Raw genomic sequence first — 57,273 nt, forward strand, 5'->3', positions numbered from 1 at the left:
CTTCGCGCTCGTCCACTCCTACGGCGGCTACACGACCAACCTGCCGCTGGAGGACCTGCTCGACGGCCAGGCCTGGATCGCGTACCGCTACGACGACGAGGACCTCACGCCCGAGCACGGCGGCCCCGCGCGGTTGCTCGTGCCGCACCTGTACTTCTGGAAGTCGGCCAAGTGGGTGCGCGGCATCCAGCTGCTGCTGGAGGACGAACCCGGCTTCTGGGAGACCGCCGGCTACCACGACTACGGAGACCCATGGCGCGAGCAGCGGTACCAGGGCGACTGACCTGGCGGGTGGCCGCGCTGGCCGAGGCCGCCGACCTGACGAAGAGCGCGCGCAGTCTCGTGTTCGACGTGCCGGACTGGCCGGGACACCTGCCGGGCCAGCACGTCGACGTGCGCCTGACCGCCGAGGACGGCTACTCGGTGCAGCGCAGCTACTCGATCTCCTCGGCACCGGACGGCGAGCGCGTCGAGCTGGCCGTGCAGCGGGTCGAGGACGGCGAGGTCTCGCCGTACCTGTGCGACGTGCTTCCGGTGGGCGCCGAGATCGAGCTGCGCGGACCGGTCGGCGGCTGGTTCGTGTGGCGTGGCGGCGACCAGTCGCCGGTGACGCTCGTGGCGGGCGGATCGGGCATCGCGCCGCTGATGGCGATGATCCGGGCGCGGGCAGCGGAGGGCAGCCGCGTGCCGTTCCGGTTGATCTACTCGGTGCGCACGCCCGACGACGTGATGTTCGCCGACGAGCTGCGCCGGCGTGCCCGCGAGGACGCCGGGCTGGACGTGCACCTGGTGTACACCCGGCGGGCTCCGGAGGGGGCTCCGGAGCCGCCGGGCCGGCTGGGTGTGGCCACCGTGAACACGTACGCGTGGCCCGCCGAGTTCAGCCCGCAGTGCTTCGTGTGCGGGCCCACCGGGTTCGTCGAGACGGTGTCCGACATCCTCGTGGCGCTCGGGCACGACCCGCGCCGCGTCCGCACCGAACGCTTCGGCTGACAGGAGACCTGCGATGGGCGATGACCACGTGGACGGCAACGCGCTCGCGGGCGACCTGCGGGAGATCTTCGCGGTGGACCTGACGGTGGCGACCGGGCAGTGCGCGGGCTGCGGCCACAAGGGCTCGGTGGCGACGTTGCGGGTCTACCGGAACGCGCCGGGGATCGTGGCGCGTTGCCCGCACTGCGAGGAGGTCGTGCTGCGGGTGGTGCGCGGACGCGACCGGGCGTGGCTGGACCTGCGCGGCGCGGTCAGCCTGGAGATCCCGCTGACCTCGTGACTTGTGGACGCGCTCTCACGCGCGCCCCGAACTTGTCCTGTTTGACATGGCCGATACCTCCGATCGGAGGTAGCTCGGTGTTCGAAGCCTGTGCCTGGATAGATGGGAGCGCTCTTACAACGTTGTAAAACGAAGGGGACCTCGCTGATGAGAAAACCCGCCTCCCTCCTCGTCGCGCTGCTGCTGGCGCTGGGTGTCGCGCCCGGCACACCACCCGCAGGCGCCGCCGAGCCCGTGCACGGCCTGAAGGGCGAGTACTTCAGCATGTCGGCGCCGGGTGCGCGGGACTTCGCGACGCTCGCGGGCACCGTGCTGGACGCCGAGGTGAACCACCCGGACCTGACCTCGGTGTTCGGCTTCCTGGCCGGCCGCACCGAGCACACGACGGCGCGCTGGACCGGCCGGATCGCGGTGCCGCGGACCGGCGACTACACGTTCTACGCCATCGGCGACAACGGTTTCCGGCTGTTCGTCGACGAGAAACCCGTGATCGACCACTGGGTGGGGGACTGGGACCGCGAGCAGACCAGCGCGCCGGTGTCGCTGACGGCCGGGCGCCAGTACGACTTCCGGCTGGAGATGTTCCAGGACACCGGTGGCGCCAACATGTTCCTGCGCTGGTCGGGCGCGGGCACGCCGAAGCAGATCGTGCCGGAGTCCGCGTTCACACCGCCCGCGGACTTCCGGGTCGTTCCGCGCACCGCGAAGATCTCCGACGACGGACGGGTGCTCACGGCGGAGTTCGACGGCCGCGTCACCGACGCCGCCGACCTGAAGGCGCACCTGAGGATCGACGTGGACGCGACGGCCATGCCGGTGGACCTGGTCACCGCGCACCGCGACCGCCTCACCGTCCGGTTGAGCGAGAAGGTGCTGAAGAGCCAGCGGGTCCGGCTGTTCTACGACGGCGCGGGACGGCTCACTGCGGGAGGCCGGAAGGTCGAGAAGACCGCGCGCACGGTCACGAACGGGTCGAAGCAGCGGCTCAGGACGCCGTGGGGGGAGAACGTCGACCCGCGCAACCCGTTGCCGGAGTACCCGAGGCCGCAGCTGGAGCGCGAGAAGTGGCTCAACCTCAACGGGCCGTGGGAGTTCGCGGGCGCGAAAGCCGGTCAGCAACCGGTGTTCGGGCAACGGCTGCCGGAACGCGTGATCGTGCCGTTCCCGATCGAGTCGCAGCTGTCCGGGCTGGAACGGCACGAGGACCACATGTTCTACCGCCGCACGGTGACCGTGCCGCGCGACTGGTCCGGGCAACGGGTGAGGCTCAACTTCGGCGCGGTGGACCACGAGGCCAGGGTGTGGGTCAACGGCAAGCCGGTCGCCGAGCACTCCGGTGGCTACACGGCGTTCGGCGCGGACATCACGGATGCGCTCACCCGCGGTGGTGAGCAGGAGATCGTCGTCGCGGTCACCGACACGACCGGCCCGAACCAGCCGAAGGGCAAGCAGTCTCGTGATCCCGGCGGCATCTTCTACACGCCGTCGTCGGGCATCTGGCAGACCGTGTGGCTGGAACCGGTGCCGGACAAGGCGATCGACGACCTGAGGATGACCCCGGACCTCGCCACGAGCTCGCTGTCGCTCACCGTCTCGTCCACCGCGAACGCCACCGTCACGGCGGTCGCGAAGGACGCGCGCGGCAGGCAGGTCGGCACGATCTCCGGGCCCGCCAACGAGAACCTGTCGCTCAAGGTCGCGGACCCGCACCTGTGGTCACCGGACGACCCGTACCTGTACCAGCTGGAGATCAGGCTCGGCGCCGACCGGGTGAAGAGCTACTTCGGCATGCGGTCCATCGGCGTGACGGACGTGGGCGGGCAGCGGAAGCTCACGCTCAACGGGCAGCCGGTCTTCAGCCTCATGATGCTCGACCAGGGCTTCTTCCCGGACGGCCTGAACACCGCGCCGAGCGACGACGCGCTGGCGTTCGACCTCAAGGCGCAGAAGGACCTCGGCTTCAACTCCGTCCGCAAGCACATCAAGGGCGAACCCGCCCGGTGGTACTACCACGCGGACCGGCTGGGACTGCTGGTGTGGCAGGACTTCGTGTCCGTCGAGGACGGTGGCAACCCGCAGGCGCAGCAGGCTTTCCTCAGCGAGAACCGCGAGATGATGCGGCAGCTGCACAACTCGCCGTCGATCTTCGCCTGGATCGTGTTCAACGAGGGCTGGGGCGAGTGGGACCGCACCGTCACCGGCCAGATCGCCGAGGAGGTCAAGGCCGCCGACCCGAGCCGGATCGTCAACGCGCACAGCGGCGTGAACTGCTGTGCCTCCAAGGGGGATTCCGGCAAGGGCGACGTGATCGACCACCACGACTACAACAACACCGACCCGGCCCGGCCGGACGGCAGGCGCGTGGTGATGGACGGCGAGCACGGCGGCTTCACGCTGCGCACGCCGGGGCACCAGTGGCCGGGCGCGCCGGCGAACATCTACAGCGGTGTGGCGGACAAGGCGGCGCTGACGGCGAAGTACGTCGACAACACCCGCACGTTCTACCTCGGCCAGGCGCGCGCCGAGCTGTCCGCGTCGGTCTACACGCAGGTCACCGACCTGGAGAACGAGCTCAACGGGTTCTGGACCTACGACCGCAAGCGCATCAAGGTCGATCCCGGCCCGGTCCGCGAGATCAACCGGCGCGTCATCGAGGCCGGCGCGAACGCGGGCAAGCCCTACCCGTACGCGGGACGCGGCGCGTGGCGGCTCGACGAGACCCGCGGAGTGGTGGCGAAGGACTCCAGCGGTGGCGGCAACCCGTTGCGGCTCAGCCCGGCCGGTGCGAAGTGGGCCGGCGGCGCGCTGGAGCTCAGCGACGGCTCGGCCGAGACCTACGGCCCGGTCGTCGACACCACCGGTGACTACACGGTGTCGGCACGGGTGCGGCTCGACGAGCTGCCGGGCAACTACGCCACGGCGGTGAGCCAGGACGGCCGCGAGCGGGAGAACCCCTTCTACCTGCAGTACGGGCAGGGCGCGTTCGCGTTCAGCACTCCCGGCGGCAACCGGGCGCGCTACGAGCTCACGCCGCAGCTCGGCCGCTGGTACGAGCTGAAGGGGGAGCGGAGAGGCGGCGAGATCCGGCTCTACGTGGACGGCGCGCTGGTCGCGACGGCACCGGCCGGGCCGGCGATCGTCAGCACCGGCGGGCTCGCGGTGGGCCGGGCCAAGTTCGGCGGCCAGAACACCGACTTCTGGCACGGCGCCGTCGCGGACGTCCGGGTCGGCTCGTGACGGCGGGCGGGACCGCGGTGCCTGCCGCGGTCCCGCCCGGCAGGTAATGTCCGTCCGGTGGGGAAGATCGTCCGCATCGGCGTGTTCTACGACGGCACCTGGTTCGCGTATCTCAGCGACTTCTACGCGACCGCGCACCGGCGGGGCGCGCGGATCGCGCTGGACGGTCTGCACGACGCGCTGCGCTGGTTCGTCCACACCGAGACCGGGCGCCCGCTCGACGAGTGCGTGGTCGCCGAGGCGCACTACGTCCGCGGTCGCATCGACACCCCGGCGGCCTCGTTCGACGCCGCACTGACCGCCGCCGGCGTCACCCGCCACGACCTGCCCCTGCACGGCGGCAAGGAGAAGGGCGTCGACGTCCAGCTGGCGCTGGAGGCGTGGGACCGGGCGACCACCGTGCCGCTGCAGTGGGTCGTGCTGCTCACCGGTGACGCCGACTTCGCGCCGCTCGTCACCAGGCTGACCGCGCGGGGCGTGCACGTGATCGTGCCCGTGGTCGACGTGCGGACGACCGACCGCGCACCCTCGTGGACCCCGCGCACCGCCGCGCCGCTGCGGTCCGCGACGCCGTTCACCCCGGGGTTCGACGCTCTGTTCGCGCCCTCCGACCTGCCGGAACACGCGTTGCGAAGCCCATTCGTGCGGTCCTCCCAGGCGGTCGCCTCACCCGTGGGCGCACCTCGTGGCCGTCGGCGCGGAACGGTGGCGACGTGGAGGTCCGGGGAGGCGCACGGGTTCATCACCGACAGCCGCGGCGGGTCGTGGTTCGTCTCGCGCGACGACCTTCCCGAAGGACTGACCCTGCTGCTGGCGGGCACGCCGGTCTCGTTCACCGGGTCACCGGTGCCGATGCCGGGCCGGAAGTACCCGCGGGCGCAGCTGGTCCGCCTCGACGACGTCACGCCCGGCGCATGAACCGGTCGCTGCGGCAGTTCGAGGACCGGGTGCTCAGGTTCGCGCCGTGGGTGTTGTGCCTGTCCCTGGGCATCTACGTGTGGATGCTGGGCGACCCGGCGGACTGGGGCATGATCGACCTCAAGGTCTACTGGAGCCTCGCGCCGAACGTCCTCACCGACCGGCTCTACGACGTCAAGATGCCGTTCACGGCCGACTTCCCGCTGCCGTTCACCTATCCGCCGTTCGCGGCGCTGGTGTTCCTGCCGGTGTCGGCGCTGCCGTGGCTCGCCGCGCGGGTCGTCTGGCAGGTGCTGTCGGTGGTCTGCCTGTGGTGGATCGCGCGGACGGCGCTGAAGCTGCTGGCGGCGAGGGCGGGGGAGCCGTACGACCTCAAGTGGTCGCGCCGGGCGTTGCTGTGGACCGCGGTGGCGCTGTGGTGCGAACCGGTGCGCAAGACCCTCGACTTCGGGCAGATCAACCTCGTGCTGGTCGCCGGGGTGTTCGCGGCGATGGTGGCGACCCGGCGGTCGGTGGCCGGGCTCGGGGTCGGGACCGGCATCGGGTTGAAGCTGACGCCGGGCATCTCCGTGCTGTACTTCCTGGCCACGCGCAGGTTCACCGCGGCCGCGTGGTCGGCGGCGGGCTTCGCGATCACCGTGGCGCTGGGCTTCCTCGGGTCGGCTTCGGACTCGTGGCGCTACTGGTTCGAGCTGCTCGGCGCGGCCGACCGGGTCGGGCCGGTGGGATCGGCGATCAACCAGTCGCTGCGCGGCGCGTTGTCGCGTTCGCTCGGACATGACGTGCAGACGTCGTGGCCGTGGCTGCTGGCGGTCGCGGTGTCCGCGGTGCTGACGTGGTTCGCGTTGCGCGCGGCGGTGCGGGCGGGTGACGAGCTGGCCGCCATCGTCACCGTGCAGCTGTTCGGGTTGCTGGTCTCGCCGATCTCGTGGAGCCACCACTGGCTGTGGATCATCCCGCTGGTGCTCTGGACCGTCTACGGCACCGGTCGTCCCGGTGGCCTGGCGCTCGCCGCCGCGTGGGTGGTCGTGACCGGTGCCGACGTGATCACGTTCCTGATCCTCCAGCAGCCGTCCATCTGGGAGATCCCGAGGCCGTGGCCGCTCGCCGCACTCGGCTGGGTGTACCCGGCGCTCGGCCTGCTCACGCTGGCGCTGACGCCTCGGCTACTCAACGTTTTCAACCAAGAACGAACATTGTCAAAAGGGTGACTGTCCAGGCATCCTCACCGACGGCAAGCTACAACGGCGTCGGATCGGGCGGTATGAACTCAACAGGATCGAACAACGCGGCTGAGGCTTTCGAGCGCCTGCACGGGGTCGCGCCGGCGGGCGTGTGGTCGGCGCCCGGCCGGGTCAACCTCATCGGCGAGCACACGGACTACAACGACGGGTTCGTGCTGCCGTTCGCGATCCCGCAACGGACGTGGGTGGCCGCCGCACCGCGCGAGGACGGCGTGCTCACGCTGGCGAGCGGCTCGATGACGGCCTCGCCGCTGCGACTCGCCGACCTCGAACCCGGAGGCCTGCGGGACTGGACGGCGTATCCCGCCGGGGTCGCGTGGGTGCTGCGGCAGCAGGGGATCACCGGCGGCGCCGACCTGGTGATCACCGGCGACGTGCCGCACGGGTCGGGTCTGTCGTCGTCGCACTCGCTGGAGGTCGCCACCGCGCTGGCGTTGCTCGGCCTGGCGGGCCGCGAGGCGTCCGCCGCCGACGTCGCCAAGTGGGTGCAGCAGGCGGAGAACGACTTCGTCGGCGCCCCGACCGGCCTGCTCGACCAGACCGCGTCGCTGTGCTGCACGGAGGCGCACGTGCTGTTCCTGGACGTGCGGACGGGCCGGCAGGAGCAGGTGCCGTTCGACGCCGACCGGCACGGCCTGGAGGTGCTCGTGATCGACACGCGGGTGAGCCATTCGCTGGTCGAGTCGGGGTACGCGGAGCGCCGTGCGGGCTGCGAGGAGGCCGCACGACTGCGGAACGTCCCGGCGGTGCGCGACCTCGACACCGAAGCCGGGCTGCCGGAACGGCTGCAGCCGCTGGTGCGGCACGTGCTCACCGAGAACGACCGGGTGCTCAGGACCGTTGAGCTGCTCCGGGAAGACCGGTACGAGGAGATCGGACCGCTGCTGAGCGCTTCGCACGCGAGCCTGCGCGACGACTACCGGGTGTCGTGCGCCGAGCTCGACGTGGCCGCGCAGGCCGCCGAGGACGCCGGCGCGCTGGGCGCGCGGATGATCGGCGGCGGGTTCGGCGGGTCCGCGATCGCGCTGGTACCCGCGCGGATCCGCGCGGACGTCGAGCGTTGTGTGGCAGAAGCCTTCGCGCGGCACGGGTTCACGGCGCCGCGGATGTTCACCGCGATCCCAGCCGCTGGAGCCGGTCGGGACCGATGAGCACGGCCGGTGCCGGGCGGCGCCACCAGCGGTACGACAGCAGTGCCGCCAGCCCGGCACCGGTGGTGTTGAGCAGTACGTCGTCCACAGAGGACACCCGGTCCAGCATCAGGACGTACTGCAGGACCTCGATCAGCGTCGAGCAGGCCGCCGCGAGCGCCACGACCCGGCCCAGCGACGCCAGCGCCGGAAACCGCAGCGGGGCGAAGAACCCCAGCGCCGCGAAGATCAGCAGGTTGCCGATGATCTGGCCGCGGTCCATCGTGAGCAGGTCGCTGAACGGCACCACGATGACGGCGCCGTGCGCCGGCAGATCGCCCGGCAGCATGGTCAGCCGCACCCACGGCACGGTGCCGTAGATCAGGCCGACCTCGGCCAGCGTCGTTCGCCAGGGTGCCGGGACGCCTCGGGTCCTGCGGTGCCGGCCGAGCAGTGCGACGACCAGTGCGGCCGCCGGCAGTGACAGCACCGAGAGTATGACGAGGCCGGTCTCCGTACCGACCCATTCCTGCCAGGTGTCAAGCATGCGGCCAGTCAAGTCGCGCGACGGTTGCCGCGGCGTATCCGGTTTTCGATATGCCCACGATACTTCATCGTCTCCATAATTTCAGTGTAGACTGAAAGAAGTGCCAGATCGGTCTCACCCGACGGGTCAGCGAACCGACCAGAACTGATCGCCCGTGCCGCGACACTCGGCGAACCGGCTGACCGCGTCCAGGCACCTGCCGGACCCGGCGACGACCGAACCGTTGGGGGAGAAGGAGAAGCGCTGTCCGGACGACCCGTCGCACGCCCGGACGGCGAGCGCGGCGGCGTCGAGGCAACGGCCGTCCGCCGCGCGCAGCTCGCCGGCGGCGGTGCGCACCCACCTCTGGCTCAGTCGTCCGTCGCAGTCGGCGGCGCGGTCGAAGTCCAGGCACCGCAACGATCGCGGGTTCGCCAGCACGGCGGGCACGCCGGCCGGAGGGGCGAGCAGGGGAGTGAGGCTTCCCGGCACCGACTCCAATGCGGCCGCCCAGCGGTCCGCCATCTCGGCGTAGCCGGCCGACGTCGGGTGCACGCCGTCCGCCAGGTCGGCCGCGGAGAACCCGGAGTGCATGTCCACGAGGTGGGTCCGCGGCCCTCGTCGCGCCACGACCGCGGGAAGAGCCGCGTTGAACGCGCGGACGCGTCCCTCCAGCACGGCGTCGTCGGGGATCGGGGTGATCTGGGCGACGAACACCTCGGCGAGCGGGGCGAGCGAGCGGATCCTGTCGAGCAACGCGCCGAGCCGGGCCGGGGCGGCGGCGACGTCGTGGTTCTGGTTGAGGTCGTTGGTGCCCGCGTGCAGCAGCACGGTTCGGGGGCGGGCGGAGCGGATCCAGGTGACGATGCCCGCGTCGAGCTGGTCGATGCGCCAGCCGGGGTGGCCCTCGTGGTCGTGGTCGTCGAGCCCGACCGGCCCGCTGGAGGCGGAACCGACGAAGTCCACGCCGTGTCCCGACAGGCGTTGCCACAACCGGGGCCGATAGCCGCCCGGTTCCGTGAACCCGTCGGTGATCGAGTCGCCGAGCGGCAGCACGCGCACGCCGCCGTTGGACTCGGTCCGGCTCGGGCTGGTCAGCACGACCAGTCCGAGCGCCAGGACGACACCGATCCGCCAGAACCTCACCCGCCAGGAGTACGTGGTGCGCGGGAGATCGTCAACGGTGAGGACGACCCTCCGAACGGCCCGGTGTTCTGCGGGTTCGCCGCCATTACGTTGGCTTTACCCTGCGAAACCCCTGCAATTCCTGCGAAGGAGCCCCAGGTGCGAAGAAGATCCCTGCTCTCGACCGCACTGGCGACCGTTGTCGTCGCGGCGGCGCTGGTCGTCCCCGCGGCCGCCGCCCCGCTCGCCGGATGTTCCGGCACCAACGACGCGGACGTCGCGATCGGCGACAACACCACGGTGGAGTCGTCGATCACCATCTCCGGTTGCGCGTCGGCCCCGTCCGCCACGAGCGCGGTGCCGGTGAACATCGTCCACACCTACATCGGTGACCTCCTGGTGGAGCTGGTGGCCCCGGACGGCACCGCCTACCCGTTGCACAACCGCTCCGGCGGTTCCTCGGACAACATCGACCAGACCTACACCGTCGACCTGTCGAGCGAGACGTCCAACGGCACGTGGAAGCTGCGGGTCAACGACAACGCGGCCAACGACGTAGGCCGGATCGACTCGTGGTCGCTGAACCTCGGCGGCACGCCCGCCAACGACTTCTCCGTCGCCGTGTCACCTGGTTCCGGTTCGGTGGCGCCGGGTTCGGCGGCGACGACGACCGTGCAGACGCAGACCACCAGCGGGCAGGCGCAGTCCGTCGCGCTGACCGCGAGCGGCCTGCCGTCCGGTGCGACGGCGTCGTTCGCCCCGGCGTCGGTCACGACCGGCGCGAGCTCGACGCTGACGATCTCCACCAGCGCGACCACCCCGGTGGGCACCTATCCCGTGACCGTGCAGGCCGCGGGCAGCACGACCAAGACCGCGACCTACGCGCTGACCGTCGGGGCCGGCAGCCCGGTTCCCGACATCGACGTGGCGGCGGTCAAGCAGCACCTGGCGCAGCTCAACGCGATCGCGACGCAGAACGGCGGCACGCGGCGTTCCACCACGGCCGGCTACCAGGCGTCCGTGGCGTACGTGAGGGACAAGCTCACCGCGGCCGGGTACGCGGTGACCGAGCAGGCCTGCACGTCCGGTTGCACCAGCGGCGCCGGTCCGAACGTGATCGCCGAGTGGCCGGGCGGCAACGCGAACAACGTCTACATGTTCGGCGCTCACCTCGACAGCGTGTCGGCGGGTCCGGGCATCAACGACAACGGCTCGGGTTCCGCGTCGTTGCTGGAGACCGCGCTGGTGCTCGCGCGGACCAACCCGGCCATGGTGAACAAGGTCCGCTTCGGCTGGTGGACCGACGAGGAGCAGGGCCTGCTCGGCTCGCGCTTCTACGTCTCGCAGCTGTCGTCGGCCGAACGGCAGAAGATCAAGGCGTACTACAACTTCGACATGATCGCGTCGGTCAACGGCGGCTACTTCATCAACAACATCAACAGCACCCAGTCCGCGTTCATGAAGGCGTACTGGGACTCGCTGAACCTGCGGCCGGAGGAGAACACCGAGGGCCGCAACCGTTCCGACGACGCGTCGTTCACCAACGCGGGCATCCCGGCGTCCGGGTACGCGATGGGCGCCAGTGCCACCAAGACGTCGGCCCAGGCCGCCAAGTGGGGCGGCACGGCGGGCAGCGCGTTCGACCCGTGCTACCACCGCGCCTGCGACACCACGGCCAACATCAGCGACACCCACCTCGACCGCGCGATCGACGGCATCGCCTACACCCTGTGGAAGTCGGCGATCCTCGTCTCCGACTTCTCCGTCGCCGTGTCGCCCGCTTCCGGTTCGGTGACGGCCGGGTCGCCGGTGTCGGCCACCGTGCAGACGCAGACCGTGAGCGGCAACGCGGAGACCGTGCAGCTGTCGGCGTCCGGACTGCCTTCCGGCGCAACGGCGTCGTTCACCCCGGCGACGGTCACGACCGGCGGCAGTTCCACGCTGACGATCAACACCGCGGCGTCGACCCCGAACGGCACCTACCCGGTCACGGTCACCGCGACCGGCTCGGTGACCCGCACCGCGACCTACACCCTGACCGTCACGGGTGGCACCGGCGGTGGCTGCACCGGCACCAACCCGAACGACGTCGCCATCCCGGACGCGGGTGCCGCGGTGGACAGCGACGTCGTGATCTCCGGGTGCTCGGCGACGCCGTCGGCGAGCTCCACGGTGGAGGTGCACATCGTGCACCCGTACATCGGTGACCTGACGGTGGCCCTGATCGCACCGGACGGCACGTCGTACACGCTGCACAACCGCACGGGCGGCAGCGCGGACGACATCAACCAGACCTACACCGTCAACCTCTCGGGCGAGGCCGCCAACGGCACGTGGAAGCTGCGCGTGCGCGACCTGGCGGCGCAGGACGTCGGCAGGATCGACTCCTGGACGCTCAACCTGACCCCGTAAACGGCTCTGACCAGGCCGCGCACTCCTCGCGGGGAGTGTGCGGCCGCAATCACAGGGCCCATCAAGGTGAAATATAGGCGGAAGATGGAGTGAACCTTTTCTGTTCTTGACGGTCCACTCAGCACCGACAACACTTCCTCGGCAACCGTTGTCCACCCGCCAGGATCGCCAGTGACGAGCCCAGTCGAGTCCGCCCCCACCCCGAGACCGGGGTTCGTCCGCCGTTTCTGGTGGGGTGCGCACCAGCACACCAGGATCGCCGTCCTGTGCGGCGGCGTCGTGGTGGCGCTGGCGGCCACCGGAGCGGCCGGGTTCCTCGGCGACCCGCCCCCGCGGGAGCACGCGACGGCGGGGCACGACACGGGCGTGCACCGGGGCGACTCGTTCGAGGTGACCGTCCAGACGGTGTCCGAAGTGGACGTCTTCGACGGTCTGGAACCGGCCACCGGACTGCAGTTCCACGCACGGGTCGCCGGGGTGGGCCGGATCGCGGACTGCTGGCTGCCGCAGTCCCTCGCCACCGCGCAGACCCTGTTGCGCGGCAAGACCGTGCGGCTCACCGTCAAGAAGGACGTCGATCCCGACAGCGACCGGATCGTGGTCGACGTGCGACTGCCCGACGGCCAGGACTACGCGCAGACCATCGTGCACGACGGCATGGCGCCGGCGGACGTGTCGTCCCGCGACGAGCTCGGCCCGGTCGAGTACGCCGCGCGCCAGGAGAACCGCGGCCTGTGGGCGGCCGCCTGCACGCGGATCGAGGCGGCGGGGACCACCTCCATCGCGCCGTCGTCGACCAGCGAGTCCCCGAGCACCACCACGACCACGGCTGCGCCGGAGTCGTCCGAGCCCCCGCGGCCGCCGGAGCCACCGGAGGTGACCACGACGACGCCTGACGACTCGTGGACCAACCTCTGGCTGGGCAAGATGTGCCTCAAGGAGGGCGCGCACAAGACCGGTCCGAACGGTCAGGAACTGGTCTGCGCCCGCAACGCCAAGGGGCAGCTGAGGTGGCGGCGTGCGGACTGAGGACGGCATCGACCTGTTCAGCGAAGCCGATCCGGAGCCCGGCGTTGAGGAGGCCACGCGGCCGCGTGGCCTGACCGAGGGCGGCTGGGTCCGCACGACCGGGTGGCTCCAGGTCGGCGACCATCCCGTGAGCTCGATCCATCTCGCCGCGCTGGTGGGCCTGCTGTGGGCGCTGGTCGGCGCGGCCGTGCTGCTCGGCACGTACCCGGTCGCGGCGGGTGTCCTGGTGCTCGCGGTTCCGGTGCTGTGCGGCGGGTTCTGGTGGTTGCTGGTCACTCGGCTCAGGCCCGCGTCCGCGGCGCGCAACGTCGGGGTGAAACGTGCTGACGAGCTGGTGCCGGGTGATCTCGTGCGGCTGTACGGCACGATCGGACCGGTCGGCGAGGTCGTCGGCGTGACGTCCGGTGTGGAGTTCCGGGGTGGCCTGCGGCAGTCGTGGCCGGGGGACCGGGTGGTGCACGTCGTGGAGCTGCTCAGCTGACGGGCGCGCTGCTCACAACCAGCCGCTGTCCTCGGCGACCTTGACCGCCTCGGCCCTGGTCCGCGCGCCGGTCTTGCCGATCGCGGCGCTGAGGTGGTTGCGCACCGTGCCCTCGGACAGGTGCAGCGCCTTGGCCAGGTCGGACACCGTGCCGCCCTGCCTGGCGACGGCCAGCACGTCGCGTTCCCGGTCGGTCAGCGGGCTCTGCCCCGTCGCGAGCGACTCGGCGGCCAGCGCGGGATCCACCACCCGCAACCCGGAGTGCACCCGCCTCACCGCGTCCACGAGCTGCTCCGGCGTGGCGTCCTTCACCACGAACCCGGCCGCCCCCGCCGCCATGGCCCGCGCCAGGTAGCCGGGCCGCCCGAACGTGGTGCACATGATCACCCGGCAGGCGGGCACCGCGTCCCGCAGCTCGGCGGCGGCGCTCAGGCCGTCCTTGCCGGGCATCTGCACGTCGAGCAACGCGACGTCCGGGGTGGTGCGCCGGGCCGCGGGGACGACCTCGTCACCCGCGCTGACCTCGGCCACCACCTCGATGTCGGGTTCCAGTCCCAGCATCGCGGCGAACGCGCCCCGCACGAGCGCCTGGTCGTCCGCCAGCAACACCTTGATCACGCCGCCTCCTGCTCACCGGCCCCCGTCCACATCACGTTCCCCCGCACCCTCACGTCACGCCGCTCCGCAGCCGGTACCCGCCCTCGTCCAGCGAGCCTGCCAGCACCGTCCCGTCCACGTCACGCGACCTCGGCCCGCAGCCGGTACCGACCCTCGTCCAGCGGTCCCGCCCGCGTCACGTGACCTCGGCCCGCAGCCGGTACCGACCCTCGTCCAGCGGGCCTCGTCCACGTCACGTGACCGCGGCCCGCAGCCGGTACCGACCCTCGTCCAGCGGTCCCGTTCACGTCACGTGACCTCGGCCCGCAGCCGGTACCCGCCCTCGTCCAACGGCCCCGCCAGCACCGTTCCGCCGTGCGGGGCCAGCCGTTCCGCCAGCCCCCTCAACCCGGTCCCCGGCTCGCCGACGCCGGCGCCGCGCCCGTTGTCCCGCACCTCCAGCCAGGTGTCCCCGAGCCGGACGGAACACCGGGTCGCGGCCGCGTGCCGCAGCACGTTGGTGATCCCCTCGCGCAACACGTACCCGAACACCCCCTGCAGCTCGGGTCGCACGTTGTCCACCGCGTGCGGCAGGTCCGCCTCCACCCCGGCGGCGCGCAGTGCCGCGCGTGCGCCGACCACCTCGGCCGACAGCGACACCTCGCGGTAGCCGGAGACGGTGGTGCGGACGTCGCTGAGCGCCTGGCGGGTGAGGTGCTCGACCTCGCGGATCTCCTCCAGGGCCCGGTCGGGCGACGAGCTCTCCAGCAGGCGCCTGGCCACGCCGGTCTTCAGCGTGATCGTGGTCAGGCTGTGGCCCAGGATGTCGTGCAGGTCCCGGGCCAGCCGGTTGCGTTCCTCGGTGCGGGCCAGCGCGGCGATCTCCTCCTGCGCCGCGGCGAGCGCCCGGTTCGCCCTGATCATCCTGCCCATGAAGAGCATGCCCATCGAGATCGACAGCAACGTGACCAGCTCGCCGCCGTCGCGGGGGAGATCGTCGGTCAGGTACATGGTGAGCGCCAGCACCGCGAGGATCGTCGCGTTGATCGCGATGGCCCGCCACCACGTCAGCACCACGCCGATGGTGGACATGATGTAGACCAGCAGGCCCGCGGACGGCATCCCCAGCCAGTACACGACGACCAGACCGACCGCGAGCAGCGCCAGGCAGATCGCCGTGTTGACGTTCTCGCTGCCGCTGGTCCACAGCCACCGCGGCGCCAGCATCCAGCCCAGCGCGTAGGTGAGGATCAACGCCACCAGCACCGTCCGCGCCGCGAGACTCCCGTCGCTGATGATCACGTTGTAGGTCAGCTCGGGGATGTAGAGCAGGACGAACACGAGGGAGAACAGGTACCACTTGATGTCGTTGTCCTGGTTGTCCTCATTGCGGCGGCGCACGACGACGAACCTAGCTCTGCGCGCGGTAGCGGCGCACGGCGACCAGCGACAAACCCGCCACCCACAGCCCGATCACCAGCAGCGCCTGCTTGACGTCCACTCCGGACACCAGCGGTGCCTGGGCCAGCTCCTTGATCCAGTAGACCGGCAGCACCTTCATGATCGTCGCCAGCCAGTCCGGTGCCACGTCCGCCGGGATCCAGATGCCGCCCAGCAGGCCGAGCAGCATGGAGGCGAGACCGGTGATGGCCTGCATGCCGTCCGGGCTCGCGATCAGGCCGATCACGATGCCCATCAGCACGAACGGGATCGCGCCCAGCCACAGCGTCGCCAGCACGCTGACCCAGTGCAGCGCGTCCAGCTGAACGCCCTTGACCGCACCGAGCACACACACCACCACGACTGCCGGCAACCCCACCAGCATGCCCAACGCGCCCTTGGTCATCAGGTACCCCGAGCCGGTCAACGGCGTCAGCTGCAGCTGCCGTTGCCAGCCGATGGCCCGCTCGACCGCGATCCGGGCGCCGATCGACAACGGCCCGGCCATCACGCCGAACAACGCCATGTTCATCATCAGCGACGTCGGGACCGGCAGCCCGTTGGGGAACTTCCCGCCGCCACCGCCGTAGAGGCTCACGAACAGCAGGTACATCACCGCCGGCACCACCACGGTGAAGATCAGGTACCGGCCGTTGCGCACCGCGCGCCGCATTTCCAGTGCCAGGAAACGGGTGTTCATCAGTCGTCCTCCCCGGTGAGAGCGAGGAACGCGTCCTCAAGCCCCAGTGCGGTGATCTCGATGTCGTGGGCGTCGGGGTGTTGGGTGAGCAGCGCGCGCACCGCGGCGTCGGAGTCGGTGCAGGTCAACGTGAACTGGTCGCCCCGCCGCTCGACCGCGCGCACGCCCGGCAGGTCGAGCTCGCCCGCCCCCGGCACCACGGCCCGCAGCCGCCGCCCGGACACCGCGGCCCGCACCTGCGCCACCGACCCGTCGGCCACGATCCGCCCGGACCGCATCAGCACGACGCGGTCCGCGTACTCCTCGGCCTCCTCCAGGTAGTGCGTCGCGAACAGCACCGTCCGCCCGGTGTCGGTGTAGGCGCGCATCTGCTGCCAGAACGCCCGCCGCGTCTCCACGTCCATCGCGACCGTCGGCTCGTCGAGCACCAGCAGGTCCGGTTCGCACACCAGCGCCAGCGCGAACCGCACCCGCTGCCGCTGCCCGCCGGAGAGCTTGGTGCACTTGCGGCTCGCGAGGTCGGCGATGCCCGCCTGCTCCAGCGCCCGCGCCACCGGCATCGGCTTGTGGTGCAGTGCCGCGATCAGCCCCACCGCCTCGGCGACCGTCGCGTCCTCCAGCAACGCGCCGCTCTGCAGCATGGCGGAGATCTGGCCCGCCACCACCGCCTCGCGCGGCGCCTTGCCGAACACGCTGATCGTGCCGGCGTCCGGAGTGGACAGACCGAGCATCATGTCGACCGTCGTGGACTTCCCGGCCCCGTTCGGGCCGAGCAGCGCGACCACCTCGCCGGGCGAGATCACCAGGTCGATGCCGTCGACCGCGCGGACCTCCCCGAACCGCTTCCGCAGACCGCTCAGCGCCACCGCGGCGCCGGCTCGCACAGCTGTTTCCGTCATGTCCACAATGCTGGCGGTCCGAACCCGACGGTGCGGGTCTCAGCTGTCACGACTGCGCCATGACAGATGTCACGGGCGCAGATGCTCGATCGGGACGCCGTACTCCTCTGCCAGTCGCCGGGCGATCAACGAGCGGTGGCACGCCTCCGGGTCGGCCTCGACGCAGAACAACGCCGCGACCCCGTCTCCGGACGCGATCGGCGCGAGGTCGGCGGCGTCGAGGACCTCCGCGGTGTAGCGGCGGGCGTACTCGGCGGCGAGCTCGTGCCGCGACCGCTTCCCGACGCCCTGGCGATCGTCCTCGGCGTACTGGACTTGCCGCATCTCGGTGGTGGGCGCGAGCTCGGTGTGGTGCTCGTAGCCGATGCCCGCGTCGGCGAGCGCCGCCTGCAACCGCTGCGAGTTCGCCCAGGCGTACTCGTGCCCGCGCACGCCGCGGCGTTGCCGGACGTCGAGCAGCACGCGAACGTCCGCGTGCCGCAAGCGCCGCAGGAACGTGTCGGCGTCGAAGCCGTACACCCCGATCGTCACCGCTTTGATCACGCGACGGCGGTCCCTTCCAGTTCGACCAGCTGGCCGGGGACCGCGAGCCGGGTGACCCCGAGCATCGTCGTCGCGGGCGCGACCCCGGCGGCACCCAGCCGTGCCGCGAGCACGCCGTAGTGCCCGAACAGCAGATCGACGTCGGTGGTGTAGACGTTGAGCCGCACCAGGTTCGCGAGTGACATGCCGGCCTCCCGCAGCACAGCTTCGAGGTTGTCGAGGCTCAGCGCCAGCTGGGCGGCCAGGTCGCCGTCATGCCGCGGCTTGCCGTCACCGTCCATCGCGGTCTGCCCCGAGCAGTACAGGGTCCTGGTGTGCCCGGAGACCAGCTCGCCCTGGTTGAACCCCAGCTCGGCCGACCAGGTGACCGGGTTGACCGCCGTTCGCTCCACTGCCACTTCAGCTCCATTCGGTTGGTGGGCAAAGCCTCCCAGCGAATCACGACATCCTCTGTCGGGTATTCCGCTAGGTTTTCCGGCATGCGCGCCGACCGGTTGGTCTCGCTCGTGCTGTTGCTGCGTCAGCGGGGCCGGTTGTCCGCGACCGCGCTGGCCCGCGAGCTGGAGGTGTCGACCCGCACGGTGCTGCGCGACGTCGAGGCGCTGTCCGCGGCCGGGGTGCCGGTGTACGCCGAACGCGGCAGGCACGGCGGGTTCGCGCTGCTGCCCGGTTTCCACACCGAGCTCACCGGCCTGAACCACGACGAGGCACTCGCCCTGCTCACCGCGGGCCGCGAGGAGGTGTTCGGTCTCGGCCCGGCGTTCGCGTCGGCCCTGCGCAAGGTCGTCGACGCGCTACCGGACGACCACCGGGCGACCGCGAGCGCGGCGGCCGCGCGCATCCTGGTGGAGCCGGACACCGATCTGCTGGTCTCCCGCGGACCGGCCGCGGAACCGCCGGGCCCGGCGATGATCGAGATCCGGCGCGCCGTCCTGACGGGACACCGGCTGCGCATTCACTACGCGGCCGCGAACGACGCGCCGCGGTGGCGCACGGTCGACCCGATCGGCCTGGTCACCGTCCGCGGCCGCGGGTACCTGCTCGCCACGAGGTCCGGCGCGGACCGCACCTACCGGCTGTCGCGCGTGCTCGCGGCCGAGCAACTCCCCGAACCGGCCCAGCGGCCGGCCGACGCCGACCTGGACCGGTTGTGGCGGGAGCGCTGCGCCCGGTTCCTGTCGAGCGACCACCTCACCGTCGAGGTCCGGGTGCACCCGGACCGGCGCGGGGACCTGTGCGATGCCGCGGTCGCCGTGCGCGCGGCCGAACCCGATACCGCCGGTTGGCCGCTGATGGAGGCGACGTTTCAGGACCTGCGGCACGCCGAGTGGGCGTTGTGGCGGCTCGGCGAGGACGCGGAGGCGCTGGCACCGGCGTCGCTGCGGGCCCGCCTGCACCGCCGTGCCGCCGCGATCGCCGCCCGCTACGCCGTCTCAACTGGTGATTTGACCGTTGACAGTCGAGCCGGGGTGGATTACTCAGTCATCGGAGGTGGGCGGGGCCACCTGACCAACAGCGTTGGCGACTGAGGTGGCGAATGACAGAGGAGTTACCGGAGATCCCCGGATTCCGGTACGTCCGACCGCTCGGCAAGAACGTCCACCTGTACCGCGACGGCGGCGGCGAAGCAGCGGTGAAGCTGCTCGTCGACCCGGCGCGGACGGCCGAGATGAGGACGGTGCTCGCGCTCGGGCACCCCGGCATCGTCGCCGTGCACCGCGCCGGGCGGACCCGCGCCGGACTGCTGTACCTGGTGATGAAGCACTACTCCGGCGGTGACGCCGGCGCGCTGGCACCGTTGCGGTTCGAGCGCGTGGTGGAGATCGGCCTCCAGCTCGCCGACGCGCTGCACGCCGCGCACCGGGCCGGTGTGGTGCACCGGGACGTGAAGCCCGCCAACGTCCTGCTCGACGAGAACGGCAACGCGTGCCTGACCGACTTCGGCGTGCTCGGCCGCGACCGGCTGCCGTGGACCGCGCCCGAGGTGATCACCAGCGGCGCGTACAGCGCCCGTTCCGACGTCTTCTCCCTCGCGGCCACGCTGTGGCACCTGCTCGCCGGCCACCCGCCGTTCGTCGTGCCGCGCGGCAACAACACGCACGCCGCCCTGGAGCAGCGCGTCCTGCGCGGCAACCCGCCACCGACCGGACGGGCACCGCAAGCGCTGGAAGTCCTGCTGCACCACGCGATGTCGGCTGATCCGGCGCTGCGGCCGCCGTCCGCGGAGGACTTCGCGCGGCGCCTGCGGGAGATCCACGTCGCCAGTGGAGTGTCCACTTCGGACGCGGTCGCCGTCTCCGCGGCACCGCCGCCCGCGCGCAAACGGGCGCGCTGGCCGATCTACGCCGGTGTCGCCGCGGTCGCCACGGCGGTGATCGGCACCAGCGCGGTCCTGTTCCTGGACGACGACTCGCTGCCGCGGTCGCCGCAGACGGCGCAGCCGCGGAACGCCGCCTCGGGACCGGGCGGTCCCACCGGCGAGGCGATCGTCAACGTGACCCGCGTGAACCCCACGACGTTGCGCTTCACCTGGACGTATCCGGCGCCGCGGGCCGACGACACGTTCGCCTGGCGCACCAACGACGACCTGAAGTCGGGCACCGTCCAGACACCGTCGATCGAGCTCTACGCGCCGGGCGCGTTGTGCGTCCAGGTGCGGATCGTGCGCGCCGACGGCAGCAATGCGAGCGACACGAGCTGGTCACCGGAGGGCTGCGGCTTCTGAGGCCATGAGTGGCCTTCCGCAATAGATTCGAACTGGGCCTGTGAAAAGGCCACTTCAGGTTCGATGATCACGGATATGACCATCACCGAGCTGAACGACGAGAACACCGCGCTGGCGTACGAGGCGATGCGTGAGCTCCGCCCGCACCTGACGTCCGAGGACGCCTTCGTCGCGGCGGTGCGCACCCAGCGCAAGGAGGGCTACCGGCTCGTGGCCTCGTTCGACGCGTCCGGCCAGGTGGCCGCGGTGGCCGGGTTCCGCCGCCTCACGAACCTCTACGCCGGATCGCACCTCTACATCGACGACCTCAGCACGCTCCCGTCCGCGCGCCGTCAGGGCCACGCGGGCGCGCTGCTGAACTGGGTCGACGACGAGGCCCGCCGCCTCGGCTGCACCGGCGTGCACCTCGACTCCGGCACGCAACGCCACCACGCCCACCGGCTCTACCTCGGTTCCGGTTACATCATTCCGGCGCTGCACTTCAGCAAGGCGCTGTAAGAGACTGGCGCGTGTGCGGGTGGCTGTGGTCTCCGGAGGCGATCCGGGTCATGTCGTGCCGGCGATCGCGCTGTGCCTGAGGTTCGCGGAGGCCGGTGACACCCCGGTCCTGCTCACCGGCGGCCGCTGGGTCGACGCCGCCACCCGTGCCGGGATCACGGCGTCGCGGGTGGCCGGGCTGGCGCTGGACGACCTGCGGGACGCGCCGGACCTCGGCGGAGCGCTGCACTCCCAGGCCGCCGCGCTCGCGTCCGCGCTGACTCCGCAACTCGCCGCGCTGGCACCGGATCTGGTCGTGTGCGACATCCTCGCGCTGGGTGCGAGCATGGCCGCGGAACTGCTCGGCGTGCCGTGGGCGCAGCTGTCACCGCATCCGCTCTACGAACCGTCCCGGGGCCTGCCGCCGCTGGGCAGCGGGCTGGCCGTCGGCACCGGCGTGCGCGGCAGGCTGCGCGACGCCGTGCTGCGCGCGATGACCGCGCGGTCGATCCGTCGAGGCGACCGCCAGCGCGCCGCCGTCCGCCGGCGGATCGGCCTGTCCCCGCGCGGACCGGGCCCGTCGGTGCGGCTGATCGCGACGCTGCCCGCCCTGGAGGTGCCGCGCCCGGACTGGCCGGACAACGCCCACGTCGTCGGCCCGCTGCTGTGGGAGGCGAGTGAGCAGCGGATGACCCCACCTCCGGGTGACGGTCCGCTGGTGATGGTCGCGCCGTCGACGGCGTGGACCGGCGCCACCGGGATGGCGTCGATGACGCTCGCGGCGTTGCGCGACCTGGGCGTGCGGGCGGTGATCTCGACGTTCACGCCACCGGCCGGCCTGCCGGACTGGGTCCGCGCGGGGCCGGGCCGGCAGGACGAGCTGCTGCGCCGGTCCTCGGTGCTGGTCTGCGGCGGGGGCCACGGCATGCTGGCCAAGGCGTTGCTGGCCGGTGTGCCCGTGGTGGTGGTGCCGGGCGGCGGCGACCAGTGGGAGATGGCGAACCGCGTCGCCCGGCAGGGCAGCGGCGTGCTCGTCCGTCCCTCCACTGTGGACTCGCTGCGGGCCGCCGTGGCGCACGTGCTGGGAGATCCGGGCTTCACCGCCGCGGCCGCTCGTGCGGCGGCGACGGTGGCCGACGTCCGCGACCCCGTGGAGGTGTGCCGCGCCGCCCTGACGCCCGAGCCCCGAGGTCCACGCCCGGTTCGAGACGCTCAGCGCGGCACCGACTGAGCGAACGCGAACACCCGGTCGGGGTCGTACCTGGAGGCCACCTCCCGCAAGCGCGGCAGGTTCGCCCCGTAGTACGCCTCGGCCCACTTCGGCAGCTCCGGGTCGATGTAGTTGACGTACCCGGTGTCGCCGGCCAGCGCGCCGAGCCCGTCCCGCACCCGCCCCATCGCCTCGGCGGTGGCGGCGGCGTTCGCCGGCGGGGTCTTGAAGTAGATCTGCGCGCTCGCCAGGGCGGTGCGGTGCGGGAACGCGGTGGCGTCGGGCGCGACGGCCGCCACCGCGCCGCCGAGGCCGTCGAAGATCAGGTACGACTCGTCGGACTGGCCGTTCATCAGGTCCACCGCCTTGCCGGGATCGCTCAGCGGCGAGCGCAGGACCCGGGACGACGCCACGAACGACTCGTGCTCGATGCCGCTGCCGGCGAAGTACTTCGTGGCCTCGGCGTAGCTCTGCGGCTGGATGAACCGCGAGGCGGGCGCGGGCAGACCGGACAGCAGCGCCGCGAGGTCGCCGACGGACCCGACGAAGCAGCCGCCGACCCGGCAGGTGGGCCGGGCGCCGCCGCGCACGACGACGTTGGACCACAGCTCGTCCGGCGCCCGCGCGATCCAGCCCTGCCACGCACCGAGCACGTCCGAGGTGGTGTTGTACTGCAAGGAGAACACCGTGACGTCGGGCGCGGGCACCGTGCCGAACACGAACTCGGTGACGATCGCGAAGTTGCCGCCACCGCCACCGCGCAACGCCCAGAACAGGTCCGGTTCCTGTTGCGCGGACGCGGTGACCAGCCGCCCGTCCGCCGTGACCGCAGTCGCCGAGACCAGGTGGTCGCACGTCAGCCCGTACTTGCGCGCGAGCACCCCGATACCGCCGCCGAGCGTGAGACCCGCGACGCCCACGGTCGGACACGTGCCGGTCGGCAGACAGCGGCCCGCCGCCGCGAGCACCCGTGCCACCTCACCGAGCGCGGCCCCGGCGCCGACCCGCACCCGGTCGCCGGGCAGCACCTCGACGTCGGCCAGTCTGCGCAGGTCGACCTGCAGACCGCCCTCCGGCGTCGAGTAGCCGGCGTAGCTGTGGCCGCCGCTGCGGGCCGCGATCGGCGCGCGCAGCCGGGCCGCCTCGACGCAGGCCTGGACGTCGGCGGGGGAGGCGCAGCGGGCGATGGCGGCCGGCTTTCTGCTGTCCCACACCGGGTTGAAGCCCTGGTAGGTGAAGCCGTCCTCGCCGGGCAGGATCAGCTGTCCCGAAAGGCGTGAGCGCAGGGCCTGCCAGTCCGGCGGTCCACTCGGGACGGATGAACTGGACGGTGGCGGTGGTGGAGGTGGCTTCGGCGTGGTGGTGCACGCGGTGAGCACTGCACCCGCGCCCGTCAGCCCGGCGACTTGGAGAAACCTGCGTCGATCCACAGGTCATGGTGGCACGTCGTGATCAGTCCTGACGCCGCGCAACGCCGGTCCGACCCACCGGTCCACGAGCGCCCGCAGCTGATCATCGCTGACCGCGGGCGTGGACGGAAACCGCAGGAACGACAGGAAAAGCCGCATCAGCACCTCGGCCAGCCCCGCGAAGTCGGCGTCCGTGCACACACCCGCAGAGGCCCAGTCGACGGGCACGGAACGCAGGATCCGCGCGCCGAGCGCGAACGAGTCGGGGGACGTCACCGCGCCGGTGAAGTGGTCGCCCTCGCCCGCCTGCAGCAACAGCCCCAGGTGCGGGTCGCGCGGCACCTCGCGGACGCCGAACACCACCGACTCCACGGCCACCTCCGCGGGGGTGGAGAACGTGGCCAGGTGGCGTTCCATCCGCCCGGCGAACTCCTCCACGCGGTCGGTGGCGACGGCGCTCAGGACGTCCGCCAGGCGCGGGAAGTAGCGGTAGACGGTCTGCCGGGTCACGCCGGCCTCCGCGGCGACGTCGGAGAGGCTCGTCTTGGTCAGACCGGCGCGGTCGATGCACGCGGTGGCGGCCTCGACGATGCGGCGGCGCGCCTCCGACTCCGTGCCGGGCGGGTTGCCCTGCCATCCGTGGTGCCCCATGCGCACCATCTTTCCGGAAACGCTCAGGCGCGGCGTGCGCGGTACAGCGTCGCACCGGCCGCGCAGAAGCAGGCCAGTGCGTACAGGCCGCTGCCGATGGGCGTGCCGGCCGCGGTCACGCCGTTGACCGCGCCGAAGTACGAGGGCAGGGCACTGAGCCAGAACACCGCCAGCACGATCAGGTACACGGCGGGGTAGTAGCGCGCGAACACCGACGGCTCCGGAGCCTCCCTGGTCGTCGCGATGACCCACGCCCCGGCCAGCCACACCAGCGCCAGTTCGACGCCGAGCACCCACGCCTGTGCCGTGACGTCACCGCGGGCGAGGCTGGACGGGATGCCCGCCACGGCCATGGTGAGCGGCGTGAGCACCCCGGCCACCGCGGTCCACAGGACGAACGACCGTCCATTTCGGACCAGGCGCACCACAAGGTACGTCATGGCCGCCAGGGAGACGGAGGCGAACAGCAGCGCGCTCTGCAACGGCACGGACGCCATCGCGGGCTGGTTCACGACGTGGTTGGCCGGGTTCCACGCCCACCACCGCAGCTGTGGTCCTATGTGGTCGAACACCTCGTAGAACACCTGCAGGACGAAGGCGACCGCCACCGCACCGGGCAGCGCCCCGCGGCGGAAGACGCCGAGCGCGCGCACTACCTCGTAGGCGAGCTGGCTGATCATCGGGTAGAACGCCACGATGTAGAGCGGCAGCCGGTCCCACATGAACTGCACGGTGAACCGGTTGTGCGCGAAGATGAAACCGTAGACGTCGTCCAGCCCGAACCACTCGGGGAAGTACAGCGGCGGCTCGATCACGAAGAGGTAGACCAGCGAGGCGCACCACAGCGCCAGGTTGACCCGGTCGCCCGCGCGGTAGCGGCGGACGGCGTGCACCAGCGCGAAGATCGCGCCGCCGACGACGAGCAGTTCCAGCACCGGCATCGTCCAGTGCGCCCAGGAGAACCGCACGGAGACCACCGGTGAGACGTCGTCGCAGTCGAAGCCGAGGCCGCGCGTGACCGCCCGCGCCTCCGGTGAGCAGGTCATCGTGCGGCCGCCGCCGCGGGTGAGTAGTCCGTGGCGGGAGGGTCGAGCCGCGGGTCGAACCCGAACGGCACGCGCCGGCGGCCCAGCGCGGTGCGCAGGCGGTAGCGCAGAAGGGCGGCGAGCACGCGCGGGTTGGTCATCATCTGGCCCAGCGACTCGTCGAGGTTGAACACCTTGGCGAAGTGCTCGTCGACGACCGGGTACTCGCGCGCGGCACCGACGATGAAGCTGAACGCCGGATTGGACACCGCGTCGAGCAGGCGGCGCTTCCACTCCGGCGGCTTCTCGGTGCCCTCGGCGCACCGGTAGCCCTGGTCCCTGGCCATCGCGAGCCGCCACGGCACGTTGAGCTTCTTGCGCTGCGCCGCGAGGAACCGCGCCGAGAACGCCGCGTCGAGCCGCTCGGCGCGAGCCAGGTGCCGGCTCAGCAACAACGCCGAGGTCGCCGCGGAAGAGATGCCCTGCGCGTAGAACGGGTTGAACGCGCAGATCGAGTCGCCGACGAACACCAGCCGCCGCGGCGGCGTCGCCCACCGGTCGTAACGGCGCCACTTGTTGCCGGTCGACCGGGTCAGGTGCACCTCGGACGTGGGCGAGCAGTGCTCCATCGCCGCCGCGAACAACGGCGTCCGCACCCGGCGTGCCGAGTCGGTGAACGCCTCGGGCGAGCGCGGCATCTCCAGGCCCCACGAACCCATGCACGCGATGACGCGGTTGCCCTCGATCGGGAAGAAGTTGACCAGGAACTCGTGCTCGGGCGGGTGCTCGCCCCGGTCCGGCGTCGGCATGATCACCAGGTGCTGCCACCACCACGACGGCGGGCGCTGTGCCGGCAGCTCGTACCAGCGCGAGGTGTAGGTGACCTTGGCGTCGAGCGTGCGCACCTCGGGCTCCGGCCACCCCGCCGCCACCAGCCACGCGCCGACCGCGGAGCCGCGGCCCATCGCGTCGACCACGAAGTCGGCGTCCACGTGCTCGTCGTCGAAGTCCACGCCGGTCACAGCACCGTCAGCGGTCGTCAAGCCGTTGACCGACACGCCTTCGCGGATCTCCACGTTGCCCAACGCGCGCACGTGGTCGCGCAGCACCCGTTCGATCAGGATCCGCGAGCTGTAGATCATGGTCATCGTGCTGCTCTTGCGCGCCGACCAGCCCTCGCCGTCGAGGTAGGCGGCGTCCATGGACGGCATCAGGTGCAGCCCGCCCGCGGCGATGAGCGCCTTCTCGAAGCCGGGGAACAGCGCCTCGATGGCCCGGCGGCCGGAGTTGAGCAGGAAGTGCGGGTGCTTGCTCTGCGGCACGCCGCGCCGGTGCTCGGCCTGGGCGGGCAGCTCGTCGCGTTCGAGCACCAGCACGTGGTCGAAGTGCGGGGCGAGCGCTCCGGCGGCGCACAGGCCGGCCGCGCTGCCACCGAGGACGAGAGCCGTGGTACCGAGCCTCATGCGGACCAGCCCCTTGAGCCCGATCATACAAATGGTCCTCGAATGTATGATCGGCCTGGAAGGGCGTCAAGAAGCGCGTGGGGCATTGCGCCCGTTCGGCCGCCTGGCATTGTGCGTACACGGCAACTCGAACTGGAGGGCGTGTGCGCGACGACTACCGGCACTGGCAGCGGATTCCGACCCGATGGGCGGACAACGACGTCTACGGGCACGTGAACAACGTCGTCCACTACGCGTTCATGGACACGGTGATCAACACGTGGCTGATCGCCGCCGGACTGGACATCCACGGCGGCATCGAGATCGGCCTGTGCGTGGAGTCGCACTGCAACTACCGCGCCTCGGTCGCCTTCCCCGACGCGCTGGACGCCGGTCTGCGCGTCGGGCACCTCGGCCGGTCGAGCGTGCGCTACGAGGTCGGGTTCTTCCTGGAGGGACGCGAGGACGTCGTGGCGGAAGGCCACTTCGTGCACGTGTTCGTCGACCGCACGACCCGCAAGCCGGTGGAGATCCCCGCCCACTTGCGCACGGCGATGGAAGGACTGGTGGTCGCGTGAAGACGCGAGGCGCGGTGCTCACGGGTGTCGGCGGGCCGCTGGAGATCGTCGACCTGGAGCTCGACCCGCCCGGTCCGGGTGAGGTGCTGGTGCGCGTGCACGCCACCGGCCTGTGCCACTCCGACCTGTCGGTGATCGACGGCTCCCGCATCCGGCCGTTGCCCATGGTGCTCGGCCACGAGGCCGCGGGCGAGGTCGTCGAGGCCGGGCCGAACGCCGAGTTCGCGCCGGGCGACCACGTGGTGCTCTCGTTCGTGCCCGCGTGCGGTGCGTGCCGCCGGTGCGCGTCCGGACGGCAGGCGTTGTGCGAACCGGGCGCCGCCGCGAACCGCGACGGCACGCTGCTGAGCGGGCAACGCCGCTGGACGCTCCCGGACGGCACGCGGCCGCACCACCACCTCGGCGTGTCCGGTTTCGCCGAGTACACGGTGATCTCCGGCCGGTCGGCCACGCTCGTGCCGCCGGACCTGCCGTTCGACGTCGCCGCGCTGTTCGGGTGCGCCGTGCTGACCGGTGCGGGCGCGGCGTTCTACAGCGCCCAGGTCGTGCCGGGGGAGAAGGTCGCCGTGTTCGGCCTCGGCGGCGTCGGGCTCGCGGCCGTCCTCGCGGCACTGGCGGCGGGCGCCACGCAGGTCGTCGCGGTGGACGTCGTCGAACGCAAGCGGCAGCTCGCCCGGACGCTCGGCGCCACGCACGAGGCCGCCGGCGGACCGGACGCGGTCGCCCACGTCCGGGACCTGACCGGCGGCGGCGCGGACAAGGTCATCGACACGACCGGTGTCGCGGCCGTGCTCGAACAGGCTTACGCCGCGACGGCGATCGGCGGCACCACGGTCACGGTCGGACTGCCGCACCCGGACCGGACCGTGACGCTGCCCGCGCTGAACCTGGTCGCCGAGGAACGCACGCTCAAGGGCAGCTACCTCGGCTCGTGCGTGCCGCGCCGGGACGTGCCCCGGTTCGTCGACCTCTACCGCGCGGGCCGGCTGCCGGTCGACGGGCTGCTGTCCGGCCGGCTCGCGCTGGACGAGATCAACGACGGGTTCGCCCGGCTCGCCTCGGGGGAGGCGGTGCGGCAGGTCGTGGTCATGGCGTGACCGCCTACATCCCCATGCCGCCGTCGACCGGAAGACCGGCCCCGGTGATGAACTTCGACGCGTCGGAGGCCAGGAACACCACGGCGTCGGCCATGTCGTCGACCTGGCCGAGCCGGCCGAGCGGCGTCAGCTCCACGACCGCGCCCGCGGCGGCCTCCGGCGAGGGGAACAGGCCGAGCTCGGCGCAGTCCACGGCCAGCTGGTTGCCCATCGCGGTGGGGGTGAGGCCGGGGTGGATGCAGTTCACCCGCACGCCGTAGCCGAGCTTGCCCGACTCCGCGGCCGCCACCCTGGTCAGCCGGTCGATCGCGGACTTTGTCGCCGAGTAGACGCTGATGCCGGGGAACGCGATGGTCGCCGCGACCGACGCGACGCTGATGATCGAGCCGCCGTTGCCCGCGGCGCCGCCGGGACGCATCGCGCGCAACCCGTGCTTGAGGCCGAGGGCGGTGCCGAGCACGTTGACGTCCAGCATCTTCCTGACGTCGGCGGGGTCGAGCTCGGTGATCAGGCTGGTGATCTCGATGCCCGCGTTGTTCACGAGGATGTCGAGGCCGCCGATCGTGTCGACGGCCGTGCTCACCGCCGAGGCCCAGTTGTCGTCGTCGGTGACGTCCAACGACACGAACTCCGCCGTCGCGCCCGAGTCGCGCAACGCCTGGGCGGTCTGCTTGCCCTCGTCCTCCAGCACGTCGCCGATCAGCACCGCGGCGCCGGCCGCGGCCAGTGCCTGCGCCATCCCCGCGCCGAGTCCCCGCGCGCCCCCGGTGACCAGAGCTCTGCGTCCGGTCAGCTGGTAGCTCGTCATCGCGTCGCCTCCTGAAGTGGGTTGGCTCACACCTTATTCAGAAAGGCCCAGCCGACGAGCACGGCCGACATCGCTGTCAGGGCAAGGCTTCCGATCGAGACGGCGTGCTCGAACTGCGCTGTCTGCGCATTGCTCCAACCGGGTTGGGCGATGCCACCGGCGAAGAGCGCCGCGAGCACCGTGCCGCTGACGGCCACTCCGGCGGCCGAGGCGACCTGGGACGCGGTGTCGACGAGCGCGGCACCGATCGAGGTCCGGTTGTCCGGCAGGCCTTTCAGCACGGTGACCCCCGCGACCGCGCCGACCACGCGGATGCCGACGGCGACCAGCACCAGGGCGACCGCGACCGGCAGGTACCCGGTCCGGCCGAGCAACGCGTAGACGGCGAGGCCGGCCACGACGCAGACCGCGCCGAGCCACACGCCCCGGTCGAGTCCCGCCCAGCGCACGAAGCGGTTGACCACCGGCCCCGCGGCGATGAGGACGACGACCTGCGGCAGCATCCCGGCCGCGGCGAGCGCGGGGGACCAGCCCCAGCCGAGCTGCAGCTGCAACGTCACGAGGTAGGTGAGACCGGCGGCGGCCAGTCCGGTCGCGGCCTTGTAGGCGAGACCGTTCGCGACCATCGGACGGGCGACGAGCTTCAGGTCCAGCAGCGGATGGCTCGCGGTCCGGGCGCGAACCACGAGGAGGGTGGCGGCTGCGACGGTCAAGACCGTTGCGGCCCAAGGCATCCAGGAACGCGCTCCCTGCTCGACGAAGAACGTCGGCACGACCAGGGCGAGCACGATCGTCGCGGTGCCGAGCACACCGCCGAGGAAGTCCGCGGGGTCGCGGTGCAGCTCGTCCGCACTGTCGGCCTGGACGCCGCGGGCGATGCCGATCATCGCCAGCACCGAGATCGGGACGTTGACGAGCAGCAACGCCTGCCACGGCGCGATGGTGAGCACGAAACCGCCGAGCGGTGGCCCGACCGCCAGGCCGACGAGTCCGACCGTGGAGATCAGCGTCATCGAGCGCACGCGCAGGTCGTCGGACTGGAACAACCGGAACGCCAGCGCGATCGAGCCCGGCGTGGTCATCGCCGCCGCGACGCCCATCACCGAGCGCACGGCGATGAGTCCGGCGACGGAGGTGACGAGGACGGTCGCGAGGCTCGCCGCGCAGAGCAGTGCAAGGCCGATGAGCATGATCCGGCGACGGCCGAACCGGTCCGCCACCGCGCCGAACACGAGCATCAGCCCGCCGAACACGACCGCGTAGGAGTTCGACACCCACTGCAGCGCGGTCGTCGAGGCGTGCAGGTCGCGGCCGATCGTGGGCAGGGCGACGTTCAGGATCGAGTTGTCGAGCATCTCGAACAGGAACACCGCGGACAGCCCGGCGAGGGCGATCCACGCCTCGCGCAGGGAACCGGGGGAGCGCAGACGAGGCTGCGCGGAGGTAGTCACGAACACTGTTCTACGTACGAACGCTGTTCGTGTCAACTGGTAGGGTAGGGCTCATGAACCGAAAGCGGGTTACGTCACGCGACGAGTGGGCGTCCCAGATCGCCGCGTTGGAGCAGGACTCGGCCCCTGCGCGCAAGGAGCCGATCACGGTCGACCGCATCGTCACCACGGCGTTGCGGCTGGTGGAGACCGAGGGGTTCGACGCGCTGACGATGCGGCGCGTCGCCGCCGCGCTGGAGACCGGCCCGGCCTCGCTCTACGCGCACGTGCGGAACAAGGCGGAGCTCGACGACCTGCTGATCGGCACGCTGAGCCGGAACGTGTCGCTGCCCGCGCCCGACGCCGCGCGGTGGCGCGCCCAGTTCGTCGACGTCTGCGCGCAGCTGCGTGACCAGTTCCTGAGCTATCCGGGCATCGCGCGGGCCGCGCTGTCCGCGCCGCCGAACAACCTAGACACGTTGCGGATCACCGAGGGCATGCTCGCGATCCTGCTGGCCGGTGGGGTGGCGCCGCAGCCCGCGGCGTGGGCGATCGACGCCGCGCTGCTGTACGTGAGCGCCTACACGTTCGAGGCGTCGTTGCGCGGGGTCGTGGACCGCGACGAGATGGTGGCGCGGCTGCGGATGCTCCCGGTGAGCCGCTTCCCGCACACCGTCGCCCACGTCGAGAGGATCAACGCGGGCGACGGGCACGAGCGGTTCGACTTCACCCTGCGGCTTCTGCTGCGGGGCTTGGAGAGCTGAACTCTACGGCTTGTCCGCGACCTTGATCCTGCCCTCGATGATCTGGGCCTTGTAGCCCTCCAGGACGCCCTGGAGCTTCGCGTCGACCTTGCCGCCCGACGCCGCGTAGCCGACGCCGTTCACCTTGAGGTCGAACACCTTCGGCAACGAGGCGAGGTCGTTCTTCGCGGCGGCGCGGTAGAAGTCGTACACGGCGACGTCGACGCGCTTGAGGCTCGACGCGGCGATGACGTCCCTGTTGTTGGCGAGCGCCGGCTGGTTGTACTGGTCGGCGTCGCAACCGATCGCCAGCACACCGGCCTGCTTGACCGCGGCGAAGACGCCGATGCCGGACGCGCCCGCGGCCGGGTAGACGACGTCCGCGCCCTTGTCGATCAGGCCCTTCGCGGCCTCTTGGCCCTTCGTCGGGTCCTGGAACCCGGTGAAGTCGCCGGCCGGGGTGATGTACTTCTTGTCGACCTGGATCTTCGGTGCGGCGGTCTTCGCGCCCTGCACGTATCCGGCCTCGAACTTCTGGATCAACGGGATGTCCACGCCGCCGACGAAGCCCACGTGGCACTTCTTGCTCTGGTACGCGGCCACGACGCCCGCCAGGAACGCGCCCTCCTGCTCGGCGAAGACCAGCGGCGTGACGTTGGGCGCGCCGTCCACGGCGGAGTCGACCAGGCCGAACCTGACGTTCGGGAACTCCGGCGCGACGACCTTGAGCGACTCGGTGTACGCGAAGCCGACGCCGACGATCGGGTTGAAGCCCTCGGACGCGAGCTGGCGCAGGCGGGTCTGCTTGGCGGCCTCGTCCTCGTTGGGGGCGGCGGAGAGCTCTCGGGTGTTCTCCTTCTTGACGCCCAGCTCCTTGATCGCCCGGTCGAACCCGGCGGCGGCGAGGTCGTTGAACGACGCGTCGCCGCGGCCGCCGATGTCGTAGGCCAGGCCGATCTTCAGCGCGCTGCCGTCGACCTTGTCCTGGTCGGCGGCGGCGGTGCTGGAGGTGGTGGGCGCGCTGGGCGGCGTGGAGAACTCGCACGCGGTGCCGGTGGCCGAGGTGGTGGTGCCACCACCGGAGTCCTTCGCGCAGGCGCTGACCACCACGAGGCTGGTCAGCGCGATCGCGGCAGCGGCGGTGCCGCGGATGTGACGGCGCACGGCTCGTCCCCCTTGTTGCTCGGTTTCAGCGCGGACGGTACCTCCCGCCGTGATCGATCCGGTTGAGCGTTCATCCACTGGGACATTGACGCTGTCACGGTTGCAGTGTCAGTATCGCAGTGTGTGGACGCTCGACGAGTTGCTGGAACGCGTCTCCGCCGCGCTGACGGCGGAGTACTCGGGCGCGCCCAACGGTCGTGTGCGGGACGTGCCCGACCGGCGGGCCGTCCGCTGGTACGCGACGACGGGCCTGGTCGACCGGCCGTCGGCGATGCGCGGCCGCACCGCGTTGTACGACCGGCGCCACCTGCTGCAGCTCGTGGCCGTGAAACGGCTGCAGTCGCAGGGCAGGACGCTGGCCGAGATCCAGGCTTCGCTCGCCGGTGCCACCGACACGGCGCTGGCGGGGATCGCCCGCGTTCCCGACGGGCTGCTCGACTCCGGTGATCCACCGCCCGCCTCGGCGGTCCGTCCCCGGTTCTGGGCCGAACCCGTGCGGCCCGCGGTCGCGCTGAACGGCGTGGCGCTGGAAGGCGGTGTGGTGGTGCTGGTGCCGGGTTCGCCCAGCGCCGCCGACTGCGCGGACATCGCGGCCGCCGCCCGGCCGTTGCTCGACCTGCTCGCCGCCCGTGGCCTGCTCACCGAAAGGGAACCGTCATGACCTTCTCCGCCGCCCCGATGAAGCCCGCGGAAGCCGACCGCATCGGCCGGGCGATCGCGGACGCCGGCATCGGCGCACTGCGCACCGAACGCGGCAACCTGCCGCTGGAGCGCCTCGACGTGCGGGCGGCGATCACGGGCCTGCTCGGCCGCGTCGTGCTGACGACCGGTTTCGTGAACACCTTCGACACCGCCCTCGAAGCCACCTACGTGTTCCCGTTACCGGACCGCGCCGCCGTGACCGGCATGAAGATGACCGCCGACGACCGCACGGTGATCGCCTCGCTGCGGGAACGCGGCGAGGCGCGGCAGGCCTACGACGAGGCGATCGCGGCGGGCCGGCAGGCGTCCATCGTCGAGGAGGAACGGCCGGACGTCTTCACCATGCGGGTGGGCAACATCCCGGCGGGCGCGCGGGTGAGCGTGGAGCTGAGCCTGGCCGGACCGCTGGTGTTCGAGGACGGCGCGGCCACGTTCCGGTTCCCGCTGGTGGTGGCGCCGCGGTACATCCCGGGCAGTCCGCTCGACGGACCGTCCGTCGGTGACGGGCACGCGCCCGACACCGACCTGGTGCCGGACGCCTCGCGGATCACGCCACCGGTGCTGCTGCCCGGGTTCCCGAACCCGGTGCGGTTGAGCATCGGCGTGGAGATCGACCCGGCCGGGCTCTCGCTGGGAGAGGTGCGGTCGAGCCTGCACACCGTGGTCCGCGAAGGCAGTTCCCTGGCGGTCGAGCCGGGTGAGCGGGTGGACCGGGACTTCGTGCTGCGGCTGGCTTACGAGGGTGCCGGCTCTGCTGCCGTGTGCGTGTCCGATGTGGACTCCGATGAGGGCACCTACCAGCTGACGGTCCTGCCGCCCGACGCCACCGGCCCGGTCCGCGGGCGGGACGTCGTGCTGCTGCTCGACCGGTCCGGCAGCATGGCGGGCTGGAAGATGGTCGCGGCCCGGCGGGCGGCGGCCCGCATCGTCGACACGCTGACCGCGGACGACACGTTCGCCGTGATCACGTTCGACGACCGCGTGGGACGCCCGGACCTGGGGGCCGGTCTGGTCGCGGCGAGCGACCGCCACCGGTTCCGCGCCGTCGAGCACCTGGCGGGCGTCGAGGCACGGGGCGGGACCGAGCTGTTCGCGCCGCTGCAGGAAGGACTCCGGCTGCTCGCCGGCGCCGGTGAGGACCGCGATCCGGTGCTGGTGCTGGTGACGGACGGGCAGGTGGGCAACGAGGATCACCTGTTGCGGTCCATCGCGCCTCTGGTCAACCGCACGCGCGTGCACGCCGTCGGGATCGACACCGCGGTGAACGCGGGCTTCCTCGGCCGGCTCGCGGCCGCCGGTGCCGGGCGGTGTGAGCTCGTGGAGAGCGAGGATCGGCTGGACGAGGCGATGACGCACATCCAGCGCCGCATCGGTGCGCCCGTGGTCACGGACGTCGTGGTGTCGCCCGCTTCGGCCCTGCCGCGGCCGCCTTCGGCGATCTATCCCGGGGTGCCGCTGGTGGTGTTCGGGCGGTATCGCGGGGCAGTGCCGGACGGCTTCGTCGTGCGGGGCCGGGCTCGGGACGGTTCCGAGTGGCAGGAGACCGTGGCCGTGGTGGAGAGCACCGAGCCCGCGGTCCGGGCGCAGTGGGCTCGTGCGGCTCTGCGCGACCTGGAGGACCGGTACGCCTCCGGTAACCGGTCGGTCGAGCAGGAGATCGTGCGGATCTCGTTGCAGTTCGGGGTGTTGTGCCGCTTCACTGCTTTTGTGGCGGTGGACGAGCGGGTCGTGTCCGACGGGACCGTGCACCGGGTGGTGCAGCCGGTCGAGCCGCCCGACGGGTGGACGCCGATGCGCCCGCCGATCTCCCTGGCAGCCGCGCCGCAGGCGATGTACGGGGCGGCGCCGGGGGGTGCCGCGCCGTTCGCACCCGCGCCGCCTTCCGCGCCGCGGGACTTGGCGAGCGGTCCTCGCGGTGTTCGCCGGCTCTCGGCTCCGAAGCGGGTGGTCGAGCCCATGCCGGTTTCCGGCGACCCGGCGGAGCTGCGGGAGATCGCCGCGCTGGAGCTGCGACGCCTGGAGCGGGACGCGGGACGTCCCGCCTGGGAACGCCAGGACCTGCTCGCCGATCTCGCCAGCAGGCTCGGCATTCTCGTGGCCGCCCAGCAGGGTCCCGAGTACGAGCCGTTGCGCCGCCTGGTCGCGGACCTCGGCGCGGGCGGCGACGTGGACGAGTTGTGGGCACGGGCACTGCAGGTGCTGAGGGAGTTCACCGAGGTGCCGCAACGGCGTCGAAGCTTCTGGCGCTGAACGGTGAGCGCGTTCGGGGAGTGGACGACCGCCGAGGGCCTGCCCGCGTTCTCCTACCGGGCAGGCCCCCGGCCGTGGGACCCGATCATCGACCCGCCGTCGGACCGGCACCGGGTGCACGTCGGCAACCGCCGCATCACGCTGGTGGCCGACTCCGACGGGCGCGCCGGTCTGTGGGACGAGCACCGGGACTGCCGTTGGCTCGCCGAGCACACGGGCGTCGGCCGGTTCGGCGCGCTCGCCACCGACGCCGCCGAGGTGAAGCTCTTCGGCCCCACCTTCTTCCGCGTCACGGTTTCCGACGAGGAAGCCGAGATCGAGCGCACGGTCCTGTGCCCGGAAGGCGAAGCGCCGTGGGTGCTGATCAGGGTCGTCGTGACCAACCGGGGCGAGGCGGTGCTCCGGAGGGCCTTGACCGAGGAGTGGGAGGTGCGGTCGCGCCTGGTCGACCTGGAGTTCGGTCCGTCACCCGGGATCGCGTCGGACGGGCCGGTGGTGGGGCTGGAGTCCGGTGCGGAACGGGTCTCGACCGCCGCCGGGCCGCTGGCGGTCGAGGTTCCGCTGGAACTGCCGCCGGGAGCGTCCACCGCGGTGTGGTTCCGGTTCGGGCTCCTCGACGGTCCCGCCGATCTCGCGGCGGTGTACGAGGAAAGCCTGACTCGGCTGCGGAACCGTCTGCCGTCGGCCGACGAGATCGGCTGGCACGTGGCGTTGCTGACCGGTGGCGCCTGCGTCGACGGCGTGCTCGGCGGGCACACCCTGAACCAGGGCTCGGCGTACGCGTTCCGGCACGGGTTCAACGGCGCGGCGAGGGATCCGTTGCAGCACGCGCTGCCGCTGGTGCACCTCGAACCGGACCTGGCGTTGTCGGTGCTGCGCAACACGTGTGCGTGGGGCAGTCCGGACGGCGACCTGCCGTACGCGCTGGACGGGCGCAAGCAGCCGTGGACGCAGCTCTTCCGGCCGTCCGACCAGAACCTGTGGGCGCTCTGGCTGGCCGCCGAGTACGCGGCGGCGACCGGCGACCTGGCCGCGTTCGGCGAACCGGTGCCGTACCACCCGTGCCACGGCGCGGATCCGGTGCCGCTGGCCGAGAACCTGCGCCGCCAGTTCCGGTTCTTCGTCGACGAGGTCGGCGTGGGCGAGCACGGGCACGTGCGGATCCTCAACGCGGACTGGAACGACCTCGCCATCAGCGAGTCCGGAGTGGACCGCGAGCTGATGATCGAGCGCGGCGAGTCGGTGCTCAACTCGGCGATGGCCGCCTGGGTGCTCCCGGTGTACGCGGGGCTGGCCGCGCGGCTCGGCGACTCCGCCACGGCGGACGAGGCACGGCGGCGCGCGGCCGAGTTCCGTTCACGGGTGGCGGGCGAGTGGAACGGCCGCTGGTTCCGGCGCGCGCATGGCCCCGGCGCGGTGGTCGGTGATCGGGACCTGTGGCTGGAGGTGCAGCCGTGGGCGATCCTGTGCGGTGCCGCCACACCTGATCAGGCACGGGCGTTGCTCGCCACCATCGACGAGAAGTGCCGGCGGGGTTCGCCGCTCGGCGCGCGGCTGCGGTGGCCGGCCGGACCGTCGAGCCAGGTGTGGTTCTCGGTGAACATGACGCTGGTCTGGGCGGCCTCCCGGTACGACCTCGACCTGGCGTGGGACGAGTGGCGGCGCATGACGCTGCACGCGCACACGGTGGCCTATCCCGGCACGTGGATGGGCACGCTGTCCGGGCCGGACTGCTACCTGGGACCGGAAAGCGACCGTCCCGGCGAGACGTGGGCGCTGCCGGACGCCGGCGTGGCGATGCAGGCGTATCCGGTGGCGAACCTGCACAGCCATTCGCAGCCGTTGCTCGGCTACCTGCGGCTGCACGGGGTGGAACCCGGCGCCTGACTCGGTCCCGCGCGCCCAGGACCGAGTCAGGCGGAGGTCAGAGGGCGTCCGGCACGTGGATGTCGCTGACGTGGACGTCCACCGCCGCCACGTCGTAGCCCAGGAACTGCTCGACGGCCTCGATCACGTCGACCCGGATCTGCTCGGCCAGCGCCTTGATCGCGTGACCGTACTCGATCACCAGCGACACCTTGACGGTGGCGACGTCGTCCTCGACCGCGACGGAAACGCCTTCGTCGTCGAGGCCGTGCACGCCGTCGATCCTGCCGACGACGACGGTCACCACCTTCGCGACGACGCTGTCGCTCAGGGTCACGCTGCCGCGGCTGCTCGCGGCGGGGCGGCTCTGCGGTGCTTCCTCGGCGATCGGTTCGGCCTCGACGTCGACCTCGCCGGCGACCGGGGCGTCCTCGATTTCGGTTGCGGCGTCTTCGGTTTCGAGGACGGGCTCGTCCTCTTCGGCGCTCTCGTCTTCCTCTGCGGCGTCTTCGCCGGTCTCCGCGACCGCGTCCTCGTCCGAGGTGGACTCCGCGACGGCGTCTTCGTCGGTCTTCGCGTCGGCGTCCTCGTCGTCAGCGTCCTCGTCGGTGGCCTCCGGCGCGAGCTCGTCGTCCGCGCCGGTTTCCCCCGCGGTGGCTTCGGCGGTTTCGCCCTCGGCCGGAATCGCTTCGGTGTCAACGGTTTCCTCGGTGACCGCCTCAGCGGGAGCGTCGTCGACCCGCAGGGACGCGGGGGTCGTGGCCTCCTCCGCGGTGCCCGGGATGTCGTTGCGGGGCCGGCTGAAGAAGGTGCTGATGATCTCGGACATGGGGGAGTGGTGCCCCTTTCGAGAGCGCTGCGCGCAGGGAGGTGGGGTGAACAGACGGCGCCATGATAGGCAGCCCGGCGAGGCCTGTGACCGTCTGCGCCACTTCGAGATTTCCCTGTTATCTCAACGAGTCGAGGTCCTTGTGGAACACGAGGAAGTCGCACGGGCAGGCCAGGTGCGCCACCAGCGCCGGGTGGTCCTCGGCGAGGTCGCCCTTGCGCACGACGCGGTAGCCGATGCGCGTGTACCAGTCCCGCAGGAACTCCTTGACCGGATGATCCCAGGTCTGCGGAACGAGGAGCTCCAGCTGCATCCGGGCGAGGCCGCGCTCGCGTGCCCATTGCTCGGCAAAGGAAACGAGGTCGCGGCCGACCCCGGTACCCCGCGCCTCGGGTGCCGCGACCAGCATGCCGAACTCGCCGAGCTCGTCGTCGAGCTGCTGCAGCCGCACGGCACCCGTGACGCGACCGCCTGACCCGACCGCCGCGATCTGCCCGGCGCGGATGAGATCAGCGACCTCGGCTTCACTGGTGCGGGTGGCGCCGTCGAGCCAGAGCCCGGCTTCGGCCTCGGCGTACACGCGGTTCACCAGGTCGGCGATCTCCGCGGCGAGCCCGGTGTCCTCGACGAAGCTCACCACGGCGACGGCTGGGTGGTCTCGGCCAGTTTCCGCGCGTGCTGCAGCACCCCGAGCTCGCGCAACATCCGGTCGCGCTGGGCGGGGTCGTGCGCGACGTGCGAGGCGTGCAGCGCCTTGCGCAGCCGGGACGTCCGGAAGGGTGTCCACCGGCTCGACAACGCGAGCTTCGCCGCCCGCAGCGCGGCCCGGTCGCGGGTGCGCGCGAGGGCGTCGCGGTGGTCGTCTCCCAGGCCCAGCAACGACAAGAGGCGTTCTCGCAGCTCACGGCCGACCCGCGCCCAGGTGGTGGTGCGCCGGCGTGCCGCGCGGATCTCGATGCCGAGCGCGAGGTGCAGCATCACCAGCCCGAGCACGGGCCCCAGCAGAACCCGCGCCGCACCGGCGACCGGACCCGACAGGCTGATCGCGGCGAAGGCGGCGAACGCCGTCAGCGCCCACGCCACCAGCCGGGCGGGCCCGGGACGGCCGTCGCGGCGCACGCCCGCGCGCATCGCCCAGCCGCACGCGACCAGCGCGGACTCCATGACGGAGAACAGCACGACCCGCTCCACGGCGTCGGTGATGCCCAGGCGCAGCGCGAAGAACCGCCACGAGGTGTCGACGCTGACGCCGATGCTGAGCAGCGCGACCGCGTAGAAGCCCTTGGCGCCCACGGGTTGCGCGGGGGCGGCGGGCTGGGGAAGTTCGTCTGGCTGGTGGGCACCGCGGCGCGGCTCGGTGGCGTCGTGAGATGTGCTGCGGGGCTCTGCGGGCCGGCGGACGTCCGCCGCGGTCTCCGCCTCCTCCAGCTCTGCGATCAGCTCCGGAGTGAGCGGCACGTGCCCTCCGGTGTCCGTCACGCCGTTGCGGGCGCGCCACTCGTTCACGATCGGCGTGGCGTACGGCCGGCTCGGCACCAGCTGGCCGTGCCGGTGCAGCCAGCGCCGCACGTCCTCGACCGTGCTCCCGCGCGGTACGTGCTCCAGCGCGTACAGGATCTGCGCCTTCTTGGTCTTGAGCCGGCCCAGCGCCGTCTCGTGGCCGGTCGTCTGGCCGGCCTCGTACGAGCTCACTCGTCCTCTCCGTCCTCTGCGGTGTTCAGGGGCACCGGTCGAAGCGCACACCGGGGAACGAATCACATCAACGCAATTTCGCGGCACCCTACCGCGCGCGCCGATGCGGCCGTCCGAGCGACGGAGTCTTGACAACGGTCCAGGCGAGCCGCACCGTGATGGCCGCAGTTGCACAATGCGAACAGCGTTGCGCATTGCGGAACATGCCCCCCTGGCGAGTCAGGAGAAGCAAGTGGCACATGCGGTGAACGGTGTCGTGGCGGTGGGGCGAGGGGCCGAGGTCTCGGTCGAGACCGTTCTCGTGCCGGACCCCGGGCCTGGCGAGGCGCTGGTGAAGGTGCAGGCCTGCGGGGTCTGCCACACCGACCTGCACTACCGGGAGGGCGGGATCAACGACGAGTTCCCGTTCCTGCTCGGGCACGAGGCGGCGGGTGTCGTTGAGGCCGTCGGTGACGGCGTGACGGACCTGGTGCCCGGCGACTTCGTGATCCTCAACTGGCGCGCGGTGTGCGGCTCGTGCCGCTCCTGCCTGCGCGGACGGCCGCAGTACTGCTTCAACACCCACAATGCCGCCCAGCCGATGACCCTGGCCGACGGCACCCCGCTCAGCCCGGCGCTGGGCATCGGCGCGTTCGCCGAGAAGACGCTCGTCCACAGTGGACAGTGCACGAAGGTGGACCCGCGGGCACCCGCACAGGTCGCGGGGCTGCTCGGCTGCGGCGTGATGGCGGGCATCGGTGCCGCGATCAACACCGGTGCCGTGACCAGGGGCGACAGCGTGGCGGTGCTGGGCTGCGGTGGTGTCGGTGACGCGGCCATCGCGGGTGCGCGGCTGGCGGGTGCGCGCCGGATCATCGCCGTCGACCTCGACCCGGTGAAACTCGAGTGGGCGCAACGGTTCGGCGCCACCCACACGATCGACGCGCGTGAGCAGGACGTCGTCGAGGCCATCCGGGAGCTCACCGACGGCAACGGCGCGGACGTCGTGATCGACGCGGTCGGCCGGCCCGAGACGTTCCGCCAGGCCTTCTACGCCCGCGACCACGCCGGCACCGCCGTGCTGGTGGGCGTGCCGACGCCGGACATGACGTTCGAGCTGCCGCTGATCGACGTGTTCTCGCGCGGCGGCGCGGTGAAGTCGTCCTGGTACGGCGACTGCCTGCCCAGCCGCGACTTCCCGATGCTCATCGACCTCCACCTGCAGGGACGGCTCGACCTCGGCGCGTTCGTCACCGAGACGATCGGGCTGCAGGACGTCGAGCGCGCGTTCGAGGACATGCACCACGGCCGCGTGCTGCGTTCGGTCGTGGTCCTGTGAACCCCCGCGTCGTGCTCATCGGCGCGGGCATCGTGGGATGCGCGCTGGCCGACGAGCTGACCGCGCGCGGCTGGACCGACGTCACCGTGCTCGAACAGGGACCGCTGTTCGCCACCGGCGGGTCCAGTTCGCACGCGCCCGGCCTGGTCTTCCAGACCACCGGTTGCAAGACGATGACCTCGTTCGCCCAGTACACCGTCGAGAAGTACACCGCGTTGACGCTGGACGGCCGGTGGTGCTTCCAGCAGCTCGGCGGCCTCGAAGTCGCCACGACCCCGGAACGCTGGACCGACCTCAAGCGCCGCCACGGCTGGGCCACGTCGTGGGGCGTCGAGAGCTTCCTGCGCGACCCGGAGGAGTGCGCCCGGCTGCACCCGCTGCTCGACCCCGCCAGGATCCTCGGCGGGTTCCACATCCCGGGCGACGGGCTCGCCAAGCCGCTCAGAGCGGCCGAGGCGCAGGCCAGACGTGCGATGGACCGCGGAGCGAAGTTCCTGGCGCACCACAAGGTCACCGGTGTCGAACGCACCGGCCGGCGCGTGAAAGCCGTCGTGACCGAGCACGACACGTTCCCCGCCGACATCGTCGTGTCGTGCGTCGGCATGTGGGGGCCGCGGATCGGCCGGATGGTCGAACTCGACATCCCGCTGGTCCCGATGGCCCACCAGTACGCGAAGACGGCACCGCTGCCCGCGCTCAAGGGCGTCAACACCGAGCTCACCGAGATGTCCAGGCCGTTGCTGCGGCACCAGGACGCCGACCTCTACTTCCGCGAGCACGTCGACCGCATCGGCATCGGTGCGTACGGGCATCGGCCGATGCCGATCTCGGCGGACGACATCCTCGACTTCGACGCGGCACCGACCATGCCGTCGGAGCTGGCGTTCACCCCCGAGGACTTCGAGAACTCCTGGGACGCCGCCGTCGGGCTGCTGCCGGTGCTCGGCGACTCGAAGGTCGAGGAGGGCGTCAACGGCCTGTTCTCCTTCACCCCGGACGGCAACCCGCTGCTCGGCGAACACCCCGGCCTCAAGGGTTTCTGGGTCGCCGAAGCGGTGTGGATCACGCACTCCGCCGGGGTCGCCAAGGCGATGGCCGAGTGGCTGGTGGACGGCCACCCGAAGATCGACCTGCACGGCTGCGACCTCAACCGGTTCGAGGACGTCCAGCGCTCGCCCGGATACGTGCTGGAACGCAGCTGCCGCAGCTTCGCCGAGGTCTACGACGTCCTGCACCCGTTGCAGCCCGCCGAACGGCCGCGGCCGTTGCGCACCAGCCCCTTCCACGAACGCCAGCGGGAACTCGGCGCGGTGTTCCTGGAGGCGGCGGGCTGGGAGCGGCCGCACTGGTACGAGGCCAACGCGAATCTGCCCGAGGTCGCCGAGATCGGCGAACGCAACGAGTGGGCGGCGCGGTTCTGGTCGCCGATCGCCGGTGCCGAGGCACTGGTGGCGCGCAAGCGGGTCGCCATGTTCGACATGACGCCGTTGAAACGCCTGGAGGTCAGCGGCCGGGAGGCGTTGACGTTCCTGCAGACCATGACCACCAACCAGCTCGACCGCAGGCCCGGCGCGGTGGTCTACACGTTGCTGCTCAACTCCGACGGGGGAGTGCGCAGCGACCTCACGATCGCGCGGCTCGGCGAGGACCGGTTCCAGGTCGGCGCGAACGGCCCGCTCGACCTCGACTGGCTGCGCCGGCACCTGCCGGCCGACGGCGGCGTGCACATCACCGACATCACGCCCGGTACGTGCTGCATCGGCCTGTGGGGACCGGAAGCGCGAAATCTCCTGCAACCGTTGACGCGCGAGGACTTCTCGCACGAGGCGATGGGCTACTTCAAGGCGAAGCCGGCGTTCATCGGTGACGTGCCGGTGACCGCGATGCGCCTGTCGTACGTCGGTGAGCTGGGCTGGGAGCTCTACACCACCGCCGACCTGGGCCGCCGGTTGTGGGACACGCTGTGGGAGGCCGGTCAGCGGCACGGCGTGATCGCGGCCGGGCGCAGTGCGTTCACCAGCATGCGGCTGGAGAAGGGCTACCGCTCGTGGGGTGCTGACGTGACCGCCGAGCACGACCCGTTCGAGGCGGGACTGGGGTTCGCGGTCCGCATGAACAAGGGCCACTTCCACGGCCGCACGGCGTTGGAAGGCCGCTCCGAGGACGCGGTCACGCGCAAGCTGACCTGTCTGACGATCGACGACGACTACCAGGTCGTCATGGGCTCGGAGCCGGTGTTCGCCGGTGGGGCGCCGGTCGGGTACGTCACCAGCGCCGCCCGCGGCTACTCGATCGGCAAGAACATCGCCTACGCGTGGCTGCCCGCCGAGGTCGCCGTCGCCGGAACGCCGGTCGAGATCGAGTACTTCGGCGACCGGGTTCAGGCCGTCGTGGCCTCCGAACCGCTCTTCGACCCCGAGATGAGGCGCATCCGGTCATGACCCGCACCGAACTCCCGTCGAGCCTCGTCCCGACCCTGCCCGGCCACACCTACACCGATCCGGCCGTGTTCGAGCTGGAGCAGGAGAAGATCTTCGAGCGGATGTGGTTCTGCGCGGTCCGCGGCGCCGACCTGCCGGACCCCGGCGACTTCCGCACCGTCCAAATCGGACGGGAGAGCGTGCTGGTGACCCGGTCGCGCGACGGGTCGCTGCGCGCGTTCCTCAACATCTGCCGGCACCGCGGCGCCAAGCTGTGCGTCGAGGAGTCCGGCACGGTCAGACGCAACTTCCAGTGCCCGTACCACGCCTGGACCTACGCGTTGGACGGCAAGCTGATCGCCGCGCCGAACCTCACGTCGATGCCGGACGTCGACCGCGTCGAGTACGGCCTGAAGACCGTCCATTTGCGCGAATGGCTCGGATACGCGTGGCTGTGCCTGGCACCCGATCCGCCGTCGTTCGAGGAGACCGTGCAGCGCGACGTCCGCGAACGGCTCGGCAACCTCGACGCGATCGGCAACTACCAGGTCAGCGAGCTCAGTCTCGGCCGGCGGATCACCTACGACGTCAAGGCCAACTGGAAGCTCATCATCGAGAACTTCATGGAGTGCTACCACTGCGCGACGATCCACCCGGAGCTCACGGAGGTCCTGCCGGAGTTCGCGGACGGCTACGCGGCGCAGTACTACGTCGGCCACGGCGCGGTGTTCGGTGAGGAGATCAAGGGCTTCACCATCGACGGTGGCGAGGGCTTCGAGCGGCTGGACGGGGTCGACGCGGACCAGGACCGCCGGTACTACGCGATCACCGTGCGGCCGCAGGTGTTCGTGAACCTGGTGCCGGACCACGTGATCATCCACCGGATGTTCCCGCTCGCCGCCGACCGCACGATCGTCGAGTGCGACTGGCTCTACGCCAAGGACGTCGTCGCGACCGGCAAGGACGTGTCGCGGTCGGTCGAGCTGTTCCACCGCGTCAACGAGCAGGACTTCGAGGCGTGCGAACGGTGTCAGCCCGCGATGTCGTCGCGGGCCTACCGCGACGGCGGCGTGCTGGTGCCGTCGGAGCACCACATCGGCGAGTTCCACCGGTGGGTGCGGGAGGTGCAAGTGCCGTGACCGGCAACCTCCGCCGCGTCTTCCGGCGCTCAGCAGGGCGCCTCGCGGCACCGGCCCCGCGCCCCCGTACAACCAGTACGAGGACGCGGGTCCGGCACCGCGATGCACCCGTCTGCCCGTCGAAATACGGGGCGAAGGCCGCCGGTCACGGCACTCGTCAAATGAGCGCCCTGATCGCCCGCTCGAACCCGATCACGTGCTGAGAGGCCAGCTCGCCCGCCTTCTTGGCGTCACCCTCCACGATCGCGGTCAGCAGCGGCACGTGCTCGTCGACGTGCCCGGCCATCCCGGACAGCCGCGGCAGGAAGACGCACCAGATGCGCGTGGCCAGGTTGTCGTAGGAGATCAGGGTGTCCTCGAGGAACGGGTTGTGCACGCACCGGTAGATCGCGCGGTGCACGCCGACGTCGTCGCGCAGCAGCGCGGTGTTGTCGCCCGGCCGGGCGGCGGTCTCCAGCTCCGACCGCAGCGCGGTCAGGGCGGCCCGGTCCGCCGCGGTGGCGCGTTCGGCGGCGGCGGACGCGGCGAGGGGTTCCAGCGTGCGGCGGACCTCGGAGATGTGGGAGAGGTCGGAGATGTTGACGTCGGTGGCGAACGTGCCGCGGCGCGGGAAGGCGACGACGAGCCGTTCCTGCTCAAGCCGTTTCAGGGCCTCGCGGATCGGGGTGCGGCCGACGCCGAGCTCGGTGCGCAGCCGGTCCTCGTTGATCGGTTCGCCCGGCTTGATCTCCAGCATCACCAGGCGGTCGCGCAGCACGGCGTACGCCTGCTCCGTCATCGAGGAGGCCGCGGGCTCGTCGTTGACCTGCGTGTTCATGTGACCTACGGTACTGCACAGACTGATATACCAGTAGTCGACCAGGTGATTTCGCTGGAGGCGTCGCGATGACCAGCCCGCCCGGAGCACATTTGCCCGAGCACCCGGACTTCCTCTGGGAGAACCCGGAACCCAAGGCCTCCTACGACGTCGTGGTGGTCGGCGGTGGCGGGCACGGCCTCGCGACCGCCTACTACCTCGCCAAGGTCCACGGCATCACGAACGTCGCGGTGCTGGAGAAGGGCTGGCTCGCGGGCGGCAACATGGCCCGCAACACCACGATCATCCGGTCCAACTACCTGTGGGACGAGAGCTCCGGCATCTACGAGCACTCGTTGAAGCTGTGGGAGGGCCTGGAGGACGACCTCGGCTACCCGATCCTGTTCGACCAGCGCGGCGTGCTGAACCTCGCGCACAGCCTGCAGGACGTGCGCGACAGCGTCCGGCGCGTCAACGCCAACCGGCTCAACGGGATCGACGCGGAATGGGTGGACGCCGCGGGCGTCAAGGAGATCTGCCCGATCGTCAACGTCTCGCAGGACGTGCGGTATCCCGTGCTGGGCGCCACCTATCAGCCGCGCGCGGGCATCGCGAAGCACGACTACGTGGCCTGGGGCTACGCGCGGGCCGCGCACGCGATGGGTGTCGACCTGATCCAGAACTGCGAGGTCACCGGGCTGGAGACGGCCGGCGGCCGGATCACCGCGGTGGAGACCTCGCGTGGCCGCATCGCCGCCGGTCGCGTCGCGTTGTGCGCGGCCGGGCACAGCTCCGTGCTCGCGGCGATGGTCGGCCTGCGGTTGCCGCTCGCCTCGCACCCGTTGCAGGCCTTGGTGTCCGAGCTGCTCGAACCCGTCCACCCGACCGTCGTCATGTCGAACGCGGTGCACGTCTACGTCTCCCAGGCGCACAAGGGAGAGCTCGTGATGGGCGCCGGGATCGACAACTACAACGGTTACGGCCAAAGGGGTTCGTTCCACATCATCGAGCAGCAGATGGCCGCGGCGCTGGAGCTGTTCCCGGTCTTCGCGCGGGCGCACCTGCTGCGGACGTGGGCGGGCATCGTCGACGTGAGCCCCGACGCGTCGCCGATCGTCGGTCTCACGCCAGTCCAGGGTCTCTACCTGAACTGCGGCTGGGGGACCGGCGGGTTCAAGGCCACGCCCGGTGTCGGTGACTGCTTCGCGCACACCATCGCCCACGACAAGCCGCACCCGTACAACGAGCCGTTCACCCTTGAGCGCTTCACCACCGGCGCCCTCGTCGACGAGCACGGCGCCGCAGCCGTGGCGCACTAGCAGGAGCTGACATGCAACTCATCCCGTGTCCGTGGTGCGGGCCGCGCGAGGAAGCGGAGTTCCACTACGGCGGCCAGGCGCACGTCGCGTACCCCGAGGACCCGTCGGCGCTCACCGACGAGGAGTGGGCGCAGTACGTGTTCTTCCGGGACAACCCGAGCGGCCCGTTCGCCGAGCGCTGGAGCCACAGCGCGGGGTGCCGGCGGTGGTTCAACGCCGTCCGCGACACCCGCACCCACGACCTGCTCGCCGTGTACCGCGCCGGCGAGCCGATGCCGGAGGTGGCGTCATGACGTTCCGCACGCCCATCGGTGGCAAGATCGACCGGAACACCTTGCTGCACTTCACCTTCAACGGCCGGTCCTACACCGGACACCCCGGTGACACGCTCGCCTCGGCCCTGCTCGCCCACGGGGTGCACGAGATCGGCAGCAGTGTGAAGCTCGGCCGGCCGCGCGGGATCGTCGCGGCGGGCTCCGAGGACCCGACGTCGCTGGTGCAGATCGAGGCGCCCTTCCCGGAACCGATGCTGCTCGCCACCACCGTCGAGCTGTACGACGGGCTGGTCGCACGTGGGCTGGCCGGGCAGGGACGGCTGTCCGCGGAGCCCGATCCGGCGCGGTACGACGCCAAGCACGAGCACTGCGACGTGCTGGTCGTCGGCGCCGGGCCCGCCGGGCTGGTGGCCGCTCTGACGGCCGCGCGCAGCGGGGCGCGGGTGGTGCTGGTCGACGAGCAGAACGAAGCCGGTGGGTCGTTACTCGGCGTGGACGAGTACCTGGACGACCGGCCGTCCGCGGAGTGGGTCGCGGACGTCGTGGCCGAGCTGAAGACCACGCCCGGCGTGCTGGTGCTGGAGCGCACCACGGCGTTCGGCATGTACCAGGACGGGTTCGTGCTCGCGCTGCAGAAGCGCACCGACCACCTCGGGTTCGCGGCGCCTGCTTCCGTTGCGCGGCAGCGGGTGTGGCGGATCCGGACCAAGCAGACCGTGCTGGCCACCGGTGCGCACGAACGTCCGGTGGTGTTCGCGGACAACGACCGGCCCGGGATCATGCTGGCCTCGGCCGCGCGGACGTTCCTGCACCGGTACGGGGTGGTGCCCGGATCGCGGGCGGTGGTGTTCACGACCAACGACAGTGCCTATTGCGCGGCGATCGATCTGGCGGAGTCCGGTGTGGACATCGCGCTGATCGTGGACGCTCGGCCGGAGGCGCCGGCACGGCTGGCGACGGAGTGCGCGGCGCGGGGGATCGAGGTGCTGGCCGGGCAGGTGGTGACCGGGACCGAAGGTGTCGGCCGGGTCACCGCTGTGCACCTCGGTGAGAAGCGAGTTGAATGCGACACGCTTCTGGTGTCGGGCGGTTGGAATCCCGTCGTCAGCCTGTTCAGCCAGGCTCGCGGCACGCTGCGCTACGACGCCCAGCTCGGCGCGTTCGTGCCGGGCGAGGGCCTCCCCACCGTGCGCGTCGCCGGTTCCGCGACCGGAGAACTCGACCTCACCGCGTGCGTGCGCCAGGGCCGGGAAGCAGGCGAGGCCGCCACTTCCGGCTTCACGCCCGGCGGCCAGGTGCCGCTGCCGGTGTCGGACTCCCGTTGCACGGCACGCACCGGCCTGGTGCTGTGGCGCGTCCCCGGCAACGAGGACACCAGCTTCGTCGACCTGCAGCGCGACGCGACCGTCGCGGACGTGCTGCGCGCCACGGGTGCGGGCCTGCGGTCGTTGGAGCACATCAAGCGGTACACGACCATCGGCACGGCCCACGACCAGGGCAAGACGTCCGGCATGATCGCGGCAGGCATCGTCGCCGAAGCGCTGGGCGTGGAACTGGCGGACCAGCGGCCCACGACGTTCCGCCCGCCCTACACCTCGGTGTCGTTCGCGGCACTGGCCGGGCGCAACCGCGGCGAGCTGCACGACCCGGTGCGCGTCACGGCGATCCACCCGTGGCACGTGGCGCACGGGGCGTTGTTCGAGAACGTCGGCCAGTGGAAGCGGCCCTGGTACTACCCGCGCGACGGCGAGGACCTGCACGCGGCCGTGCTGCGCGAGTGCCGGGCGACGCGCGAGGGCGTCGGGATGATGGACGGCTCGACGCTCGGCAAGATCGACGTGCAGGGCCGTGACGCGGGCAAGTTCCTCGACATGCTCTACACGAACATGATGAGCACGTTGAAGGTCGGCCGGATCCGGTACGGCGTCATGTGCGGCGTGGACGGGATGGTGATCGACGACGGCACGGTCATCCGGATCGGCGAGGAGCGGTACCTGGTCACCACGACGACCGGCAACGCCGCCAAGATCCTCGACTGGATGGAGGAGTGGCTGCAGACGGAGTGGCCGCACCTCGACGTGCACTGCACCTCGGTGACCGAGCACTGGGCCACGATTCCGTTGGTGGGCCCCAGGTCCCGTGACGTGCTGGCCGCGGTGGCGCCCGGACTGGACGTCAGCAACGAGGCGTTCGAGTTCATGACCTGGCACGACGCCGAGGTCGCGGGAGTGCCGGCGCGCGTGTGCCGGATCAGCTTCTCCGGCGAGCTCGCCTACGAGATCAACGTGACCGCCTGGCACGGCCTCGCCGTGTGGGAGGCGTTGATGGCGGCGGGCGAGCAGTACGGGATCACGCCGTACGGCACGGAGACGATGCACGTGCTGCGCGCCGAGAAGGGCTACCCGATCATCGGCCAGGAGACCGACGCCACGGTCACGCCGCAGGACCTGGGCATGTCGTGGGCCGTGTCGAAGAAGAAGCCCGACTTCATCGGCAAGCGGTCGTTCGCGCGCGCGGAGAACAACCGCGGCGACCGCAAGCAGCTGGTGGGCCTGCTGCCCGTGGACCCGAACGTGTTGCTGCCGGAGGGTTCGCAGATCGTCGAGACCGACCGGTTGCCCGAACCGCCGGTGCGGATGCTCGGTCACGTCACGTCCAGCTACCCCAGCGCGGCGCTCGGCCGGACCTTCGCGCTCGCTCTCGTGCGGTCCGGTCACGAACGCATCGGCGAGACGCTGTACGTGCCGGTCGAGGACGAGCTCGTGCCGGTCACCGTCACGGAATCCGTGCTCTACGACAAGGAAGGAGCCCGTCGTGACGGCTGACCCGACCAGTCCGCTGGCGGCCTGGACCGACCGGCTGGCGGCGCTCGCTCCCGCGTTGCACGTGGCGGAGCGGCCCTTCCGCTCGCAGCTCACCGTGCGCGCGTCGGACCCCGACGCCATCGCGGCGATGGGCTCGGCGCTGGGCACGCGGTTCCCTTCGGTTCCGTGCACCTTCAACGCCGGCTCCGGGCCGTTCGGGGACGTCGAGGTGCTCTGGCTCGGCCCCGACGAGTTCCTCGTGACGGCGGCACCCGACCTGCAGATCGCGATCGAGGAGGTGTTGCGTGGCGCGCTCGGATCATCGCGCGGGTCCGTTGTGGACACTTCGGCGCAGCGCACGACCCTGGTCCTTCAAGGGCCGCACGTCCGGGACGTGCTCGCTCACGGATGTGCCGTGGACCTGCACCCGTCTTCGGCTCCCACCGGCACTTGCGTGCAGACGCTGCTCGCCAGGACGGGAATCGTCCTGCAGGTGCACGACGACGACGTGACGCTGCTGGTCCGGTCGTCGTTCGCCGAGTACCTCGCGGCCTGGCTGAGCGACGCGTGCGCCGAGTACGGAGTGGCGTCATGAGCCGGCACTTCACCCTCACGCTGAGCTGCCCCGAGCGGGCGGGCATCGTCCACGCCGTCACGTCGTTCCTCGTCGACCACGGCTGCGACATCGTGGAGCACCAGCAGTTCGACGACGACGTCCGCAGCAAGCTGTTCCTGCGCACCGCTTTCACGTGCGCGTCGGCCGACGCCGACGAGCTCGCGACGGCGTTCGCCGCGGTCGCGAACCAGTTCGAGATGAGCTTCGACCTGTGGGACGAGCGCGCGCCGCGCATCCTCGTGATGGTGTCGAAGGCCGGCCACTGCCTGAACGACCTGCTGTTCCGCTGGCGCGCGGGCAGCCTCGGCGGCGAGATCGCGGTGGTCGTGTCGAACCACGAGGACCTGCGCCCGATGGCGGAGGCGGCCGGACTCGACTTCGTGCACGTGCCCAACACCGCCGAGACCAAGCACCTCGCCGAGCAACGGCTGCTGGAGCTCGTCGAGGAGTACCAGGCCGACCTGGTGGTGCTGGCGCGGTACATGCAGGTGCTGTCCAACGACCTGTGCGAGAAGCTGGCCGGGCGGGTGATCAACATCCACCACTCGTTCCTGCCGGGCTTCAAGGGCGCCAAGCCGTACCACCAGGCCTACGACCGCGGTGTGAAGTACGTGGGCGCGACGGCCCACTACGTGACGCCCGACCTCGACGAGGGCCCGATCATCGAGCAGGAGGTGCTGCGCGTCGACCACTCCTTCGACCCGCGCTCGCTCACCGCGGTCGGCCGGGACGCCGAGGCGCTCGCCCTGTCGCGTGCGGTGCGGTGGCACTGCGAGCACCGCGTGCTGCCCAACGGGAACGGCACGGTCGTGTTCCGCTGACTTGTATCGACGATGTATCGGCCGTGGATGTCCCCCCGAGAGGCTGCGGGAGCAGTGCAGTCAGGGAAAAGGGGATGTTCATGCGGTTCACCAAAGTGACGGCCGCGGTCGTCGGCCTGCTGGGCGCGGCGGTCATCAGCACCGCCGCTCCGGCCGGCGCGGCCACCGACGAAGTGTTCAGCCCGGACGTCGAGATCGCGGCGCCGTGGCTCGACGACACGGCCACCGCGCCGGCCGGCGACGTCGCGATCCAGCAGACCGCGGCCGGCGCGATCAAGTGGATGTCGGACCGCCGCGGCAGCACCGCGTACGAGGGCTACTGCGAGCGCGCGGTGCGCCTGGCGTGGGACCGCACGACCCACCACGCCTCGGCCATCGAGCACTGGCGGTCGTCCGACGGCGCCCGCCACACCACCGGCACGCCGCCCAAGGGCGCGTTCGTGTTCTGGAACACCAGCTCGAACGGCCACGTGGGCATCGCGGACGGCGCGGGCGGGTTCTGGTCGACCAGCGTCGGCGGCAAGATCGGGCACGGCAGCTCGGTCGGCTACTTCCGCAACTACCTCGGCTGGAAGCCCGGCAACAGCAACTGATCCAGTGCGCCCGCCGCGCGCGCCAACGTGCGCAGCGCGGCGGGTTCGCCTTCCCGGTTGCCCGTGCGCCGGTAGGTCTCCAGCGCCTGGCTCACCAGGTCGTGCGCGGCCTGCGGGTGCCCGTTCGACAGCAACGCCTCGGCCAGCTCGACCTGGGCGTACGCCGTGCACCGCTCGTCGGTGAGGTCCATCAGGATCGACACGGCCCGCCGCGCGCTGACCAGTTCCTCCGCGTGCTCGCCCGTGCTGCGGTGCAGCGCCGCCAGCCGGACCAGCACGAGCGCCTCCCGGTGCGCGTCACCGAGTTCGGCGGCGAGCCGCCGGGCACCGGTGAGCCACCCGCGGGCCTCCTCCAGCTCGCCGAGTGCGCCGTGGACCGCGCCGATCGACGCCCGCACGTGCGCCGCGGAGTGCGGATCGCCCGCGGCCTCCAGCAGCCGCAACGCCTCGGTGTAGCAGGCCATCGAGTGCTCGTACTCGGCACGCAGCCGGTACACCACGCCGACGCCCGCGACCGCCGTGCCCTGCCCTCGCTCGTCACCGATGGTCCGGTAGAGCTGTTGGGCCGCAAGCAGTTCCCGTTCGGCGTCGGCGAACTCGTCGCGGTAGATGTGCACCTGGGCGATGCCGCGCCGCAACGCCGCCTCACCGGCCTCGTTGCCCGTCGCCAGGACGGCCTGCAACGCCCGCGCGTGCGTGCGGGCCCAGTCCTCGTAGTGGCTGTGCAGGTCGAAGAACGGCACGCAGGCCGCGGCGAGCTGCCACGCCACCTCGTCGAGCCCGGCGGCCGCGGCGAGGTCCACCGCGCCGCACAACGTCCGCCGTTCCGCCTCGAACCACGCGACCGGGTCGGCCAGCAGGTGTTCCGGCGCCGCCGTTTCCTTCACGTCGGCGATGGTCGTGCCGAACGTGACCGGCAACCGGCGCGCGGCCGTGACCGCGAGCCACAGCCAGGCGCGCAACGTGCGTTCCAGCGTCTCTCGCCGGTCCGGCAAGGCGTCGGCCAGCTCCAACGCGTGGCAGCGCAACAGGTCGTGCAACCGGTAGCGCGGCTGGCCGATCCCGTCGGCACCGCACGACTCCAGCAGGTTCGCGTCGACCAGCCCGTCCACCAGGTGCTCGGTGTCCGGCTCGCCGAGCAGCGGCTCGACCACCCAGCCGGGGAAGTCCTGCGCTCCCAGCAACGCGAGCCGCACGAACGCCCGGAACTCGCGGCCGGGCAGTTGCCGGACGCTCAGGTCGAAGCTCGCCCGCACCGCCAGCTCACCGGAGCTGAGCTCCCGCAACCGAGTCGACTCGTCGACCAGCCGTTCCCGCAGCACCTGCATCGACCACCCGCTGCGCCCGGCCAGCCGCGCGCCCGCCACCCGGATCGCCAGCGGAAGGTGCCCGCACGCGCGGGCGATGGCCGCGGCCTCGTCGGGCTGGGCGCTGACGCGGTCCTCACCCGCGATGCCCGCGAGCAGCTCGGCCGCCTCGCCGGGTTCGAACGGCGGCAGCTCCAGCTGCACCGCGCCGGGCAGCTCGGACAGCCTGCGCCTGCTGGTGACCAGCACCGCGCACCCGGCGTCGGCGGGCAGCAGCGGCACGAGCTGGCTCACCGAGGCGGCGTCGTCGAGCACCACCAGCACCCGCCGTCCCGCGAGCCGCGACCGGTAGAGCGCGGCACGGGCGGTGACCTGCGACGGCAGTCCGGCCCCGGTGATACCCATGGCGTGCAACAGTTCCGTGAGCACGTCGCCCGCCTCGCGCGGGTGTTCGGACGTGCCGGCGAGGTCGACGTACAGCTGGCCGTCCGGGAAGTGGTCGCTGACCAGGTGCGCCACCCGGATCGCGAGCGTCGACTTGCCGACGCCGGGTGGTCCGGTCACGCCGGCCACCGGTGCCGACACCGAGGGTCGTCGCAGGGCCGCGGTCAGGGTCTCGGTTTGCGTTGCGCGGCCGCAGAAGTCGGACGCGGAGGGTGGCAGCTGGTGGAGGGAGGCGGCCGGGTCGTGGTGGGGGACCGCCGAGAGTGGCAGCTGCCGCACCGGGACAGCCGGCTCGTCCCGCAGCACCGCCAGCTGAGCCTCGCGCAACGCCGGTCCCGGCTCCAGCCCGAGCTCGTCCGCGAGCCGTTCGCGCATCTCCGCGTAGACCTGCAACGCCTCGGCCCGCCGGTTGTCCCGTTGCAGCGCAACGACGAGCTGCCCGCACACACTCTCGCGGTACGGATGTTCCGCCAGCAACGCCCGCAGCTCGGGAATCGCCGCGGCGCTCTCACCCGAAGCCACCTGCAACGCGAGCCGCTGCTCGGTCGCCGCGAGCCGGGCCTCGTCGAGGCGGGCGAGCGCGGGCGCCCAGGAGTCGTGGCCGGGCAGGTCTTCGAGCGGACGGCCGCGCCACAGGGATTCCGCCTGGCGCAACAACTTCAGTGCCTCATCAGGATGGCGGCGTGCCTGCGCCACCAGGCGCTCGAACAGCACCGCGTCGAGCTCGTGCGGCTCGACCTCCAGCAGGTAGCCGGTGCCGTGCGTGCGCAGGCGGTCGTCGAGCAGTTGCCGCAACTGCCAGACGTACGTGCGGACGTTCGACACCACCGACCGCGGCCGCGACGCCGGCCAGAGCACCTCGACGAGCTGGTCGAGCGAGACGCCGGTGTTCGCGTGCAACGCGAGGTGCGCCAGCAGCGCCCGTTGCTTGACACCGCCGAGGCTCTCCCTGCGGTCGTCCCGCCAGACCTCGAGCGGTCCCAGCAGCCGCACGCTCAACCCGCTGATGGCCCCTCCGCTCCTCGGCGACTCCGGGCGGGAGGATAGCGGCGGTGCCGCGGCCTTCGTGCCGGTTCGCGGCAATTCGTCGACGCAGGCGCTGCAACCCGGCAACCGATCACGGCTGCAGGCGGATCCGGTAGCGGTAGCCGTAGCGGTGCCCGCTCACCCACAGCTCGTCCGCCGCACCGGCCACCGCGGCGATCCCGCCCACCACCTCGTCCACGCCGGTCGGCTGCTCGGCGACCGTCACCGCGGTGAGGTCCGCGACCGCCGTGACCACTCCGGTGGAGAGGTCGACGCGGATCAGCCAGTCGGTTCCCGACACCACCGCCCACGCCTGCGGATAGCCGTTGACGGCCACGCAGTCCAGGTCGCCGAGCCGCGCGGTGGACCACTCGCGGCTGGCGACCCGCACCTCGCCGATGACGGCGGCGGTGTCGTGGTCGCGCAGCAGCAACCGCGTCGTGCCGTCGGACTGCACCAGGCGGGTGCCGTCGTCGCACAGGCCCCAGGTCTCGTGGGAGGCGGGCGCACGCCGTCGTTCCGCCAGCGTGACCGGATCGCGCAGCACCGTGGAGCCGGAGCTCAGATGCCACAGGCCGGCCGGGGCGAGCGCGATGCCGCCGTCCGTCGGCGTGCCGGGCGCGTTCTGCCGGGCGCGCGGGGCACCGGTCACGGACAGCGCGCGGACCGCCGGGCCGGCGAGTTCCACCAGGGTGTCGCCGACGAGTTCCAGACCGCGGGTGTCGGCCCGGTCGGTGCGGACGCGTTCGAGCACCCGTGCGTGTAAGTGCCGCGACACGGAGGTGGTCGTGGTGACCGGTGACGAAGCGGCGAAGTGCGGGGGAGTGGAGGCGGCGGACGCGCAGGCGGCCGGCGAGAACGCCAGCAGGGCGGCGAAGGCGAGCCGCCGGGCCGGCAGGTCGTTGACGCGTGAGGAAGTCACGAGATCGATCGTGTCGGGCAGGCGGCGGTGCCCACCTCGCCCGCGGCGGATGGCCTTCTCCGCCGTGCTCATCCCTCGCGGAGGAGGCCGCGAACAGGAGCAGCCCACGACTCTTGCGGCACGGCAGCTCCACCCGAAGGGACGACGACATGGCTGACACGAGACGTCGATGGCTCGCCCGGTTCGCCTTTCTCGCCGCGGCGGCGGCGGTCGTGCTGGTTCTGGCGGTGGCCGGGCCGCGGGCCGGCATCGGTCTCGTGCTGGTCGGTCTGGCGGGGACGGTGGTGACCCTCGCCGGTGCCTGGTGGTTCCTCGTCCACCACGGCGTGGTGCGGTGGCTGGCCGGGTTCCTGGTGGTCTTCGCGCCGGTGGCGGTGGCGGTCGTGTACGCGCGGGCCCACCTGGTGTGGGTGGTCGGGGCGGCCGCCGCGCTGTGGATGATCGCGCTGGCCTGCGGGCGGCGTGCGCTCACCAGCGTCCATGATCCGGACGAGGAGGAGACCCCGCCGCCGAGCCGACCGTTCCTGATCATGAACCCGCGGTCGGGCGGGGGCAAGGTCGAGCGGTTCGGGCTGGTGGAGCGGGCGTGGCTGCTGGGGGCGCGGGTGTGCCTGCTCGACGGCACGCGGGACGTCGCCGAGCTCGCCCGCCAAGCCGTCCGCGAGGGGGCCGACCTGCTGGGCGTGGCCGGAGGTGACGGCACCCAGGCGCTCGTGGCGGACGTCGCGGCCGCGCACGGGGTGCCGTTCCTGGTGATCCCCGCCGGGACGCGCAACCACTTCGCCCTCGACCTCGGCCTGGACCGCGACGACCCGATCGGCTGTCTCGAAGCCCTCACCGACGGCGTCGAGCTGCGTGTCGACCTCGGCGTGATCGGCGACCGCACGTTCGTCAACAACGCGTCGTTCGGTGCCTACGCCGAGCTGGTGCGCAGCCCCGCCTACCGCGACGACAAGATGGCCACGATGCTCGACCTCTTACCGGACCTGCTCACCGAGGAGCGGCCGGCGCGGCGACTGCGCCTGCGGGCCGGGGACGCCGAGGTCGAAGGCCCGCAGGCGGTGTTGATCAGCAACAACCCGTACGGCACGGGCGATCTGGCCGGGTGGGGGCGCCGGCCGCAGCTCGATGGTGGCCGGCTGGGCGTTCTCGCCGTCACGGTCCACGACGCCGCCGAGGCCGCCGGTCTGCTGCGCGGGCGACGGGGCTCGAACGCGCTGCTCGAACGGACCGCGCCGGAGGTCGTGATCACCGCCGACGCACCGTTGCTCCCGGTGGGCGTGGACGGCGAGGCCGTCACGATGCCCACGCCCGTGCGCTGCACGACCAGGCCGGGAGCCCTGCGGGTACGGGTGCCGAGGCACCGCGGGACAGCGGCGGCGTCACGACCGGACCTGGACTGGCACGAGCTGCGCCGCCTGGCCTTCACCCGATGAGGATGAGGCCGCCAACCACACAAGGAGGACGGCATGTGCCGATGGCTCGCGTACTCGGGTTCTCCGGTCCTGCTGGAGGATCTCCTCTACAAACCGGAGAACTCGCTCGTCACCCAGAGCCGGCACGCCCGGCTGGGCGTGGAGGCCGTCAACGGCGACGGCTTCGGCGTCGGCTGGTACGCGGACGCGCGGACACCTGGCCTGTTCCTCAGCACCGAACCCGCCTGGAACAACCGGAACCTGCGCGAGCTGTCCGCGCGGATCGCCTCGGGCCGGGTGTTCGCGCACGTCCGGGCGTCCACCGGCACCGCGGTGCAGCAGACCAACTGCCACCCGTTCCGGTACGGGCGGTGGCTGTGGATGCACAACGGGCTGATCGCGGACT

Annotated in this window: 52 protein-coding genes (2 of these 52 only partly in view); 31 read left to right on the forward strand and 21 right to left on the reverse strand. The window is 71.6% G+C overall.

The window, feature by feature from the left end; all coding sequences use genetic code 11:
* The 7 genes from ACWEIJ_RS14460 to galK form a co-directional block, all read left to right on the forward strand.
* A protein-coding gene (locus ACWEIJ_RS14460) for a sulfite oxidase-like oxidoreductase (RefSeq protein WP_449837622.1) crosses the window boundary here: on the forward strand, positions 1-283 show its end. Its footprint begins 317 nt before the window's first position; 283 of the gene's 600 nt are visible here — the last part of the coding sequence; its start codon lies beyond the left edge, outside the window; the stop codon is at positions 281-283.
* On the forward strand, positions 253-993 hold the full coding sequence (locus tag ACWEIJ_RS14465) for a ferredoxin reductase (protein WP_449837623.1): 741 nt from the start codon (positions 253-255) through the stop codon (positions 991-993). The genes ACWEIJ_RS14460 and ACWEIJ_RS14465 overlap by 31 nt, the downstream gene beginning before the upstream one ends.
* Before the next feature lie 13 nt (positions 994-1,006).
* Positions 1,007-1,273 (forward strand): DUF6510 family protein, encoded by a 267-nt coding sequence (locus ACWEIJ_RS14470; protein WP_449837624.1) that lies wholly within the window; start codon positions 1,007-1,009, stop codon positions 1,271-1,273.
* A 147-nt stretch (positions 1,274-1,420) separates the two neighbouring features.
* Entirely contained in the window at positions 1,421-4,510 is a 3,090-nt protein-coding gene (locus tag ACWEIJ_RS14475) for a PA14 domain-containing protein (protein ID WP_449837625.1), read from the forward strand.
* A 57-nt stretch (positions 4,511-4,567) separates the two neighbouring features.
* Complete coding sequence (locus ACWEIJ_RS14480; RefSeq protein ID WP_449837626.1) at positions 4,568-5,428, forward strand: NYN domain-containing protein; 861 nt, start codon at positions 4,568-4,570, stop codon at positions 5,426-5,428.
* Positions 5,425-6,639: a glycosyltransferase 87 family protein gene (locus tag ACWEIJ_RS14485; protein WP_449837627.1), complete on the forward strand. Its 1,215-nt coding sequence runs from the start codon at positions 5,425-5,427 to the stop codon at positions 6,637-6,639. The genes ACWEIJ_RS14480 and ACWEIJ_RS14485 overlap by 4 nt, the downstream gene beginning before the upstream one ends.
* Positions 6,640-6,692: 53 nt before the next feature.
* Positions 6,693-7,823, forward strand: a complete 1,131-nt coding sequence (gene galK / locus ACWEIJ_RS14490) for a galactokinase (protein WP_449837628.1) — start codon at positions 6,693-6,695, stop codon at positions 7,821-7,823.
* On the opposite strand, the gene ACWEIJ_RS14495 is transcribed toward galK, so the two are convergent.
* Both ACWEIJ_RS14495 and ACWEIJ_RS14500 read right to left on the reverse strand, forming a co-directional pair.
* Entirely contained in the window at positions 7,783-8,349 is a 567-nt protein-coding gene (locus tag ACWEIJ_RS14495; RefSeq protein WP_449837629.1) for a VanZ family protein, read from the reverse strand. The genes galK and ACWEIJ_RS14495 overlap by 41 nt on opposite strands.
* A 126-nt stretch (positions 8,350-8,475) precedes the next feature.
* Positions 8,476-9,474, reverse strand: a complete 999-nt coding sequence (locus ACWEIJ_RS14500) for a GDSL-type esterase/lipase family protein (RefSeq protein WP_449837630.1) — start codon at positions 9,472-9,474, stop codon at positions 8,476-8,478.
* 138 nt (positions 9,475-9,612) lie between these two features.
* Between ACWEIJ_RS14500 and ACWEIJ_RS14505 the strand changes: the two genes are divergently transcribed.
* The 3 genes from ACWEIJ_RS14505 to ACWEIJ_RS14515 all read left to right on the forward strand — a co-directional run bounded on the left by ACWEIJ_RS14505 (position 9,613) and on the right by ACWEIJ_RS14515 (position 13,375).
* Positions 9,613-11,865, forward strand: coding sequence for a M28 family peptidase (locus ACWEIJ_RS14505; protein ID WP_449837631.1), 2,253 nt, complete (start codon positions 9,613-9,615; stop codon positions 11,863-11,865).
* 171 nt (positions 11,866-12,036) lie between these two features.
* Positions 12,037-12,894 carry a thermonuclease family protein gene (locus ACWEIJ_RS14510; protein WP_449837632.1) on the forward strand — a complete coding sequence of 286 codons (858 nt, stop codon included), beginning with the start codon at positions 12,037-12,039 and terminating at the stop codon, positions 12,892-12,894.
* Complete coding sequence (locus ACWEIJ_RS14515; RefSeq protein WP_449837633.1) at positions 12,884-13,375, forward strand: hypothetical protein; 492 nt, start codon at positions 12,884-12,886, stop codon at positions 13,373-13,375. Before ACWEIJ_RS14510 ends, ACWEIJ_RS14515 begins: the two co-directional genes overlap by 11 nt.
* 12 nt (positions 13,376-13,387) lie before the next feature.
* On the opposite strand, the gene ACWEIJ_RS14520 is transcribed toward ACWEIJ_RS14515, so the two are convergent.
* The 6 genes from ACWEIJ_RS14520 to ACWEIJ_RS14545 all read right to left on the reverse strand — a co-directional run bounded on the left by ACWEIJ_RS14520 (position 13,388) and on the right by ACWEIJ_RS14545 (position 17,946).
* Entirely contained in the window at positions 13,388-13,993 is a 606-nt protein-coding gene (locus ACWEIJ_RS14520; protein WP_449837634.1) for a response regulator transcription factor, read from the reverse strand.
* Between the two features lie 288 nt (positions 13,994-14,281).
* Positions 14,282-15,373 carry a sensor histidine kinase gene (locus ACWEIJ_RS14525; RefSeq protein ID WP_449837635.1) on the reverse strand — a complete coding sequence of 364 codons (1,092 nt, stop codon included), beginning with the start codon at positions 15,371-15,373 and terminating at the stop codon, positions 14,282-14,284.
* 10 nt (positions 15,374-15,383) lie between these two features.
* Positions 15,384-16,112, reverse strand: coding sequence for an ABC transporter permease (locus ACWEIJ_RS14530; RefSeq protein ID WP_449837636.1), 729 nt, complete (start codon positions 16,110-16,112; stop codon positions 15,384-15,386).
* Entirely contained in the window at positions 16,112-17,011 is a 900-nt protein-coding gene (locus tag ACWEIJ_RS14535) for an ABC transporter ATP-binding protein (RefSeq protein ID WP_449837637.1), read from the reverse strand. The genes ACWEIJ_RS14530 and ACWEIJ_RS14535 overlap by 1 nt, the downstream gene beginning before the upstream one ends.
* Positions 17,012-17,080: 69 nt before the next feature.
* On the reverse strand, positions 17,081-17,554 hold the full coding sequence (locus ACWEIJ_RS14540; protein WP_449837638.1) for a DUF488 domain-containing protein: 474 nt from the start codon (positions 17,552-17,554) through the stop codon (positions 17,081-17,083).
* Positions 17,551-17,946 (reverse strand): RidA family protein, encoded by a 396-nt coding sequence (locus tag ACWEIJ_RS14545; protein ID WP_449837774.1) that lies wholly within the window; start codon positions 17,944-17,946, stop codon positions 17,551-17,553. Before ACWEIJ_RS14545 ends, ACWEIJ_RS14540 begins: the two co-directional genes overlap by 4 nt.
* 87 nt (positions 17,947-18,033) lie before the next feature.
* Here ACWEIJ_RS14545 and ACWEIJ_RS14550 point away from each other — a divergent pair, with 87 nt between their 5' ends.
* From ACWEIJ_RS14550 to ACWEIJ_RS14565, 4 genes are all read left to right on the forward strand, one after another.
* The gene (locus ACWEIJ_RS14550) at positions 18,034-19,083 is read left to right on the forward strand and encodes a helix-turn-helix transcriptional regulator (protein WP_449837639.1); all 1,050 of its coding nucleotides are present in this window, start codon (positions 18,034-18,036) and stop codon (positions 19,081-19,083) included.
* An 8-nt stretch (positions 19,084-19,091) separates the two neighbouring features.
* The gene (locus ACWEIJ_RS14555; RefSeq protein ID WP_449837640.1) at positions 19,092-20,279 is read left to right on the forward strand and encodes a serine/threonine-protein kinase; all 1,188 of its coding nucleotides are present in this window, start codon (positions 19,092-19,094) and stop codon (positions 20,277-20,279) included.
* Between the two features lie 75 nt (positions 20,280-20,354).
* Complete coding sequence (locus ACWEIJ_RS14560) at positions 20,355-20,777, forward strand: GNAT family N-acetyltransferase (RefSeq protein ID WP_449837641.1); 423 nt, start codon at positions 20,355-20,357, stop codon at positions 20,775-20,777.
* A 13-nt stretch (positions 20,778-20,790) separates the two neighbouring features.
* Complete coding sequence (locus ACWEIJ_RS14565; protein WP_449837642.1) at positions 20,791-21,987, forward strand: glycosyltransferase; 1,197 nt, start codon at positions 20,791-20,793, stop codon at positions 21,985-21,987.
* Here ACWEIJ_RS14565 and ACWEIJ_RS14570 read toward each other — a convergent pair.
* Genes ACWEIJ_RS14570 through ACWEIJ_RS14585 form a run of 4 tightly spaced genes read right to left on the reverse strand, consistent with a single transcriptional unit; the run spans position 21,969 to position 26,514 of the window.
* On the reverse strand, positions 21,969-23,396 hold the full coding sequence (locus ACWEIJ_RS14570; protein ID WP_449837643.1) for an FAD-binding oxidoreductase: 1,428 nt from the start codon (positions 23,394-23,396) through the stop codon (positions 21,969-21,971). The two genes, ACWEIJ_RS14565 and ACWEIJ_RS14570, sit on opposite strands and share 19 nt — an antisense overlap.
* 3 nt (positions 23,397-23,399) lie before the next feature.
* The gene (locus tag ACWEIJ_RS14575) at positions 23,400-24,026 is read right to left on the reverse strand and encodes a TetR/AcrR family transcriptional regulator (RefSeq protein ID WP_449837644.1); all 627 of its coding nucleotides are present in this window, start codon (positions 24,024-24,026) and stop codon (positions 23,400-23,402) included.
* Positions 24,027-24,049: 23 nt separating this feature from the next.
* On the reverse strand, positions 24,050-25,072 hold the full coding sequence (locus tag ACWEIJ_RS14580) for a hypothetical protein (protein ID WP_449837645.1): 1,023 nt from the start codon (positions 25,070-25,072) through the stop codon (positions 24,050-24,052).
* The gene (locus ACWEIJ_RS14585) at positions 25,069-26,514 is read right to left on the reverse strand and encodes an NAD(P)/FAD-dependent oxidoreductase (protein ID WP_449837775.1); all 1,446 of its coding nucleotides are present in this window, start codon (positions 26,512-26,514) and stop codon (positions 25,069-25,071) included. Before ACWEIJ_RS14585 ends, ACWEIJ_RS14580 begins: the two co-directional genes overlap by 4 nt.
* Before the next feature lie 143 nt (positions 26,515-26,657).
* Between ACWEIJ_RS14585 and ACWEIJ_RS14590 the strand changes: the two genes are divergently transcribed.
* The gene (locus ACWEIJ_RS14590; protein ID WP_449837646.1) at positions 26,658-27,071 is read left to right on the forward strand and encodes an acyl-CoA thioesterase; all 414 of its coding nucleotides are present in this window, start codon (positions 26,658-26,660) and stop codon (positions 27,069-27,071) included.
* Entirely contained in the window at positions 27,068-28,168 is a 1,101-nt protein-coding gene (locus tag ACWEIJ_RS14595) for a zinc-binding dehydrogenase (protein ID WP_449837647.1), read from the forward strand. The genes ACWEIJ_RS14590 and ACWEIJ_RS14595 overlap by 4 nt, the downstream gene beginning before the upstream one ends.
* Before the next feature lie 4 nt (positions 28,169-28,172).
* On the opposite strand, the gene ACWEIJ_RS14600 is transcribed toward ACWEIJ_RS14595, so the two are convergent.
* Both ACWEIJ_RS14600 and ACWEIJ_RS14605 read right to left on the reverse strand, forming a co-directional pair.
* Positions 28,173-28,976 (reverse strand): SDR family NAD(P)-dependent oxidoreductase, encoded by an 804-nt coding sequence (locus tag ACWEIJ_RS14600; RefSeq protein ID WP_449837648.1) that lies wholly within the window; start codon positions 28,974-28,976, stop codon positions 28,173-28,175.
* A 26-nt stretch (positions 28,977-29,002) separates the two neighbouring features.
* Positions 29,003-30,427: an MFS transporter gene (locus tag ACWEIJ_RS14605; protein ID WP_449837649.1), complete on the reverse strand. Its 1,425-nt coding sequence runs from the start codon at positions 30,425-30,427 to the stop codon at positions 29,003-29,005.
* 53 nt (positions 30,428-30,480) lie between these two features.
* Here ACWEIJ_RS14605 and ACWEIJ_RS14610 point away from each other — a divergent pair, with 53 nt between their 5' ends.
* On the forward strand, positions 30,481-31,170 hold the full coding sequence (locus tag ACWEIJ_RS14610) for a TetR/AcrR family transcriptional regulator (RefSeq protein ID WP_449837650.1): 690 nt from the start codon (positions 30,481-30,483) through the stop codon (positions 31,168-31,170).
* Between the two features lie 3 nt (positions 31,171-31,173).
* On the opposite strand, the gene ACWEIJ_RS14615 is transcribed toward ACWEIJ_RS14610, so the two are convergent.
* Entirely contained in the window at positions 31,174-32,301 is a 1,128-nt protein-coding gene (locus ACWEIJ_RS14615; RefSeq protein WP_449837776.1) for a BMP family lipoprotein, read from the reverse strand.
* A gap of 133 nt (positions 32,302-32,434) precedes the next feature.
* Between ACWEIJ_RS14615 and ACWEIJ_RS14620 the strand changes: the two genes are divergently transcribed.
* The 3 genes from ACWEIJ_RS14620 to ACWEIJ_RS14630 are packed head-to-tail and all read left to right on the forward strand — an operon-like array spanning position 32,435 to position 37,152.
* Positions 32,435-32,974 carry a MerR family transcriptional regulator gene (locus ACWEIJ_RS14620; protein WP_449837651.1) on the forward strand — a complete coding sequence of 180 codons (540 nt, stop codon included), beginning with the start codon at positions 32,435-32,437 and terminating at the stop codon, positions 32,972-32,974.
* Positions 32,971-35,265: a VIT domain-containing protein gene (locus ACWEIJ_RS14625; RefSeq protein WP_449837652.1), complete on the forward strand. Its 2,295-nt coding sequence runs from the start codon at positions 32,971-32,973 to the stop codon at positions 35,263-35,265. The genes ACWEIJ_RS14620 and ACWEIJ_RS14625 overlap by 4 nt, the downstream gene beginning before the upstream one ends.
* A gap of 3 nt (positions 35,266-35,268) precedes the next feature.
* The gene (locus ACWEIJ_RS14630) at positions 35,269-37,152 is read left to right on the forward strand and encodes a GH36-type glycosyl hydrolase domain-containing protein (RefSeq protein WP_449837653.1); all 1,884 of its coding nucleotides are present in this window, start codon (positions 35,269-35,271) and stop codon (positions 37,150-37,152) included.
* Between the two features lie 37 nt (positions 37,153-37,189).
* On the opposite strand, the gene ACWEIJ_RS14635 is transcribed toward ACWEIJ_RS14630, so the two are convergent.
* The 3 genes from ACWEIJ_RS14635 to ACWEIJ_RS14645 form a co-directional block, all read right to left on the reverse strand.
* Positions 37,190-37,960: an Asp23/Gls24 family envelope stress response protein gene (locus ACWEIJ_RS14635; RefSeq protein WP_449837654.1), complete on the reverse strand. Its 771-nt coding sequence runs from the start codon at positions 37,958-37,960 to the stop codon at positions 37,190-37,192.
* 118 nt (positions 37,961-38,078) lie between these two features.
* The gene (locus ACWEIJ_RS14640) at positions 38,079-38,597 is read right to left on the reverse strand and encodes a GNAT family N-acetyltransferase (RefSeq protein ID WP_449837655.1); all 519 of its coding nucleotides are present in this window, start codon (positions 38,595-38,597) and stop codon (positions 38,079-38,081) included.
* Positions 38,594-39,652 (reverse strand): hypothetical protein, encoded by a 1,059-nt coding sequence (locus ACWEIJ_RS14645; protein ID WP_449837656.1) that lies wholly within the window; start codon positions 39,650-39,652, stop codon positions 38,594-38,596. The genes ACWEIJ_RS14640 and ACWEIJ_RS14645 overlap by 4 nt, the downstream gene beginning before the upstream one ends.
* Before the next feature lie 232 nt (positions 39,653-39,884).
* On the opposite strand from ACWEIJ_RS14645, the gene ACWEIJ_RS14650 reads away from it, so the two are divergent.
* Genes ACWEIJ_RS14650 through ACWEIJ_RS14660 form a run of 3 tightly spaced genes read left to right on the forward strand, consistent with a single transcriptional unit; the run spans position 39,885 to position 44,529 of the window.
* On the forward strand, positions 39,885-40,970 hold the full coding sequence (locus tag ACWEIJ_RS14650; RefSeq protein ID WP_449837657.1) for an S-(hydroxymethyl)mycothiol dehydrogenase: 1,086 nt from the start codon (positions 39,885-39,887) through the stop codon (positions 40,968-40,970).
* A complete protein-coding gene (locus ACWEIJ_RS14655) occupies positions 40,967-43,411 on the forward strand; it encodes a GcvT family protein (RefSeq protein WP_449837658.1) in 2,445 nt (814 codons plus the stop codon). The genes ACWEIJ_RS14650 and ACWEIJ_RS14655 overlap by 4 nt, the downstream gene beginning before the upstream one ends.
* Positions 43,408-44,529, forward strand: a complete 1,122-nt coding sequence (locus ACWEIJ_RS14660) for an aromatic ring-hydroxylating oxygenase subunit alpha (RefSeq protein WP_449837659.1) — start codon at positions 43,408-43,410, stop codon at positions 44,527-44,529. The genes ACWEIJ_RS14655 and ACWEIJ_RS14660 overlap by 4 nt, the downstream gene beginning before the upstream one ends.
* A 157-nt stretch (positions 44,530-44,686) precedes the next feature.
* Here ACWEIJ_RS14660 and ACWEIJ_RS14665 read toward each other — a convergent pair whose 3' ends face one another.
* On the reverse strand, positions 44,687-45,346 hold the full coding sequence (locus ACWEIJ_RS14665; protein WP_449837660.1) for a GntR family transcriptional regulator: 660 nt from the start codon (positions 45,344-45,346) through the stop codon (positions 44,687-44,689).
* Between the two features lie 68 nt (positions 45,347-45,414).
* Between ACWEIJ_RS14665 and ACWEIJ_RS14670 the strand changes: the two genes are divergently transcribed.
* From ACWEIJ_RS14670 to ACWEIJ_RS14695, 6 genes are all read left to right on the forward strand, one after another.
* On the forward strand, positions 45,415-46,644 hold the full coding sequence (locus ACWEIJ_RS14670; protein ID WP_449837661.1) for a sarcosine oxidase subunit beta family protein: 1,230 nt from the start codon (positions 45,415-45,417) through the stop codon (positions 46,642-46,644).
* A gap of 11 nt (positions 46,645-46,655) precedes the next feature.
* Positions 46,656-46,937, forward strand: a complete 282-nt coding sequence (locus ACWEIJ_RS14675; protein WP_167979291.1) for a sarcosine oxidase subunit delta — start codon at positions 46,656-46,658, stop codon at positions 46,935-46,937.
* Positions 46,934-49,744, forward strand: coding sequence for a 2Fe-2S iron-sulfur cluster-binding protein (locus ACWEIJ_RS14680; protein WP_449837662.1), 2,811 nt, complete (start codon positions 46,934-46,936; stop codon positions 49,742-49,744). The genes ACWEIJ_RS14675 and ACWEIJ_RS14680 overlap by 4 nt, the downstream gene beginning before the upstream one ends.
* Entirely contained in the window at positions 49,734-50,318 is a 585-nt protein-coding gene (locus ACWEIJ_RS14685; RefSeq protein ID WP_449837663.1) for a sarcosine oxidase subunit gamma, read from the forward strand. The genes ACWEIJ_RS14680 and ACWEIJ_RS14685 overlap by 11 nt, the downstream gene beginning before the upstream one ends.
* Complete coding sequence (gene purU / locus ACWEIJ_RS14690; RefSeq protein WP_449837664.1) at positions 50,315-51,160, forward strand: formyltetrahydrofolate deformylase; 846 nt, start codon at positions 50,315-50,317, stop codon at positions 51,158-51,160. The genes ACWEIJ_RS14685 and purU overlap by 4 nt, the downstream gene beginning before the upstream one ends.
* A gap of 80 nt (positions 51,161-51,240) precedes the next feature.
* On the forward strand, positions 51,241-51,753 hold the full coding sequence (locus tag ACWEIJ_RS14695; RefSeq protein WP_449837665.1) for a hypothetical protein: 513 nt from the start codon (positions 51,241-51,243) through the stop codon (positions 51,751-51,753).
* On the opposite strand, the gene ACWEIJ_RS14700 is transcribed toward ACWEIJ_RS14695, so the two are convergent.
* Together ACWEIJ_RS14700 and ACWEIJ_RS14705 are read right to left on the reverse strand one after the other, a co-directional pair.
* On the reverse strand, positions 51,720-54,497 hold the full coding sequence (locus tag ACWEIJ_RS14700) for a BTAD domain-containing putative transcriptional regulator (RefSeq protein ID WP_449837666.1): 2,778 nt from the start codon (positions 54,495-54,497) through the stop codon (positions 51,720-51,722). The two genes, ACWEIJ_RS14695 and ACWEIJ_RS14700, sit on opposite strands and share 34 nt — an antisense overlap.
* 124 nt (positions 54,498-54,621) lie before the next feature.
* Positions 54,622-55,452: a glutaminyl-peptide cyclotransferase gene (locus tag ACWEIJ_RS14705; RefSeq protein ID WP_449837667.1), complete on the reverse strand. Its 831-nt coding sequence runs from the start codon at positions 55,450-55,452 to the stop codon at positions 54,622-54,624.
* Between the two features lie 149 nt (positions 55,453-55,601).
* Here ACWEIJ_RS14705 and ACWEIJ_RS14710 point away from each other — a divergent pair, with 149 nt between their 5' ends.
* Both ACWEIJ_RS14710 and ACWEIJ_RS14715 read left to right on the forward strand, forming a co-directional pair.
* Positions 55,602-56,888 (forward strand): diacylglycerol/lipid kinase family protein, encoded by a 1,287-nt coding sequence (locus tag ACWEIJ_RS14710; RefSeq protein WP_449837668.1) that lies wholly within the window; start codon positions 55,602-55,604, stop codon positions 56,886-56,888.
* Positions 56,889-56,921: 33 nt separating this feature from the next.
* Positions 56,922-57,273, forward strand: the beginning of a protein-coding gene (locus ACWEIJ_RS14715) for a class II glutamine amidotransferase (protein WP_449837669.1). The gene runs 488 nt beyond the window's last position; 352 of the gene's 840 nt are visible here — the first part of the coding sequence; its start codon is at positions 56,922-56,924; its stop codon lies beyond the right edge, outside the window.

It is taken from the genome of Lentzea sp. NPDC004789 (assembly GCF_053601075.1).

Coding starts and splice junctions, on each gene's coding strand:
- ACWEIJ_RS14465 (WP_449837623.1), top strand. CDS start 253: ATGGCGCGAGCAGCGGTACCAGGGCGACTGACCTGGCGGGTGGCCGCG.
- ACWEIJ_RS14470 (WP_449837624.1), top strand. CDS start 1,007: ATGGGCGATGACCACGTGGACGGCAACGCGCTCGCGGGCGACCTGCGG.
- ACWEIJ_RS14475 (WP_449837625.1), top strand. CDS start 1,421: ATGAGAAAACCCGCCTCCCTCCTCGTCGCGCTGCTGCTGGCGCTGGGT.
- ACWEIJ_RS14485 (WP_449837627.1), top strand. CDS start 5,425: ATGAACCGGTCGCTGCGGCAGTTCGAGGACCGGGTGCTCAGGTTCGCG.
- galK (WP_449837628.1), top strand. CDS start 6,693: ATGAACTCAACAGGATCGAACAACGCGGCTGAGGCTTTCGAGCGCCTG.
- ACWEIJ_RS14495 (WP_449837629.1), bottom strand. CDS start 8,349: ATGCTTGACACCTGGCAGGAATGGGTCGGTACGGAGACCGGCCTCGTC.
- ACWEIJ_RS14530 (WP_449837636.1), bottom strand. CDS start 16,112: ATGAACACCCGTTTCCTGGCACTGGAAATGCGGCGCGCGGTGCGCAAC.
- ACWEIJ_RS14535 (WP_449837637.1), bottom strand. CDS start 17,011: ATGACGGAAACAGCTGTGCGAGCCGGCGCCGCGGTGGCGCTGAGCGGT.
- ACWEIJ_RS14550 (WP_449837639.1), top strand. CDS start 18,034: ATGCGCGCCGACCGGTTGGTCTCGCTCGTGCTGTTGCTGCGTCAGCGG.
- ACWEIJ_RS14555 (WP_449837640.1), top strand. CDS start 19,092: ATGACAGAGGAGTTACCGGAGATCCCCGGATTCCGGTACGTCCGACCG.
- ACWEIJ_RS14560 (WP_449837641.1), top strand. CDS start 20,355: ATGACCATCACCGAGCTGAACGACGAGAACACCGCGCTGGCGTACGAG.
- ACWEIJ_RS14575 (WP_449837644.1), bottom strand. CDS start 24,026: ATGGGGCACCACGGATGGCAGGGCAACCCGCCCGGCACGGAGTCGGAG.
- ACWEIJ_RS14580 (WP_449837645.1), bottom strand. CDS start 25,072: ATGACCTGCTCACCGGAGGCGCGGGCGGTCACGCGCGGCCTCGGCTTC.
- ACWEIJ_RS14585 (WP_449837775.1), bottom strand. CDS start 26,514: ATGAGGCTCGGTACCACGGCTCTCGTCCTCGGTGGCAGCGCGGCCGGC.
- ACWEIJ_RS14600 (WP_449837648.1), bottom strand. CDS start 28,976: ATGACGAGCTACCAGCTGACCGGACGCAGAGCTCTGGTCACCGGGGGC.
- ACWEIJ_RS14610 (WP_449837650.1), top strand. CDS start 30,481: ATGAACCGAAAGCGGGTTACGTCACGCGACGAGTGGGCGTCCCAGATC.
- ACWEIJ_RS14625 (WP_449837652.1), top strand. CDS start 32,971: ATGACCTTCTCCGCCGCCCCGATGAAGCCCGCGGAAGCCGACCGCATC.
- ACWEIJ_RS14635 (WP_449837654.1), bottom strand. CDS start 37,960: ATGTCCGAGATCATCAGCACCTTCTTCAGCCGGCCCCGCAACGACATC.
- ACWEIJ_RS14660 (WP_449837659.1), top strand. CDS start 43,408: ATGACCCGCACCGAACTCCCGTCGAGCCTCGTCCCGACCCTGCCCGGC.
- ACWEIJ_RS14665 (WP_449837660.1), bottom strand. CDS start 45,346: ATGAACACGCAGGTCAACGACGAGCCCGCGGCCTCCTCGATGACGGAG.
- ACWEIJ_RS14670 (WP_449837661.1), top strand. CDS start 45,415: ATGACCAGCCCGCCCGGAGCACATTTGCCCGAGCACCCGGACTTCCTC.
- ACWEIJ_RS14675 (WP_167979291.1), top strand. CDS start 46,656: ATGCAACTCATCCCGTGTCCGTGGTGCGGGCCGCGCGAGGAAGCGGAG.
- ACWEIJ_RS14680 (WP_449837662.1), top strand. CDS start 46,934: ATGACGTTCCGCACGCCCATCGGTGGCAAGATCGACCGGAACACCTTG.
- purU (WP_449837664.1), top strand. CDS start 50,315: ATGAGCCGGCACTTCACCCTCACGCTGAGCTGCCCCGAGCGGGCGGGC.
- ACWEIJ_RS14695 (WP_449837665.1), top strand. CDS start 51,241: ATGCGGTTCACCAAAGTGACGGCCGCGGTCGTCGGCCTGCTGGGCGCG.
- ACWEIJ_RS14710 (WP_449837668.1), top strand. CDS start 55,602: ATGGCTGACACGAGACGTCGATGGCTCGCCCGGTTCGCCTTTCTCGCC.